Consider the following 57,671-nt stretch of genomic DNA (forward strand, 5'->3'; position numbering starts at 1 on the left):
GGTGTCGGTGCCACCGGTGAGCACCGGTACGCCCCGCCCGGTGAGGGCGTCGGCGAGCTGCCCGGCGTAGCGCACCACCCGGCCCATCGCGGCGGCGAACGCCGGCCGGGCCGCGTGGCGCAGCGCGACCGCCTTGCCGGCGATGGCACCGAAGTCGGGCGTGCCCTGGAAGCCGGGGAACACCGCCCGGTCCAGGTCGGCGGCGCGGATCCGGGACCGGGCGCCGAGCAGGGCCAGCCCGCCCCGGGGGCCGCGCAACTGCTTGTACGTGGACGTGGTCACCACGTCGCAGTGGTCGAACGGCGACGGGTGCAGCCCGGTGGCGACCAGGCCGCTGACGTGGCTGACGTCGGCCATCAGCAGCGCGCCGGTCTCGTCGGCGGCGCGGCGGAACGCGGCGAAGTCGACCGCCCGGGGGCAGGCCGAGCCGCCGCAGATGAGCAGCCGGGGCCGGACCTCGCGGACCAGCGCGGCCACCGCGTCGGTGTCCACCAGCCCGTCCGGGCCGACCCGGTAGTGCCGGGCCCGCACCCGGCGGGAGACGCTCGCCGCGCCGGAGACGTGCGACAGGTGCCCGCCGTGGCTCAGCTCCAGCGACAGCACGGTGTCGTCCGGCCCGAGCAGCCCGTAGAGCACGGCCAGGTTCGCCGCCGAGCCGGACGCCGGCTGCACGTTCGCGTGCGCGGCGCCGAACAGCAGCTCGGCGCGGGCCCGGGCGAGCCGTTCCACCGCGTCGACGGTCTCGGCGCCGGAGTGGTAGCGCTGACCCGGGTATCCCTCGGCGGTGACGGCGCCGAAGCCCAGCGCACCGGCGGCCAGCACGGCCGGCAGCGTCGGGCTGGCCGCCGCGACCAGGTTGAGCTGCCGGCACCGCCGCTCCCGCTGCCGGTGGGCGAGTGCCACGAGCGCCGGGTCGGCGGCTGCGAGCCGGGCGAGCCCCTCGCCCCCGGCGGCGGCGACGGCGGACAGCGCCGCGATCCGGTCGGTCGTGCCGGTGTCCGGCGCGCCGGTGAGCGCCTCGCTGGTCACGGCGTCGACGGCCAGGCCGCGGCGGCCGGCAGTGACCACGCGGTACGCAGCACCTCGGCGATCAGCGCGCCCCGCTGCGGCACCAGGTAGAAGTGGTCGCCGGGGAACAGCCGGGCGGTGAACGCCCCGGTGGTCACCGACCGCCAGCCGTCCAGGGCGGCCGGGTCGACCTCCGGGTCGCGGTCGCCGGAGCAGGCCAGCACCGGGCAGGCCAGCAGCGGCAGCGGCGCCGGCCGGTAGGTCTCGCTGAGCCGGTAGTCGGCCCGCAGCACCGGCAGCAGCAGCGCCCGCAACTCGTCGCTGTCGAGCACCTCCTGCCGGGTGCCGCCGGAGCGGGCCACGTCCTGCCACAGCTCGTCGCCGCTCATCAGGTGCACCGAGCGGCCCGGGTCCACCGGCGCCTGCCGGCCGGACACGACGAGCAGCACCGGCGACGGCAGGCGGCGGGCGGTCTCGAACGCGACAGCCGCGCCGAGGCTGTGCCCGAACAGGACGGTGGGCGCCGGGTCGAGACCGGCGAGCGCGTGCGACACCTCGGCGGCGAGGCGGCACAGGTCGGTCGCGGGCGGTTCGGCGATGCGCTCCTCCCGGCCCGGGTACTGCACGGCCAGCAGTTCCACCCCGCCGGGCAGGTGCCCGGCCCACTGCCGGAAGCCGCTCGCCCCGCCACCGGCGTGCGGGAAGCAGACGAGCCGCGTGGCCGGCGCGGCGGGCGCGGCGTACCGCTGGAGGCAGCGGGTCAGCGGGGTCATGCCGCCTCCGGTCCCGCGGACAGGTGCCGCGCGGACAGCACCGTGGGGGTGTCCCGCCGGACCAGGTGCATCGGCCCGAGCAGATCGAGCACGTCCTGGGTGAGCCGGCCGAGCGTGAGATGGTACTGGCCTCTGGTCATCGGATCCTCGCCGTCGGTCACCGCGTCCCACAATCCCGTCAGGGCGGTCTGGACCGCCGCCGGCCACTGTCGTGTGAAGACCTCCGCGAACGTCGGCGCGGTCGCCGGACCGACCGGCTCCGCGACGCCGTAGCTCAGGTGCGCGTCGGCCAGCTCGTCGAACCCGGCCAGCCCGTCCGTCGGCGGCAGGTGCGGCCGGGGGCACCACAGCACCGGCCCGTTGCTGCTGACCAGCGTCAGCGTCCCGCCCTCGGCGCCGACGGTGATCCGGTGCCACAGGTGGGCGTGGTTGTCCGGCTCGCGCGGGTCGAGGTGGTGCTGCACCCGCAGCGTGGCCGGCACACCGCCGAGCACACCGGCGAGGCTGTGGAACGGCGCCTCGGCCGGCGGTACGCCGGGCGGCGTGACCGGCGGGGCGAACGTCCACGGACGCAGCCGGGGCAGCGCCTCGCCGAGCACGTCGAACAGCGTGTAGAGCACCTGGACGCTGGTGGCCGCGTCGACGAACAGCAGTTCCTGCCGGGCCGCGAGGTCGCGTACCGCGGCGATGAAGCGGCGTACCGCGGCCACGTGGACGTGGTGGCTGTTGAGCCGGTACCGCACCCCGGCGGCGCGGGCCTGGCGCAGGCACTCCGCCAGCTCCCCCGGGTGCACCGGGTGCTCCTGGAGGACGTGCACGCCCCGGCGCATCAGCTCGACCGCGAGCCGGGCGCCGGGCCCGCCGGTGGGCGCGGAACCGACCACCACGCAGGCCACGTCCACGTCGCCGGGCAGGTCCGCCACCCGGGTCCAGAGCGGCACGCCGTAGCGCTCGGCGCAGGCCCGGGACCGCTCGCTGCCCCGGGCGAGCACGCCGGCCAGCTCGAACGGGAACGCCGGGTCGGCGACGCCGGCCAGGTAGACCCGGCCGAACCCGGTGCCGGCGACGACCACCCGGGGCCGGGTCACAGAGCGCCCTCCTCGACCGCCGACGCCGCCTCGGCGGCGGGCACGTCGAACGTCTCGAACGCGGTGAGCGCGCCGGTGCGCAGCAGCGCCTCGACCAGCCGCTCCGGGTGCAGGCCCTCGGCCGCGAAGTGCGTCCCCGGTTTCACCAGACCGTCCAGCACCTGCCGCGCGGCCAGCGCCAGGACCGTGCCGGTGAGGGCGGACGTGTCGGTCGAGCGGGCCAGCACGGTCCGGGTGACCGGGTCGCCCGCGGCGTCCGCCCCGGACAGTTCCAGCAGCATCAACTGGTACGGCCGGCGCGAGAACATGTCCAGGTCGGCGGCGCGGGCCAGTTCGGCGGCGGCCCGGGTGAGGTCGCTCTGCCCGGCCATCGCCCCCTGGAGGCGGCCCAGGGTGGCCATCATCGCGGCGCCGCCGTCGAAGACGGAGTTCCAGCGGACCTCGTCCAGGCCGAGTCCGGCGCCGAGCCGGCGCGCCTCGTAGCCGAGGTACGGGTGCACGCCGACCGGGTTGGGGAAGAACGGCACCAGCGCGTCCACCTGTGGTTCGGCGGCGCGGGCGACCGGCCGGCCGCCGATCCACACGGCGCGCGACTCCCGCTCGCGGTCGTGCAGGCTGAGCAGGTAGTCGACCGCGCCGGCCGGGGTGAGCCGGTCCATCACGCCGAGGTGGGCGACCAGGCGCCGGGGCCGGGTCACGCCCCGCGCCGCCAGCCAGCGGGGCAGCAGCCCGCTGAGTCCCGGCATCATCCCGGCGGTGACGAGCGCGACCCGGCCCTGCGCGGCGAGATCGCGCCCGGCGAGGCGGTCGTACAACGGCTCGTCCCCGCCGGCGTCCACGTAGTCCGCGCCGGCGGCCAGAGCGGCCACCGCCACCCGGTCGAGCACCTGGTGCGACGCGCCGCCCGCGCAGACGACGAGCCGGCAGCCGGCGCAGAAGCGGGCCAGCGAGTCCCTGTCGTACACGTCGACAGCGACCGCCTCCCCGGCGCCGCCGAGCCGGTCACGGACCAGCGCCGCGGCCCGGTCGGGGTTCCGGCCGCCGACGCGCAGCGGCCCCACGCCGTCGCGGTGCAGCCGGGCGACGGCGGCGCTGCCCACCGCGCCGTACCCGCCGACCACGGCGACCGGGCCGGCGGTCACCGCGACCACCGCACGTCGACCGCGCCGAGGCACTGGTCGCGCCAGCGGGCCGGGATCGCCTCCGCCGCCGCCGGCCAGAGCCCACTGTCGAACGCGAGCACCAGCGTGACGTCCCCGGCGTACGGCTCGGCGCGGTGCCGGGCCGCCGCGTCGAGGCTGTGCCGGAACATCTCGTACCGCCGCTCGGTCTCGGCCCCGGTCAGACCGGCCAGCGCGGCGATAGCGGCGAGCCGCTCGCCGGCCGGGCGTTCTGCCTGCCGCAGCAGCACGTCGGTCACGCCGGGCGCCTCCTGCCCGGCCGGCGGATAGGTGAGCCGTCCCGGCGGCAGCACGCCGCCACCGGCCGTCTCGACGGCACGTGCCAGGTCCGCCTCGGCGGGCAGCCCGACGTCCGGCGGTGCCACGCCGAGGGCCCTGGCGAAGGCGTACTCGACGAGCAGGTCGTCGCGCAGGTCCGGGGTGAACGGCTCGGTGACGACGGCGACCAGCCGGCTGATCTCGCCGCCCTGCTCCAGCCGGCGCCGGGCCACCTCGACCGCGAGCAGGGCACCGAAGTCCCGCCCGGCCAGCGCGAGCGGCGTGGTCCCGGCCAGCACGTCGGCGCAGGCGGAGGCGTGCCAGTCGACGAGCACCGCCGGGTCCAGGCCGAGGTACGTCTGCGGCGCGGCCACCACCAGGCCGGACCCGGCGGCGGCGAGGTCACCGGCGACCGGGGGGAGCCCGCCGGTGCCGTCGTGCACGAGCACGTCCGGCCCCGGACCGTCGAGGCCGACCAGTGTCACCGGCCCGTCCGGCCCGGCCTCGTCCCCGGACCGGGATTCGGTGGCGGAACCGGCACCGAGACCGGCCGCGAGTTCGGCGAGCGTGCACCCCTCCAGCAGGTCGCGCAGCATCTGGTCGAAGAAGGCGTCGGCGGCCGCCGGCACCGACTCGCGGATCCGGGCGACGAGCTGCGCCGCCAGCAGCGAGTCGCCGCCGAGCTGGAAGATGGTGTGGTCGCGGCCGACGGTGGGCACGCCCAGCACCTCCGCCCACGCCTTCGCCAGCGCGATCTCGACCTCGCCGGACGGCTCCGCCGACACCGGCGCGGCTCCGCCCAGCTCCGGTGCCCGCAGCAGCGCCGGCAGGGCGGCCCGGTCGACCTTGCCGTTGCCGGTCAGCGGCAGCGCGTCGACCACCCCGATCGTGCCCGGCACCATGTAGCCGGGCAGCCGCTCGCCCAGGTGCGCGGTGATCTCGGCCGGGGTGACCGGCACCCGGTCGGCTTTGAACCGCACCGCGAACACGTGCATGCCGATCCGGTCCAGGGCCTCGTCCTCGTCGGACAGGCACACCACTGTGGAGGCACCGGCCTCGGTGAGCAGCGCCTGCCACTGCGGCCGGGAGATGAACGTCTCGTCCTGTCCGGCCCGTACGTCCTCGAAGTCGCCGGCGGTGGCGTCGAACAGGAACTCCATCGAGGTGAGGATCTGGTAGTTGTCCCGGGTCGTCTCGATGAAGACCAGCCAGCCGCCGGGGCGCAGCATCTCCCTGAACCGTGCCAGCGCCCGGCCGGCGTGGCGGGCGTAGTGCAGCACGTTGGCGCAGAGGATCACGTCGAACGCGTTGGACTCCAGGCCCTGCGCCCGGTAGTCGGCGTTCAGGTCGTAGATGCCGTAGCCGACCCAGGGGTACGCGGCGAAGCGTTCCTGCGCGGCGTTGAGGAAGAAGGTGGAGACGTCGGTGAACAGGTAGCGCACCGGGTGCGCGGCGAGCGCCGGGATCAGGTCGATGCTGGTGCCGCCCACCCCGGCGCCCACCTCCAGCACCTGCATCGGCCGCCCGGCCGGGAAGTCGGCGGCGAGCGTGCACATCGCCTCGACGACCAGCCGGTTGACCGTGTCGCTGAGGAAGTTGCCCTGGTAGGCCGACTCCTGGATGTCCAGCCGCCCCTCGGGGAACAGCAACTGGATCGGGTCGGCGTCGTCGCGCAGCAGCTCGGGGAGCCGGGTGGTGGCCGCGCGGAAGTACTCGACGAGTTCGGGCCGGTGCCCGCCGCCGGGCAGCAGTTCGTCGACCCGCGCCCAGGCCGCCGCGACGTCGTCGGCGGTGATCGGTGGTACGCCGGTGAGCCGGTCGCCGTCGCGGCGCATCATGCCGCCCGCGATCAGGCCCTTGACCCAGCGCCGGACCAGCCGGTGGTGCTTCGGGGCGACGCGGGCGGCGTCGAGCACCTCCGGCAGCGTGTGCGCCGACCCGGCGGTACGGAACAGGCCGGCTCCGCGCAGCGTGGTCACCATCGCCAGCAGCGCGGTGCGGTCCAGTTCGCGGGCGAACGCGACTGCCGCGTCGGCGTCCATCTCCCGGCGTACCTCGGCGAGCCGGCGCCGGGCGCCGTCGAGGAGCCGGGCGGTGTCGCGGACGGCGGCCTCCCGGTCCGGCTCCCGGTGTGCGGTCTCGACCACGGCGGCGAGACGCCGGTCCAGCGGCGGCTCGCCCTCCACGAACGCGACGGCGGCACCGACCGCCGGGTGCGACTGCATCGCCGCCTCGACCTCGGCCAGTTCGATCCGGTGGCCGCGGATCTTGACCTGGTCGTCCTCCCGGCCGAGGAACTCGATGACGCCGTCGGGCCGGTAGCGGCCGAGGTCGCCGGTGCGGTACCGGCGCTCGCCGCCGGGCTCGTGCACGCTGAACCGGCGGGCGGTCTGCTCCGGGTCGCCGAGGTAGCCGGCCGCGACGCCCACGCCGCCGATGTACAGCTCCCCCACCGTCCAGTCCGGGCAGTCACGTCCGGCCTCGTCGAGCACGTGGAACGTCTGGTTGGTCAGCGGCGTGCCGTACGGGATGCTGCGCCAGTGCGGCGGGACCGCCTCGATCGGGTGGTGGATCGACCAGATCGACGCCTCCGTCGCGCCACCGAGACTGACCAGCCGCAGCCCGGGCAGCCGACCGCGGATCTGGTCCGGCAGGGTGACCGGGATCCAGTCGCCGCTGAGCAGTGCCAGCCGCAGCGACGGCAGGTCGACGCCGGCCTCCACGGTCAGGTAGTCGGCGAGCATCTGCATCTGCGCCGGGACGGAGTTCCACAGCGTGACGCAGTGCAGCAGCATCGTGTCGACCCAGTGCGACGGGTCGGCGCGCCGGTCGTGGTCGGGCAGCACAAGCGCGCCGCCGACGGCCAGCGGGCCGAACAGGTCGTACACGGACAGGTCGAAGGCGAGGCTGGCCAGGGCCAGCACCCGGTCGTCCGGCCCGACGCCGAAGCGGGCGTTGACGTCCTCGACGGTGTTTACCGCGCCGCGGTGGTCGATCATCACGCCCTTGGGCGTGCCGGTCGAGCCGGAGGTGTAGATGACGTAGGCCAGGTCCGCCGGGCCGGCGGCGGGCGTCAGCAGCCGCTCGTCGGGCTCCACCGGGTCCAGCCGCTCGACCAGGATCGGGGCGTCGAGACCGTCGGCGGTGGCGGCGGTGGCCAGCACGTGCCGCGCGCCGGCTCCGGCCAGCAGCGCGTCGCGGCGCGCCCGCGGGCTGCGGGTGTCGATCGGCAGGTAGACGCCGCCGGCCAGCAGCGCGCCGAGCGCCGCGACCGGCTGCTCCCAGCCGGTGTGCATGACGATGGCGACGATGTCGCCGGGCGCGCAGCCACGCTCGCGCAGCCCCGCCGCCACCGCGGCGGCCCGGCCGAGCAGCTCGCCGTACGTGAGCGTGCGCTCCCCGGACAGCACCGCCGGGCGGTCCGGGGTGCGCCGGCACTGCTCGACCACGCCGCTGTGCAGAAGCCGCCCGGACAGCGGCGCCGCGGTGTCGTTGACCTCGTCGCGGCGGCGGCGCTGCCGTTCCGGCAGGTCCACCGGGGACGGATGCGACCAGGGCGGCGCGTCGCCGGCCAGCCGTCGTACCAGGTCGCCGAACGCGGCGAACATGTCCTCCGCGACACCGTCCGGGAACACCCCCTGCCGGACGTCCCAGTGCAGTTCGAGGCCGTCGCCGCGTTCCAGCGCCTGGCAGTCGATCCACACCTGCGGGGTCTGACTGATGCCGTAGCCGGTCTCCCCCGCCTCCGGCCCGGGCGCGGTGGTGTCGCCGAGACCGAGCGCGCTGGTGAACACCACGGGCATGAGCGCGGCGTCGGCGCCCCGGCGGCGGGCCAGCTCCCGCAGCACGGTGACGCCGCCGACCAGCCGGTGGTCGAGGTCCTGCCAGAGCCGGCGTTGCAGGGCGCCACCGCGTTCGGCGAGCGTGGTCCCCTCGGCGCCGTCGACCTCCAGCAGCACGGCGGAGGTGAAGTCGCCGACCAGCCGGTCCACCTGCGGGTGCAGCGGCAGCCGGTTGAGCATCGTCAGGTTCAGCACGAACCGCCGCCGCCGGCTCCACCTGCCGATCACCTCGGCGTACGCGGTGAGGACCGCCGCGGTCGGGCTGAGCCCGTGCGCGGCGGCGGCCTCGCGCAGCGCGGCGTACCCGGCGCCGCCGAGACGCAGCTCGTGGCGCCGGAACCGGACCGGGTCGCCGGCGGACGGGTCGCCGAGGACCGGCAGGTCCGGCGCGGCCGGCAGGGTGTCGATCCGGTCGAACCAGTACGCCTGGTCCCGCTCGTAGCGGCGGGTGCCGCGCAGCCGCCGCTCGGCGGCCAGGTAGTCGCGGAACGTGACGTCGAGCGGCGGCCGGACCAGGTCCGGATCGGTGTAGTGCTCCTGGAACTCGGTGAGCAGCAGCTGGATGCTGACGAAGTCGGCGATCAGGAAGTCGATCGAGACGTGCAGCAGCGCGCCGTCGTCGGCGCGGGTCACCGCCAGGTCGAACAGCGGCCACTCGTGCGGTTCGTAGACCCGGTGGTCCATGGCGGCCCGCACGGCCGCGACGTGCGCCTCGACTTCCTCGGCGGGACGCCCGCGCAGGTCGGTGGCGGCGACCCGGACCGGCGGCACCTCGGCCAGGACGCGCTGCGAGCCGTTCGCGTCGATCACCGCCCGCAGCATGTCGTGCCGGTCCACCAGCGCCTGCCAGGCGTCGCGTACCCGCTCCGGGTCCAGGTCGCGCAGCCGCACCTCGCCGTAGGCGTGACAGCCGACCCCGCCGTACGCGAACACGGTGCGCCGGCCCATCAGGTACGCGGCCTGGATGTCGGTGAGCGGGAACGGCTCGTGGCGGGCCGCCGGTTCGGGCTCGATGCGTCCCGACTCGGCCTCGGCGAGGTACGCGAGCAGTTCGGGTTTGGCGGCGAGCAGCCGGGCCCGCCGTTCCTCGGTCAGCACGCCCTGCGGCGCGCGGAAACGCAGCCGGGCGTCCTCGGCCCACAGCCGGACGCCGGCGGCCTCCAGCTCGGCCAGGATCGCGGCGGCGTCGGCACGCAGCGCTGCGGTCACAGCACACCCTCCTCGACGGCGAGTTCCACGGTGGACTGGGCGGCGACGAGGGCGGCCTGCTCGGCGACCGTCGGCGCGGTGAGCAGTTGACGCAGCGACAGCTCGACCCCGAACCGGGCCCGGGACGCGGCCACCAGCCGGGTGGCGAGCAGGCTGTTGCCGCCGAGCGCGAAGAAGCTCTCCCGGCGGCCGGTGACGGGCTGACCGAGCAGGTCGGCCCAGAGTTGCGCCACCGCCTCCTCGACCGGGTCGCTGATCCGTTCCCCGCCGGTGTGGTCGGGCCGGTCGACGATCGCCTCGACGCGTGCCCGGTCGACCTTGCCGTTGGCGGTCAGCGGCAGCTCGTCGAGGTGTTCGACGCGGGTCGGCACCATGTGCTCGGGCAGCCGACGGGCCAGGTGCGCGCGCAGGTCGCCGGGATCGACGCCGCCGGGTGCGACCACCGCCGCGAGCAGCCGGCGCTGCCGTCCCCCGGGAGCGACGGCCACCGCCCGGGTCACCGCCGGGTGGCTCTCCAGGGCCGCCTCGACCTCGCCCAGTTCGACCCGATGGCCGCGGATCTTCACCTGGTGGTCGGCGCGGCCGAGGAACTCCAGCGTGCCGTCCGGCCAGTAGCGGCCCAGGTCACCGGTGCGATACCAGCGGCCGCCGTCGTGGCGGACGAACCGCTGGGCGGTGCGGCGTTCGTCGCCGTGGTAGCCGAGCGCGACGCCCGCCCCGCCGATCCACAGCTCACCCGGAACCCAGTCGGGCCGGTCCGCGCCGGCCGGGTCGGCGACCCGGTAGCGCTGGCCGCGCAGCGGGAAGCCGTACGGGACCGACGTCCACTCCGGGGGCACCTCGGTCACCTCGAACGCGTTGGACCAGATGGCCGCCTCGGTGGCGCCGCCGAGGGCGATCAGCCGGCAGCCGGCGGTCACCGCGTCGAGCCGCCGCCGCAGGTCCAGCCCGACCCAGTCGCCGGAGACGAGGGCCAGGCGCAGCGGCAGCGGCGGCCGGTCGCCCGCCATGGTGAGCAGCATGTCCAGCAGCGCCGGTGCCGAGTTCCAGACGGTGACCCGGTGGGTGTCGGCCAGGCGCAGCCAGGCGGCCGGGTCGGCGCGCTCCTCCTCGGCGGTGAGCACCACGGTCCCGCCGGCCGCGAGGACGCCGAACAGGTCGTAGACGGACAGGTCGAAGTCGAGGGCGCTGACCGCCAGCACCCGGTCGCCGGGGCCGACACCGAAGCGCGTGCTGATGTCGTCGACCGTGTTCCAGGCGGCGCCGTGCGCGGTCACCACCCCCTTGGGCTCGCCGGTGGAGCCGGAGGTGAAGATGACGTACGCGGGCTGGTCGGGCGTGACGGTGACCGGTTCGGCGAGTTCGGCGGCGGCCAGCGCCCGCGCCATCGGCAGCGCGGTCACGCCGTCGGGCACCGCCGACCCGGTGAGCGCGACCCGGATCCCGGCGCCCCGGTGGATCCGCTCCCGGCGCAGCTCGGGCTGGTCGGCGGCGACCGGGACGTACGCGGCGCCGGCGTGCAGGACGCCGAGCACCGCGGCGACCTGGTCCGGTCCCCGGGGCAGCGACACGGCCACGTTGTCGCCGGGCCGCACGCCGGTGGCGACGAGCGCGCCGGCGACGCGGCGGGCCCGCCGGGCGAGTTCGCCGTAGCTGAGCGTCTCCCCGTCGCCCCAGGCCAGTGCGGTACGGCCGGGGTCGTCGCGGGCGACGGCGGCGAACCCGGCGTGCAGCAGCCGGTCGGTGACGGGGGCGCCGGTGTCGTTGACCCGGGCCCGCACCTGCGCCTGCCCGGCCGGCAGCGGCACCGGCGCGGGCCGGTCCCAGCCGGCGGTGGCGAGGTGGCGCAGCAACGCGCGGTACGCGTCGAACATCGCGTCGAGCACGCCCGGCGCGAACAGCTCCTCGACCGCGTCCCAGTTGAACAGCAGCCCGCCCTCGTGCTCGGTGACCTGGTGGTCGAGCCACACCTGCGGGGTCTGGGACAGGCCGGTGACGTACCGGCCGAACGGGGTGGTCAGGCCGAACGGGCGATCGGTGGCGGCGCTGACGCCGATGGTGCTGGTGAACACCACAGGCATGGCGACCTCCGCCGAGCCGGTGTGCCGGGCCAGTTCCTGCAGGACCGCGATGCCGGAGAAGGAGCTGTGCTCGATGTCGGCCCAGACGCGGCCCTGGAGGCGGCGGACGGCGGCGGCGAAGGTCTCTCCCGGTTCGGGCGTGTTCGCGACCAGCAGCAGCGAGGTGAAGTCACCGACGATGCGGGGGATGTCGGGGTGGGTGGCGGGCCGGTCGAACAGCGTGAGGTTCAGCGTGAAGTCCGGCGTGGCGCTCCACCGCCCGAGGACGGCCGCGAACGCGGCGGCGACCACAGTGGACGGGGTCACGCCGTGCTCGGCGGCCCGCGCGACCAGGCGCGACCAGGCCTGGTCGTTCAGGCGTCCCTCCCGCCGGGTGAAGCGGGGCCGGTCGACCTGGCGGGGATCGCGGGCCAGCGGGAGCCGCGGGCCGGGCGGCAGGTGCGGCAGCCGTTGCGTCCAGTAGCGCCGGGCGGCCTCGCGGCGCTGCGGGTCGGGATCCCCGGCCACCACGCAGTCGCGGAAGGTGATCCCCAGTTCGGGCAGGGCGGCCGCCGGGTCGGCGTACAGCTCGGCCAGGTCGGCCAGCACGATCATGATGCTGAGCGCGTCGAGGACCAGGAAGTCGAGGCTGAGGCCGATGCGGGTGCGGTCCGCCGAGCGGACCGCGCGGACCGCGAACATCGGCCAGGCGGCCGGGTCGTGCACCAGGTGGGCGAGGTCGTCGCGCATCCGCTCGACCGCGATCGGGTACGCGTCACCGCCGGCGTCGGTGACCGTGATCCGGTAGCGCGGCACCTCGGGCAGCACCCGCTGCCGGGCGTCGTCGTCGAAGACGGCGCGCAGCATGTCGTGCCGGGCGACGACCCGGTTGAACGCCTCCTCGAACCGCTCCAGGTCGACCTGCTCGCCCTCGAACTCCCAGTACCAGTGCGAGCCGACGCCGCCGAGGGTGAACTCGGGACGCCGGCCCAGCCAGTAGGCGCGCTGGACCTCGGTGGCGTCGAACGGCTCGTACCGTCGCTCGGGGTGGGCCTCGACCGGCACGGCAGTGGCGGGCGCGGCCGGGGCGACCGGCGCGGACGCCTCGCCGAGCCGGTCCACGAACGCCCGGAGCGTCGGCGCGGCGAACAGCGTGGACAGGCGCGCGCCCGGGAATCCGGCCGCCCGCACGGCGGTGACCAGGCGGGTGGCGAGCAGGCTGTTGCCGCCGAGGGCGAAGAAGCTGTCGTCGGGGCCGACGGCAGGCCGGCCGAGCAGGTCGGCCCAGACGGCCGCGACGGCGAGTTCGGCCGGACCGGTCAGCCGGCCCGCCGCCTCGGGTGCGGGCCGGGCGTCGTCGCTGAACCGGGCGGCGAGCGCGGTCCGGTCGATCTTCGCGTTGGCGGTGAGCGGTAGCGTGTCCAGCACGTCGACGCGGTACGGCACCATGTACGGCGGCAGCCGCTCCCCGGCGTACGCCCGCAGCGTCTGCGCGTTGACGGGCCCGCCGGCCGCCGGGGTCACCGCGGCGACCAGTCGCGGCCCGGCCCCGCCGGGTACGGTCAGCGCGACCGCGCGGGCCACGCCCGGGTGCTCGCGCAGCGCCGCCTCCACGTCGCCGAGGTCGAGCCGGTGTCCCAGGATCTTCACCTGGCCGTCGAGGCGGCCGAGGAACTCCAGGCGCCCGTCGGGGTGGAAGCGGGCCAGGTCACCGGTGCGGTACCAGCGCTGCCCGTCCCGCTCGACGAACCGCGCGGCGGTGCGTTCCGGGTCGCCCCGGTAGCCCGGCCCGACGCCGACGCCGCCGAGCCACAGTTCGCCGGGCACGAGGTCGGGCCGGTCCCGGCCGAGCCCGTCGGCCACGCGGGTGAGCTGGTTGCGCAGCGGGGCGCCGTACGGCACCGACCGCCAGTGCGCCGGCACCTCGGTCACCTCGTGCCAGGTGGAGTGGATGCCGACCTCGGTGGCACCGCCGAGCGCGACCAGGCGGGCGCCGGGCGCCCGCGCGGTGAGCCGGTCGTACAGGTCGAGCCCCACCCAGTCGCCGCCGACGAGGGCCAGCCGCAACGGCAGGTCGCCGGCCTGCTCCGCCGCTTCGCCCTCGGCCGCCACGAGCAGCATGTCCAGCAGCGCCGGTACCGACGTCCACACCGTGACGCGGTGGCGGCGGACCAGGTCGAGCCAGTGCTCGGCGTCGCGGCGGGCGGTGTCGTCGACGCAGACCAGCGCGGCGCCGGCGGTGAGGAACGCGAAGATGTCGTACACCGACCAGTCGTGGTCGAGCGCGGACAGCGCGAGTCCCCGGTCGTCCGGGCCGATGCCCCACCTGTCGCCGATGTCCTCGATGGTGTTCATCGCCGCCCGGTGCGTCATCTCCACGCACTTCGGGCCGCCCGTCGAGCCGGACGTGTGGATGACGTACGCCAGGTCGTCGGGCCCGGCCGGCCGGAGTTCGGCGAGCGGTGGCGCGTCGGCGGCCTCCTCGACGGCGAGCACCGGCAGGCCGTGGCTCCAGATCGGCTGGTCCCGGGTGGCCGTGTCGGTGAGCACGATCCGCACCCCGGCGGCCCGGTGGATCGCGGCGCGGCGCACCGGCGGCAGGTCGGCGCCGACCGGCGCGAAGACGCCGCCGGCGCACAGCACGCCGAGCACCGCCTCGATCTGCGCCGGCCCCTTGGGCAGGGTCACCGCGACCGTGTCGCCCTGGTCCAGTCCGGCGGCGACGAGCCGGCCGGCGATCCGCCGGGCCCGCTCGGCGAGTTCGCCGTAGCGCACGACGGCCCCCGCGGCGACGAGCGCGATCCGGTCCGGCTCGGCGTCGGCCTGCGCCAGGAACCCCTCGGTGAGCGTGGTCCGGCGTTGCGGGCCGGCGGTGTCGTTCAGCGCCGCCCGGCGGCGGGCGGCGGCCTCCGGCAGCAGGCTCGGCACCGGCTCGGTCCAGGCCCGCGGGTCGGTGACGATCAGGTCGAGCAGCCACAGGTACGCGGCGAACATGTCGTCGAGCACGTCGGCGGGGATCAGGCCGTCGACGGCGTCCCAGTTGAGCAGCAGCCCGCCGTCGTCCTCGGTGACCTGGTGGTCCAGCCAGACCTGCGGGGCCTGGGAGATGTTCCAGCCGGCGTCGCCGAAGCAGTCGCGTACCTTGCGGCTGAACAGCTCGCCGAGGCCGAGCGCGCTGGTGAACACCACCGGCGCGAGCGCCTGCGCGCCGCGTTCGGCGGAGAGCGCGCGCAGCACCTCCAGGCCGGAGAAGTCGCTGTGCAGGGCGTCGGCGCGGACGCGGTCCTGCAGCCGGCGGCAGGCGTCGAGGAAGGTGCCCTCCCCGGTGTGCACGGCCACGATCAGCAGGTTGGTGAAGTCGCCGACCAGGTGCGCCACGTCCGGGTGCAGCGGATCCCGGTCGAACAGCGGGACGTTGAGCAGGAAGTCGGGCTCGGCGCTCCACGCGGACAGCACCTCGGTGAAGGCGGCGGCGAACACCATCGACGACGTGACGCCGTGCGCCCGGGCCCGCCCGTCGAGGCGTTCGCGCCAGGCCGCGTCGAGACGGTGGAAGCGCCGGACCACCCGGTGGACCGCCAGGCGCTCGGGCGCGGTCGCCAGCGGCACCTGCGGCGCGGCCGGCATCTCCGGCAGGCGTTCGCGCCAGTACGCGACGGCCGCCTCCCGTCCCCGGGCCGGTGCGGCGCGGCGCTCGGCGAGGTACCGGCGGTAGCTGTAGCGGATCGGCGGCAGCGCGGCGTCCGGATCGGCGTACAGCTCGGCCAGGTCGTTGAGGATGATCCGGAAGCTCAGCGCGTCCGCGACGATCATGTCGATGTTGAGGTGCAGCCGGCTGGCGCCGCCGGGCAGGACCGAGACGGCCAGGTCGAAGACCTCGCCCCGGGCGATGTCGAAGCGCCGGTGCGAGAGGCGGTCGCGGATCTCCGCCAGCCGCGCGGTGACCGCCGGTCCGTCGAGGTCGCGCAGGTCGTGGACGGTGGCGCCGGACCACGGCGAGGAGTCGGCGACCCGCTGCCGGCCGTCGTCGAGGATCGTCACGCGCAGCATGTCGTGGCGGGCGATGAGCGCCCGGGTGGCCGCGTCGAGCCGGGCGGTGTCGATCGCGGCGCCGTCGAACTCGGCGTAGAAGTGGGTGGCGACGCCGCCCAGCACGAGCTGTTCGTGCCGGCCGACCCAGTAGGCGTACTGCATCGGGGCGAGGTCGAACGGCTCTCCGGGGTCGTCCGCCGCGGCGGCGGGAGCGGCGGTGGGAGCGGCGGTGGGAGCGGCGGTGGCGGGTGCGGGCGCCTGGCGTGCGGTGAGCAGGTCCATCCAGCCCGCGAGCGTCGGCCGTTCCATGAGTTCGGCGTACTTGACGTCCACTCCGGCCGCCCGCCACCGGCTGGCCAGCCGCATCACCTTCAGCGAGTCGAGGCCGCAGGCGATGAGGTCGCCGTCCGAGGCGTCGAGCGCGTCGGTGTCGCCGACCGCGGCGCCGATGTCGGCGCGGACCCGGTCGAGCGTCAGCTCGTGCTGCGTATCCATTTGTCCCCAATCCCACCGGTGGCGACGTCAGGCCGCCTCGTTCGCCCGCTGCCGGAGCTGGTCCGCGAACTCGAGCCACTCCTCGGCGATGCTGCGCGCGATGTCGGCGACCACGTACGTGCAGTGCGCCGGGATGGTGCCGATCAGCTCCGCGTAGCCTTGCGGCCCGGTGGCCTGGCTGTCGAGCCAGCGCAGCAGTGCACGGCCGGACTCGGTGAACCGGACGGACGGGTCGTGCCGCAGGTTCTGCAGGTTGACCGAGCGCTCCCGCATCGGTGGCCGGCGGCTCAGGCCGGCCCGGGCCGGACGCGGCTCACCCCCGCGCTGACGCAGCGGCAGCGGGTCGTCGCCGCGCTTCATCCGCTCACGTACGTCCCGGGCGGTGGCCGGGGAGATGCCGGCGGTCTTGGCGATCTCGCGCAGCGACGCCTCCGGTTTGCGGCTGATCAGCTCGCTGGCGATGCGGCGGCCCTCGGCGCTGTTGACCGGGCGCAGCCGGCCGTCGCGGCCGAGCCGGGCGTGCACGTCGGGGGCCCCGATGTCCTGCCGGCGGATGCTCGCCACGGTCTTCGCCGCGAGCCCGGCCGCGGTCGCGACCGCCCGGTCGGACCAGTGCGGGTGCGACCGCAGGATCCGCTGGGCCGCCGCCTCGCGGTCGGCGAGCGACAGCGGCAGTCCGTGGGTGACGTTGGCCTGCACCGCGAGCACGAACGCCGCCTCGACGGTGCCGTCGAACAGGCGGGCGGCGATCTGCGTCTCGCCGCGCAGGACCGCGGCGCGCAGCCGGTGCATGCCGTCGATCACGCGCATGGTGCCGCGGTGGACCAGGATCGGCGGCAGTGGCGCGTCCGTCTCGGCCAGTGTCTGCGCGTGCAGGTCGTCCTCGCCGGCCAGCCGGGGCGAGTCGGCCGCGCGCAGGCAGGCGATCGGCAGCAGTTGCACCGGCCCGCCCTCGGTCGTACCCGCCGGCTCCTCGTCGAGGTCCGCCACCACCGTCATGGCTGCTCCCTTGGTCACGCCGCCTCCAGGGGATGTCGTATCTAGCTTTTACGTCTCTCGTCGCTTCGCAAGAGCCGTGATACGTGAATCCTAATCAGACGGGGAAGCCGAGCACACGCCCCGGACGTGCCGGGATCGCGACAGGTCAGTGATCGCCGTCGCTGCACTATCTCGCTTTCAGGCGTCCCACCGGCGCTACGATCCCGTCGTGCGAGTGCGATACGACGCGACCGCGATCGCCGGACTGGACGACCCCTACCCCGCCTACGCGGCACTGCGGGAGGCCGGGCCGGTCGTGCCCGCCGGTCCCGGCGTGTGGGCGGTCACCGGGCACGCCGACGTCACCGCGCTGCTGGCCGACCCGCGCGTCGGCCACGAGTTCCCCGACGTCGTGTACCAGGCCTCGGGCGAGCCCGACGCGGTCACCGGCTTCTTCCGGGCCACAGTGCTCAACCGGGACGCGCCAGTGCACACCGTGCTGCGCCGGGCGATGTCCCGGCTGCTCGCGCCCCGGGCCGTGGCCGGGCTGCGTGGCCGCGTCGACGAACTGGTCGGCGAGCTGTTCACCGCGATGGACGGGGACGCCGACCTGGTCACCGGGCTGGCCGCGCCGCTGCCGGTGACCGTCGCCGCCGAGCTGCTCGGCATCCCCGTCGCCGACCGCGACCTGGTGCGCCCGTACGCGATGACGCTGGCCCGGGCCTTCGGCGCCGGCATCCGGGTGGAGGGCGACCGGGACGCCACCGCCGCCGCGGTGACCTGGCTGCGCGCCTACGTGCGGGAGCTGCTGGCCGAGCGCGAGCGCCGGGGTCGCGACGACGATCCGCTGGCCGGCCTGCTCGCCACCGCCGACCCGGGCGGCGCGATCACCGCCGAGGCGCTGGTGGACAACGTGATCTTCCTGTTCTTCGCCGGCTTCGACACGACCACCAACCTCATCGCCACCGGCTGCGCCGCCCTGCTGTCCCGCCCGGACGTGCTGGCCCGGCTGCGGGCCGAGCCGGAGCTGGTGCCGAGCGCGGTCGAGGAGTTCCTGCGCTTCGACGCGCCGATCCAGGCCACCGCCCGGCTGACCCGCGCCCCGATCGAGGTGTCCGGCCGGCGGATCAACGCCAACCGGCTGGTCGTGCTGCTGCTCGCCGCCGCCAACCGGGACGGCAGGCGGTTCGCCCGCCCGGACGAGCTGGACATCGCCCGTACCCCGAACCCGCACGTCTCCTTCAGCGCCGGCCCGCACTTCTGCCTCGGCGCCACGCTCGCCCGGCTGGAGGGGGCGGCGGTGTTCGACCGGATCGCCCGCGGCCTGGCTTGCTTCGAGCCGGCCGGCGTCCCGGTACGCCGCCGGCACATGAGCTTCCGGGGGTACGACCACCTGCCGGCGCATGTTCGACTGGGCGCCTTCCCCGGTTGAACACCCCCGCTACCGGACCAGGCGCACCGGCAACGACTTGATCCCGTTCATGAAGTTCGAGGCCAGCCGCTGTGTCGGGCCGGCGCGGCGAAGATGCGGCAGGTGCGGGCGCAGCGCCCGCAGCAGCGCCACCGCCTCGGCCCGGGCCAGGTGCGCGCCCAGGCAGAAGTGCGGGCCCACACCGAAGGCCAGATGCGGGTTCGGGGCCCGGTCCAGCCGCAGGCGGTCCGCGTCGGCGAACACCGCCTCGTCCCGGTTGGCCGACGCGTAGTACAGGACCACCTTGTCGCCGGCCCGGATCGGCTGGCCGTCCAGTTCGGTGTCGGCGGTGGCGGTCCGGCGGAACTGCATGATCGGCGTGACCCAGCGCAGCAGCTCCTCCACCGCCACCGGCACCCGGTCCGGTTCGGCCAGCGCGTCGCGGACGGCCGGGTCGTCGGCGGCCAGCTCCAGCGCGCCCGAGACCAGGTGACGGGTGGTCTCGTTGCCGGCCACCACGAGCAGCAGCCACAGGCCGCACAGCTCCGGCTCGGTCAGCGGCCGGCCGTCCACCTCCGCCGTCGCCAGCACGCTCGTCAGGTCGTCGCCCGGGTCGCGGCGGCGCGCGGCGGCGGCGTCGGCCGCGTACCCGAACGCGTCGGACATGGCCCGCTTGAACGTCCGGACGTCGCCACCACCGAACTCCGGATCGTCGAAGCCGACCAGGTGGTTGCTCCAGGAGAACATCAGGTGCCGGTCCTGCGGCGGCATGCCGAGCAGGTCGGCGAGGACCACAAGGGGCAGCTCGGCGGCCAGGTCGCGTACCGCGTCGACCTCACCCCGGCCGGCCGCCGCCGCCACGATCCGGGCGGCGTGCGCGTCGATGGAGTCCTGCAGCGCCCGGACCGTGCGCGGCGTGAACGCGGCGGTCAGCACCCGGCGCAGGCGGGTGTGCCCGGGCGGGTCCATGCCGGACAGCAGCTGGCGGGTGCGCTGGAGGTCGCCCCGGGTCTTCGGGTCGGCGAGGAACGGCCCGCGGGTGGCCGAGGAGAACAACGCCGGGTCGCGGGAGGCCCGCACCACGCTCTCGTACCGGGTGACCGCCCAGTACCCGTCGCCGCGGTGCAGCACCTCGCCCGCCGGTCCGTCGCCCGCGCGCCCGGAGCGGCGGCGCAGGGCCGGCTCCCGTACCCAGGCCACCGGCGCCTCAGCCCGCCGCCTGGCGAACTCCCGCCACGGCGGTCCGGACACGTACGTGGCCGGGTCGGCGAGCAGCTCCGGCGACGCGTCAGGGCTCACCGCCGCCGTCATCCGTGTGCCTCCGCCAGGATGCCGCGCTCACGCAGCAACGGCAGCACGCCCTCGCCGAACCAGTACGCCTCCTCCAGGTGCGGCTGGCCGGACAGCAGCAGATGCTCCACGCCCAGCCCGTGCAGCTCGGCGATCCGGTCGGCGACCTGCTCGTGGCTGCCGACCAGGGCCGCCCCGGCGCCCGGCCGGAGCAGGCCGTACCCGGCCCAGACGTTCGGGTACACCTCCAGCCGGCCCTCGGCGCCGGCGCTCATCCGGGCCATCCGGCGCTGTCCCTCGGACTCGCTGCGCCGGAACCGCTCCTGGGCGGCGGCCACCGTCTTCGGGTCCATCCCGGCGATCAGCCGGTCCGCCTCGGCCCACGCCTGCTCCGGCGTGTCCCGGGTGATCACGTGGAAGCGGGTGCCGCAGGAGAGCTTGCCGCCGGCGCGTTCGCGTACCTCGCCGAGCAACGCGCCCAGCTCCGGCGGCGACTCCCCCCAGGCCAGATAGACGTCGCCGTGGCGCAGCGCGGTGTCCTGCGCGCCGGCCGACGAGCCGCCCACGAACACCGTCGGCGCGGTCCGCGGCGGGCGCGTCACCAGAGCGGCCCGGACCCGGTGGTGCGCCCCCTCGAAGTCCACCGGTTCGCCGGTCCACGCCCCGCGCAGGATGGTGAGGAACTCGTCGGCGCGCTCGTAGCGCCGGTCGTGGTCCAGCCAGTCGCCGTAGCGGCGCTGCTCGTCCGGGTCGCCGCCGACCACCACGTTGAGCATGAGCCGGTCCCCGGACAGGCGCTGGAACGTGGCCACCATCTGCGCCACCAGGGTCGGCGACATCAGCCCGGGCCGCAGCGCGATCATGAACCGGATCCGCTCGGTGCGCCCGGCCAGCGCGGCCGAGACCAGCCAGGGGTCCTCGCAGAACATCCCGACCGGGATCAGCATGCCCTCGAAGCCGAGCCGCTCCGCGGCGAGCGCGACCTGGGCGAGGTAGGCGAGGTCGGGCTCCCGGCGTACCGTGCGCCGCGCGCCGGCACCCCGCGGACGCCAGCCGATGTCCCGCCCGTCGCTGTGCGACGGCAGGAACCAGTGCAGATGCAGTGTCATCCGATCGTCCCTTCACCGGGCCGGGCACACGTTACGACTCCGCACATACGAGAGTCGACAAAGGAGGCGGCCGAAACCTACGTTGCTGGGGTCACCGACGGGCCGGGTGGCACCGCCCCGGGCGAGGAGGATCCGCGATGGCGCAGCTGCTGCACCCGATGGTGGCCGCCGCGCCGGACGCGGTCGCGCTCGACGACGGCTACGCCGCGCTGAGCTGGCGGGCCCTCGACCAGCGGGTGAACCGCTGGTGCGACCTGCTGCACCGGGAAGGGCTGCGCCCGGGCGACCGGGTCGGCGTACTCGCCGGCAACCGGCACGAGGTGTTCGAGCTGCTGCTCGCCTGTCTGCACGCCGGTCTGGTGATCGTGCCGATGAACTGGCACCTCACCGGCGCCGAGGTCGCGTATCTGCTGTCCGACTCCGGCTGCCGGGCGCTGATCACCGACACCGAGCGCCTCCCGGCGGCCCGGGACGCGTGGCAGCGCAACGACCGCCGCCCCGGACTGCGCGTCGTACTCGGCGACGAGCCGGTGGACGGGTTCGCCGCCGCCGAGCCGCTGCTCGCGCACGCCGACGCCGCCGAGCCGGCGGAGGCGGGCAGCGGCGCCACCGGCCTCTACACCTCCGGCACCACCGGCGCGCCGAAGGCCGTGGTCAGCCGGCTGTTCCGCCAGGGCGAGCCACTCCCCCGGCTGCGCGGACGCCTGAACCGGCTGTGCACGGTGCTGGGCATGCCGGCGGACGGGGTGAACCTGCTGTGCGGACCCTGGTACCACTCCGGCCAGTTGTTCTTCTCGCTGCTGCCGCTGATCCGCGGGTTCCGGCTGGTCACCCGGCCCCGGTTCGACCCGGCCGCGACGCTGCGGCTGATCGACGACGAGGGCGTCACCATGACGCACCTGGTGCCGACCCAGTTCGTGCGGCTGCTGCGGCTGGACCCCGCGGTACGGGCCGCGTTCGGCGGCGCCACGCTGCGGCGCGTCTGGCACGGGGCGGCACCCTGCCCGGTCGACGTGAAGCGGCAGATGATCGCCTGGTGGGGCCCGGTGCTCAGCGAGTACTACGCGGCCACCGAGGCGGGCATCGCCACGATCATCCACGCCGACGACTGGCTGGCACACCCGGGCAGCGTCGGCCGCCCGCTGCCGCGTACCGAGATCGTGGTGGTCGGCGCCGACGACATGCCGCTGCCGGCCGGGCACGAGGGCCGGGTCTACCTGCGCCGCCCGGACGGCTTCGAGTATCGCGACGCACCGGAGAAGACCCGGGCCGCGCACCGCCCCGACGGCAGCTTCACCTACGGCGACCGCGGCTACCTGGACGCCGCCGGCTACCTCTACCTGACCGGCCGCGCCGACGACATGATCCTGTCCGGCGGGGTGAACGTGTACCCGGCCGAGGTCGAGGCCGTCCTGCTGCGCCACCCCGCGGTCCGCGACGCGGTCGTCTTCGGCGTGCCGGACGAGGAGTTCGGGCAGCAGGTCCGGGCCGTGGTCGAGGTGGACACCCACGCGCTCACCGACGACCTGACTTCCGCGCTGGACCGGCACTGCCGCCGCGAACTGGCCGGGTTCAAGGTGCCGCGCTCCTACGAGCTGTCCACCGCGCTGCCCCGCGAGGACTCCGGGAAGGTACGGCGGCAGGCGCTACACCGCAGCTCGGCACAACGATCGCAGATACCAGACAGCTGGCGGTGAGATGGACAAGGCCGGTTTCTACCGCGAGGCACGTCACGACGTGGACGGGCCGCTGCACGGCGTACGCGTGCTGGAGGTCAGCAAGGTGTGGGCCGGGCCGATGACCGGCGCGGTCCTGGCCGACCTGGGCTGCGAGGTGATCCGGATCGAGATGCCCGGCAACCGGGAGGGCCGGATGCCGCCGGACATCCCCGGCACCGGCCTGTCCTGGTTCCGGGAGACGGTGCACCGCAACAAGCGCAGCGTGTCGCTGGACCTGCGCCGGGAACCGGCCCGGGAGGCGTTCCTGCGGCTGGTGGTCACCGCTGACGTGGTGGTGGAGAACTACCGGCCGGGCACGCTCGACGGATGGGGCGTCGGCTACGCGCAGTGCCGGCGCGTCAATCCCGACATCGTCTTCGTCTCCATCTCCGGCTGGGGCCAGTACGGCCCGCGCGCCACCGACGCCGGCTTCGACCCGATCGCGCAGGCCGCGGCGGGCTGGATGGGCCTCAACGGCGAGCCGGACGGCACACCGATGAAGGCGCCGTCCTTCCTCGCCGACGACCTGGCCGGGCTGCACGGCGCGATCGGCGCGCTGGCCGCGCTGCGCCACCGCGACCGCACCGGCGAGGGCCAGCACGTCGACGTGTCACTGCTGGACGCGTTGCTCGCCAACAGCGGCGGCTACCTGACGCTCGGCGCGACCGGCGTGCCGCTGCGCCGCTGGGGCGACCAGGCCGACTTCGTCGTACCGGCCGGCACGTACCGCTGCCGGGACGGCTGGCTCTACCTGGCGGTCGCGCTCGACAAGCACTGGCGCTCGCTCGCCGCGGCGATGGACCGGCCGGAGCTGGCCCGGGCCCCGGGCTTCGCCACGAACGAGGAGCGCCGTGCCCGCCGCGACGAGGTCAACGCGCTGGTCGGTGCGTGGTGCGAGGCGCGGACCGTCGCCGAGGCGGCGGCCGGGCTCGCCGCCGCGGGCATCCCGGCCGAGCCGGTACGCGACTTCGCCGACGCCGCCGCCGACCCGCACGTCCGGGAACGCGACATGGTGCAGACCGTCCCGCTGTGCAACGGCACCACGGGCCCGCTGACCGGCCCGGCCGCCAAGTTCTCCCGGACACCGACCCGGGTGCGGCACGGCGCGCCGGCCGTCGGCGCGGACACCGAGGCGCTGCTCACCGAGGCCGGCGTCGACCGGGCGGAGCTCGCGCGGCTGCGCGCGTGCGGCGCCACCGACCGACAGGAGGCCCCGGCGTGTACCCGCCCCCACTGAGCCCGTTCGACAGCATCGAGATCGAACGCTCCGGTCACGGGGTGCGCATCCGCACCCGCACCGTCGTCGAGCCGGACGGCCCGTACCTGTCCGGTCACTTCCCCGGCCGGCCGATCCTGCCCGGGGTGTTCCTTGTCGACACGCTGCTGCGCGCCGTCTGCGCCGGAGTGGACGGCGCGCGCCTGACCGTGCTGCGCTCGGCCCGGTTCACCGCGCCCGTGCTGGCGCCGGGCGAGTTCACCATGCGGGTCGAGGTGACGGGTGACCCGGCGACCGGGCCGCTCACGGCCCGCGCCCGCTGCCACCGGGGCGACGGGGAGCAGTGCGCCCGCCTGGAGGCGCAGTTCGACGCCGGACGGTACCGGTGAGCGCGCCGGTCGGGCAGGAGGCGATCCGCGGGCTGCTGCCGCAACGGTTCCCGCTGCTGCTCGTGGACCGGGTGGTGGAGGTCCGGCCGGACGGGATCGTGGCCGAGAAGGCGGTCACCGCCGCCGAGTGGTGCTACGCGGGCCTGGACGAGACGACGCCTCCCGAGGCGTACGCGTATCCGGTGGCGCTGCTGCTGGAGTCGTTCGGCCAGGCCGCCGCGCTCGCCTGGTTCCTGCGGGCGGGCGCCGGCGTGCCGGGGCCGGGCAGCGGGCTGCTGCCGTTGTTCGTCGGCGTGCGCGAGCTGCGGCTGTCCGGCGCCGCGTACCCGGGGGACGTGCTGCGCCACGACGTACGGCTGGACAAGGTCGTGGACGGCGCCGCAGTCGCGTCGGGCACCGTCACGGTCGGCGGGCGGACCACGGCGGTGATCGGTGAGCTGATCGCCGCCGTCCGGCCCGGTGCCGCGCTCGCGGAGCTGGGGTAGGCCGCGATGCCGGTGGAGATCGCGGCGAGCGCGGTGCGGACCTGCTTCGGCGACGGTGACGCCACGTTCGCCGCGCTGCTCGGCGGCCGCTGCGGGGTGGCGCCGCTGTCCGGCTACGACCCGGCCGCCGTACACGTGCGCCACGGCTACCCGATCCCGGACGGCTCCGGCGGCGAGATGTGGCCCGCCGCCGGCTGGCTGCGCGACTGCGTCCGGCGGGCGCTCGCCGACGCGGCGCTCGACCCGGCCCGGCACCGCGTCGCGGCGCTGGTCGGCAGCGGGCTGCGCGAGCTGCGCGCGGTCGAGCGGGCGGTGGCCGACCGGGCGCCGTTCCGCGCGGGAGGGCTGCACTTCCGGTCCGCCGTCGCGGACGCCGGCGTGCCCGGCGCGGTCACCGTCGCGAACGCGTGCAGCGCGGGCGGCCACGTCCTCGCCCTCGCACAGGACATGATCGAACTCGGTGAGGCCGACGCCGTCGTCGTCGCGGCCACCGACGCGATGACCGAGTCGATGCTCGCGATGATCGGCCGGGTCGCCGACGAGCCCGCCGACCGGGTACGCCCCTTCGACCGGGACCGGGCCGGCGTGCTGCTGGGCGAGGGGGCCGCCGCGCTCGTGGTGACCCGGGCCGGGCTGGCGCCACGAGTGCTGGCCCGGGTGGTCGCCACCGGACTGTCCTGCGACGCGTACCACGAGACCGCGCCGTCGGCCGAGGGTGTGCGCCGGGCGATGGACGACGCGTACGCCCGGGGTGCCCGGGAGCCGGCCGACGCGGGCCTGGTGGTGGCGCACGGCACGGGCACGGCGCTCAACGACCCGACGGAGGCGGCGGCGCTCGTGGCGCTGGGCGGCCCCACCACCGTCACCGGCATCAAGGGCGCGATCGGGCACACCTCCGGCACCGCCGCGCTGCACGGTCTCGACGTCGCCGTCCGCTGCCTGCGCGCCGGGGTGGTGCCGCCGATCGCCGGGTTGCGCACGCCGCTGCCCGAGGCCGAGGGCCTCGACCTGGTCCGCGACCGTCCGGCCCGGACTCGGGCGACGCTGGCGCAGGTGAACGCGTTCGGCTTCGGCGGGGTCAACGCGGTGACGCTCGTCGAGGCCGCCCGGTGACCGCCTCCGGACCGGCGGCGGCACTCACCGCCTGGTACGCGTACCTGCCCGGGCCGGACGCGCCGCCCGCGGAGCGGGCCCGGACCGTCCTCGGGCGCAAGGGACTGCTGTACAAGGAGACGGCGACCCGGCTGGCCCTGTGCTCGGTGCACCGGGCGCTCGGCCGGGCCGACGGCGACGGCACCCCGCCGGATCGGGTCGACCCGCGCACGGCGGTGGTGGCCAGCAGCAACCTGGGCAACGTCGGCACCGTCGCCGGGATCGTCACCACCGCCCGCGCCGACGGCTGGCGGGCCGTGTCCCCGCTGTCAGCGCCGAACGCCTCCCCCAACGTGGTGGCCAGCTCGGTGGCGATCTGGTTCGGCTTCGGCGGCCCGAACCTGATGTGCTGCTCCGGCGCCACCTCCGGCCTGGACGCGCTCGCCGCCGGGCTGCGGCTGCTGGCGGCGGGCCGGGCCGACCGGGTGGTGGTGGTCGGCGCCGAGCCGGACGACGACACCGCCGTCGCGCTGCACGCGACCCGCCCGGGCCGCCCGGGTCCGCTGCGTGCCGGCGCCGCCTGCCTGGTGCTGGAGCCGCTCGGCCGGGTGCCCGCGCCGCACCTGGTGGTCGGTCCGGTGCGGACGGTGCCGGGTGACCCGCCGGACGGCCACGGCACCGGCGGCGAGGGCGGCCACTACGGCGCCGACGGCCTGGTCCCGGTCGCGCTGGCGGCGGACGCCCTGCGCGCGCCCGGCGGACCGGCGGTCGTGGAGATCCGCTGCGGCGACGACGAGGACGGGTTCCGCGCGGTCACGGTACGCGCCGCGCCGGAACCCGGGCCCGCACCCCGATCCGACAGTCGAGAGGAGACCCGGTGACAGCGGTCCTGCCGGACGAGACCACCACCGTGGCGCTGCGCCCCCGCTTCGAGGGCGCCAACATCCGTACCTGGGTGGGGTTCAAACACTTCATGTACCTGGCCGAGGAGGCGGTGCTCGCCTGGTTCCGCGAGCGCGGCGCCGGGCCGTCGCGGTTGTACCACGAGCACGGCCTCGGCCTGGTGATCGCCGACGCCTCGGTGCAGTTGCCGGCGGTGCTCGACGTGGACGACGAGGTGACCGCCGAGGCGCGGCACCGCGGCGGCGGCGAGTTCGCGGTGCGGCTGACCGCGCGCGGCGTGCCGGTGCTGCGCGGCCGGGTCCGCGCGGCCCTGGTCCGGACCGGCCCGGCCGTCGACGTCGCGGTCCCCGGTGACGTGCCGGTCGTTGTCGAGGTCCGGGCGGACGATCCCGCACCCGCCGCCGACGCGGCCGGTACGCCGTTCGAGTGGCGGTGGCGGGCACCGTACTTCTACTGCCAGTACTCGCAGCCGGTGCAGCACTCCGGCTACGTGCGCGCGGTCGAGGAGGTGGTGGACCGGTTCCTGGCGGCACGCGGCATATCCGTCGGCCGGATGCTCGACGTGCGCGGCTGGATCCCGGTCGTGTCCCGCGCGTCCGTGCGCGTCCTCGCCGCCGCGCGGATGGAGGAGGAGATCGAGACCACGTTCACCGTCACCGACGTGCTGCGCGGGACCATGTTCGACGCCGACGTCCGCTTCGCCGTGCGGCGTGACGGCGAGCGCGTGCCTGTCGCCCACGCCCGCATCCTGCACGGGTATGCGATCAGCCGCGGCCCGGACGCGGGACGGCTGGCCGAGTTCGACGACGAGGTCGTCGCCGCGCTGCTCGGGACGGCGTGATGGGCACCCGGAGCGTCGCGGAGGAGCGGCTGCGCCGCAAGCAGCGGCTCGCGGCGGCGTTGCGGCTGTTCCACAGGTACGGCTTCGACGAGGGCGCCGGCGGTCACCTCACCGTCCGCGACCCGGGCGAGCCGCACCGGTTCTGGATCAACCCGTTCGGCCGGTCGTTCGGCCGGCTGCGGGTGAGCGACCTGCTGCTTGTGGACTCCGACGGCACCGTCGTGGACGGCGAGGGCACGATCAACCCGGCCGGCTACGCCATCCACAGCCGCATCCACGCGGTCCGCCCGGACGTCGTGGCGGCCGCGCACAGCCACAGCGTGTACGGGCGCGCGTTCGCCACGCTGGGCCGGCTGCTCGACCCGCTGACCCAGGACGCGTGCGCGTTCTACGAGGACCACGGCCTGCACGACGGCTACTCCGGGGTGGTCCTCGACCGCGACGAGGCGGACCGGATCGCCGAGGCGCTCGGCCCGGGCAAGGCGGTCATCCTGCGCAACCACGGCCTGCTGACCGTGGGCGGCAGCGTGGACGAGGCGGCCTGGTGGTTCTTCAGCATGGACCGCTGCTGCCGGATCCAGCTCGCGGCGGAGGCGGCCGGCACGCCGGTGCCGATCGCGCCCGCCGAGGCACGTCTCACCCGGGCCACCATCGGCACGCCGGGGCTGGGCCGGTTGAACTTCCGGCCGATGTACGAGGACGTCGTGCACGCCGAGCCGGACCTGCTCGACTAGGGCTGGTCCTCCGAGGGCGGCCGGACCAGGACGTGCGGCTGGGTGTACCCGGCCAGCCCCCAGTGTCCGTTCTCGACCCCGGGACCGCTGTCCTTCCGCCCGCCGAACGGCAGGTCCGGCCGGACCCCGGCGGCGTGCGCGTTCACCGACACCTGGCCCACGTCCAGGCGGGCGGCCACCGCGGCGGCCCGGTCCGGGTCCGCCGACCAGACCGAGGCGGTCAGGCCGAACGGTGTCGCGTCGGCCCGGGTGAGCGCCTCCTCGACGTCGTCGAACGCCAGCACCGGCAGCACCGGCCCGAACTGCTCCTCGGTGACGACCCGGTCGGTGTCGGACACCCCGGACAGGACGGTGGGCGGATGGAAGTGACCGGGCCCGTCGACGGCTCGACCACCGGCGGCGACCGTCGCGCCGCCGGCGACGGCCGCGCGGACGAGCCCTGCCACGTACTCCCGCTGGGCCCTGGTGGTCACCGGGCCGAGCCGGACACCGGCGTCGGCGCCGGGGCCCATCCGGACGGCGGCGGCGCGGTCGGCGAGCGCCTCGACGAGCGCGTCGTGCACCGGCCGGGCCACGTACACCCGTTTGACCGCCATGCACATCTGGCCGCTGTTGGCGAAGGCCGCCCAGAACAGGTCGTCGGCGATCCGCGCCGGGTCGGCGTCGTCGAGCACCACCGCGGCGTCGTTGCCGCCGAGTTCGAGCGTGACCCGCCTGAGCCGGGCGGCGGCCTCCGCCGCTACCCGTCGGCCGGTAGCTGTCGACCCGGTGAAGGTGATCTTCCTGGGTACGGGGTGGGCGCACAGCCACGCCCCGAGCGGATCCGGCCCGGTCACCACGTTGAGCACGCCGGGTGGCAGCAGGTCACGCAGCAGTTCGCCGAGGGCGAGCGTGGCGAGCGGGGTGTGCGGGGAGGGCTTCAGCACCACGGTGTTGCCCGCCCGCAACGCCGGAGCGATCTTCCAGGCGGCGAGCGCGAGCGGGTAGTTCCACGGCGTGACAGCGGCGACGACGCCGAGGGGCCGCGCGGTGACGATCGCGGTGTCGCGTCGACCGCCGATCGTCTGTGGTCCGGTCTCGATGCCCGCGAAGTAGTGCAGCCACGCGGCGGCGGCGCGTACCTCGGTGGTCGCCTCGGCCAGCGGCTTGCCCTGCTCGGCGGTGACCAGCGCGGCGAGGTCGGCGACGGCGCCGAGGACCGCCCGGGCCGCGGCGCGCAGCGTGCCGCGCCGCGCCTCGTCGTCGTGAGCCCACTGCGGGTACGCGGCGGCCGCCGCGGCCATCGCCCGGTCGAGCAGTTCGGGCGGGCAGGCCGGGGCGGTGGCGAACACCGCGCCGGTGGCCGGGTCGACGACGTCGAAGGTTCCGGCGCCGGCGGCCGGGCGGCCGTCGACGGTCATCGTCAGCGCCACGGCTGCCCCTCCGTCGCTGGTGCCTGCGGCTGGCAGCGTATCCGCGGGTGTGCGGGGTGGGCAGCGTGCACGTTGTCCCGCCGCGGCGCTCCGCCGATGATGAGAGTCGGACCGGTCCGTGCGCTCCCCCGTCCGTCGCGCGTGCCGGGGCCGGCCCGGGGCCGTCGCGCGGAAACCCGCTCCCGCCGCCCGTCCGGCGCTTAGCGTGGGACGAGGGGCGGCCTGCCGGAGGCGCCGGTGAGCGGAGGGAGAACGCGGTGACGGAGCCGGAGGAGGAGCAGGAGAAGACCCGCAAGACCGATCGGGTGCTGTTCTCGCCCGACGGCGACCCGCACCACACGCTCGCCGAGGCGCCCCAGCCGGACGAGCACCTGCCGCCCACGGTCACCCGCGACGGCCACACGGACGTGCTCGACGACGAGCAGTGAGTACACCGTCCCGCCCGGCCCACCGGCCGGGCGGGCGGGACGTGTCGCGGCCGGGCCGGCGGAACCTCGGGACGTGTCGCGGTCAGACGGGCGGGATGCCGGAGCGGCCGATGTCCGACATGTCGTCGCCGATCTCGGTGCGGGTGCCGGCCACCGGCCCGGCGCCGGCCTCGGTGCGGTCCTCGACGCAGGCGTCGCCCAGACCGTGCATGAGCTCCCCCACCACGGCGAGCGCAGAGCCCTTGTCCGGGCAGGGCGCCCCGGTGGCGAGCAGCTGACCGTCGCCGCCGACGACGGTGAACCCCACACTGCCGTCGGCGGCGCTCTCGATGACGAACTTCACCGTGCTCCTCCCGCCCCGCTCAGCTCACGCCGTGCGTCTGCAACCACAGCTCCAGCAGGCCCAGTTGCCACAGCTTGTTGCTGCCGGCGGCGGCCTGGGCCCGGTCCGGCTCGGCCAGCAGCTCGTCGACGTACGCCCGGCGGAACAGCCCGCGCCGGCGCGCCTCGGGCGCACCCAGCGCCTCGACCACCAACTCTCGCACGGGACCGTCGACGTTGCGCAGCGCCGGCACCGGGAAGTAGCCCTTGGGCCGGTCGATGACCTCGGCCGGCAGCACCTCGCGGGCAACCTCCTTGAGCACGCCCTTGCCGCCCCGGGCCAGCTTGTGCTCAGGCGGGCACGCCGCGGCGAGCGTGACCAGGTCCTGGTCGAGGAAGGGCGTACGCACCTCCAGCCCCCACGCCATGCTCATGCTGTCCACCCGCTTGACCGGGTCGTCGGGCAGCATCAGGTGGGTGTCCAGGCGCAGCACGGCGTCCACCGCGGTCTGCGCGCCGGGCGCGGCCAGGTCGGCGGCGACCAGTTCGCCGCTGGCGTCACCGTCGCAGGCGTACGCCGGTTCGACCACCTCGGTCAGCTCGGCGTGGTCGCGGTCGAAGAACGCGGCGGTGAACTCGGCCGTCGCGTCCTCGCGGGCCGCCTCGGCCAGCCGGTGGTGGTAGCCGTAGCCGGCGAACACCTCGTCGGCGCCCTGGCCGGACTGCGCCACCTTCACGTGCCGGGCCACCTGCTCGGAGAGCAGATGGAACGCCACCACGTCGTGGCTGCCCATCGGTTCGGTCATGGCCGCCACGGTGGCGCGTACGGCCGGGCCGAGGTCGCCGTCGGCGAGCCGGATGCGGTGGTGGTCGGTGCCGAACGTGCGGGCCACCAGGTCGGAGTAGTGGAACTCGTCGCCGGTCTCGTCGCCGCGGCTGTCGAAGCCGATGCTGAACGTCTGGAGGTGGTGCTGTCCGGCGCCGTCCAGCAGCGCCACGATCATGCTGGAGTCCAGGCCGCCGGAGAGCAGCACCCCGACCGGCACGTCCGCGACCAGCCGGCGGCGTACGGCGGTGCGCAGCGCGTCGCCGACGGCGGCCCGCCAGTCGGCGGCGTCCATGCCCTCGTGGGCCGGGTCGCGCCGGTACCCGGGCCGCCAGTAGACGCGCTCGCGGCTGCGCCCGTCGGCCTCGACCACCCGGACGGTGGCCGGGGGCAGCTTGCGTATCCCGCGCAGGATCGTGCGGGGCGCCGGCACGATCGAGTGCCAGGACAGGTAGTGGTGCAGCGCGACCGGGTCGATGCCGGTGTCGACGTCACCGCCGGCCAGCAGCGCCGGCAGCGTGGAGGCGAACCGGAGCCGGCCGGGGGACTCGGCGAGGTAGAGCGGCTTGATGCCGAGCCGGTCGCGGGCCAGCACGAGGCATCGCCGCCGCCGGTCCACCAGCGCCACCGCGAACATGCCGACCAGGTGGTCGACGAACCGCTCCCCCCACTGCGCGTACGCCACCAGGATCACCTCGGTGTCGCTGGTGCTGTGGAAGGTGTGCCCGGCCGCGCGCAGCTCGTCCCGCAGCTCCGGGTAGTTGTAGACGCAGCCGTTGAAGACCAGGGCCAGGCCGAGGTCGTCGCGCACCATCGGCTGGGCGCCGGCCTCGGACAGGTCGATCACTGTCAGCCGGCGGTGCCCGAGGGTGATCCAGCCGTCACTCCACGCGCCCTCGCCGTCCGGGCCGCGTGAGCGCATGGCGGCGGTCATCCGGGTCACCGCGGCGGCGTCGGGGGTGGCCCCGTCGAATCTGGCCTCACCGCTGATCCCGCACATCTCAGCGTCCGCCGGTCGGTCGAGGAGCACCCACCATGCCAACCTCCCGCCACGTCGTCTCCCGGGCGGTCCGCCGGGTACGGCGACTACCCGGCCTGTGGCGAAGGAAACCCGGATGGGCTGTTGACGAGCCGGGCACGGCGCGCCGTCGTACGGTGGCGGTACGGGCCATGTCCCCGGGCGGTCCGGCCACGGGACGTGGCCAGGATCAACGACGCCTGCCAGGAGGACGTGTGTTCGCCAATTCCGAGGAACTCCTGCGATACCTCGCCAACGAGGACGTGAAGTTCGTCGACGTACGTTTCTGTGACCTGCCCGGCGTGATGCAGCACTTCAACCTGCCGGTCGAGTCGTTCGACGACAGCGTCTTCAGCGACGGCCTCGCCTTCGACGGATCCTCGATCCGCGGCTTCCAGGCCATCCACGAGTCCGACATGCTGCTTCTGCCGGACGTCGCCACCGCCTTCATCGACCCGTTCCGGGCCCAGAAGACGCTCGCGCTCAACTTCTTCATCCACGACCCGTTCACCCGCGAGGCATACTCCCGCGACCCGCGCAACGTGGCGAAGAAGGCCGAGGCGTACCTCGCCGCGAGCGGGATCGCCGACACCGCGTACTTCGGCGCGGAGGCGGAGTTCTACATCTTCGACTCGATCCGCCACGAGACCTCGGCGCACCAGTCGTTCTACTACATCGACTCGATCGAGGGCGCCTGGAACAGCGGCCGGATCGAGGAGGGCGGCAACCGCGGCTACAAGACCGCCTACAAGGGCGGCTACTTCCCCGTGCCCCCGGTGGACCACTACGCCGACCTGCGTGACCGGATCGTGCGGCGCCTCGTCGACGGCGGCTTCACCGTCGAGCGGTCGCACCACGAGGTGGGCACCGCCGGCCAGTCGGAGATCAACTACAAGTTCTCCACCCTGCTGCACGCCGCCGACCAGCTCCAGCTGTTCAAGTACATCGTCAAGAACGAGACCTGGGCCGCTGGCAAGACCGCGACGTTCATGCCGAAGCCGCTGTTCGGTGACAACGGTTCCGGCATGCACACCCACCAGAGCCTGTGGCGCGGCGGCGAGCCGCTGTTCTACGACGAGACCGGCTACGCCGGGCTGTCCGACACCGCCCGCTGGTACATCGGTGGCCTGCTTCACCACGCCCCGTCGCTGCTCGCCTTCACCAACCCGACGGTGAACTCGTACCGTCGTCTGGTGCCGGGCTTCGAGGCGCCGGTGAACCTGGTCTACTCGCAGCGCAACCGCTCCGCCTGCACCCGCATCCCGGTGACCGGCAGCAACCCGAAGGCCAAGCGCGTCGAGTTCCGGGTGCCGGACCCGTCGAGCAACCCGTACCTGGCGTTCTCGGCGATGATGATGGCCGGTCTGGACGGCATCAAGAACAAGATCGAGCCGCCGGCGCCGATCGACAAGGATCTGTACGACCTGCCGCCGGAGGAGTGGGGCGACGTCAAGCAGGTTCCGGGTTCGCTGCCGGAGGTGCTCAACGCGCTCGAGGCCGACCACGACTACCTGCTCGACGGCGGCGTGTTCACGCCGGACCTGATCTCGACCTGGGTCGACTGGAAGCGGGCCAACGAGGTCGACCCGGTGCGTCTGCGCCCGACCCCGCACGAGTTCGCGATGTACTTCGACTGCTGAGGTAGATCAAGGCGCCGACCCGCACCAATCGGGTCCGACCTGACGGACGGCGGTCATGCCGGCTCACAGCCGGCGTGGCCGCCGTTTCGTGTCGAGCGTGACGGTCGCGTGCTGATCGTGGCATGGCCGGATGTCAGCGATGATGAGGCGACCGCTCGTAGGGGTAGTGATGACGACACGACCGACGCTGTTCCTGACCGTAGGACTGCCGGGCACCGGGAAGACCACGGAGGCGCGGCGCATAGAGGTCGAGGAGAAGGCCCTTCGTCTGACGAAGGACGAGTGGGTGAAGGCCCTCTACGGGCTGGCGAACCCGCCGTCGGCTTCGGACGTCATCGAGGGACGGCTCATCGAGATCGCGCTGCGGGCGCTCGAACTCGGCGTCAACGTCGTCATCGACTTCGGCCTCTGGGGCCGAGATGAGCGCTCGGCTCTACGACAGGCAGCAGCCGACCTCGGAGCGTCGGTGACGATGCGCTACTTCCAGCTCACACCGGCCGAGCAGCGGCAACGGCTTGACCGGCGGCAGGCCGAGGAGCCGCACACGACCTGGCACATGTCCGACGAGGAACTCGCCACGTGGGCTGCCGTCATGAGCATCCCGACGCCGGGGGAACTGGACGGCAGTGAACCTGTCGACGATCCACCGGCCGGGTTCGCCACCTGGGACGAGTGGCGCAGGCACCGCTGGCCTGCCTTCATCTCCTAGAACCGCGTGGGAACGTCCACACGACCGCCACGACCACCACCAGCACCGTCATCAGCACCGCGCCCGGTGCCTTGCTGAACCGGGCCAGGTTGGATCCGTCCGGCAGGGTGAGCGCCGACGCGACCGCGCAGGGCGCCACGAACCAGACCTGCCGGGCCAGCGGCACCGCCGCGACCGCGAGCACTGTCAGCGGCCAGATCGCGTACCAGGGGTGGAAGACCGGGGCGAGCAGCACCGTGGCGGCGAGCGCCAGCCCCGCGCCGAGCAGTGCCACCCGGGGGCGGGCCAGCGTCAGGCGGGCCACCCGCTGCCGGGTGTCGTTGAGGCGGCGCAGCGCCGTCCACGCCTGCCACCACAGGGCGACGAGCGTCCCGGCGAGCAGCACCAGCGCGACCCCCCGGGTCACCGGCACCGCCTGCGGTCGTAGGCCGGCCAGCTCACCGCCGTAGTCGATGACGAAGCCGACGGCTGTGGGCGGGGAGGTCCACTGCTGCGAGTCGCCGCTGTGGCCGAGCCCTCCCACCCAGCCCAGCCCGAGGCCGGTGGCGAGCGAGACGACGAGCAGCGTGCCGAGCACCGACGCGGCCAGTTGCCCGCCGTCGCGCAGCAGCGCCCGCCAGGTGTAGCGGCCGAGCACGGCGGCCAGCGCCGCGAACGGCAGCGCCACCACCGCGACCGCCTTCACCGCCACGGCCAGGCCGAGCAGCACCCCGGCCACCAGCAGCGCGCGCGGCTTGCCCGGCAGGCGGACCAGCACCAGCAGGCCCAGCAGGAGCAGCCCGAGCGCGAGCGCGTCGTTGTGCGCGCCGGCCACCAGGTGGATCCCGACGAGCGGGCACGCGAGCACCAGCCAGGCGGCGCGGCGGGTGGGCACACCGGCGGCGCGGGCCAGGCCGGGCAGGCAGAGCGCGGTCAGCAGCACACCGGCCACCGCGACCAGCCGCAGCGCCACGATCGTCCCGATCAGGCCGCCACCGGCGAGGACCGCGAGCCCGGCCAGCAGCACGAAGAACGGCCCGTACGGTGCCGGAGTGTCCCGCCAGATCGGCGACACCGAGCCGGTCCACGGGCAGCCGGCCGCCGCGACCCCCACCCGGTACGGGCTGAGCCCCTGCGTCCACGTCCAGCCCTGGCAGGCGTACGAGTAGACGTCGCGGCTGCCGATCGGCGGCGCGGCGAGCAGCGGCAGCGACCAGAGCCCGGCGGTCAGGTACGCCCACCGGCCGGACGGGGCGCCCCACCGCAGCGACCACCAGGCGCCCACCAGCAGCAGCGTCCCGGCCAGCCAGCAGCCGAGCGTCACCGGCCCGTTCGGTGCGGCCCAGATCGCGGCGAGCGTGCCGCGCGGGGGCGTGCCGGGCAGCGCGCCGCCGAGCCACCCGGCGACGGTGAGCAGCACGGCCCCGGCGAGGCCGGCGTAGCGGGCGAGACCGGCGGCGATCGGCCGGACGGGTCCGTCGGGCTCGCTCACCGGCACACTCCTCAGTCCACGGGAACCGGCTGCCGACCCTTGCGAGCCGACCGTACCAACCACACGACCACCCCGATCACGAACAGGGTCATCAGCGGCGCACCGGGCATCTTGGTGTACCGGGGTAAACCGGTGCCGTCGGCCAGCACCAGGAACGACGACACCACTGTGACGATCGAGAACCAGAGCGTGCGGTGCGCGGTGGCGGCGAGCACGGCCAGCGGCCACAGCCAGTACCAGGGGTGGAACAGCGGGGAGAGCGCGACGGTGGCGGTGAGCGCCAGCCCGGCGTGCCAGAACGGCTCACCGCGACGGAACGACCGGAACCAGAGCCAGATCAGCACGGCGACCAGCACCACCATGCCGATCGCCCGGGTCACCGGCAGCGCGTCGACGTGCACGCCGAACGGCGCGAGCAGGTAGCCGACGGTCTGCCCCACCGCCGTCGGCGGCGACGTCCAGGCCACCACCAGCCCGCCCTGTTCCAGCCCGCCGACGAACCCCAGCCCCAGGCCGGAGACGAGGGTCACGGCGGCGAGCGCGGCGAGCGTGCCGCCGACCACCCACCCGCCGTCGCGCACCAGCGTCCTGATCCGGTACGCCCCGACGATCGCGGCCAGCGCGGCGAACGGCATCACGACCAGCGCAGTGATCTTGACGGCGGCGGCCAGTCCGAGCAGCGCCCCACCGGCGAGCAGCGGTCCGGGCCGGCCCGGCCGGGCGGCCACCACGGCCAGCCCGGCCACGAGCAGGCCGATCATCAGCGCGTCGTTGTGCGCGCCGGACACCAGGTGCACCGGCACCAGCGGGCTCGCCAGCGCCAGCCAGAGCGCGCGGCGCGGCGGCACCCCGCAGCGGCGGGCCAGCACCGGCAGCGCCCACGCGGTGAGCGCCACCCCGGCGACGGCGAGCACCCGGAACAGCGCGACGGCGGCGAGCAGCGAGCCGGTGGCCTCCACCACCGCGCCGGCGAGCAGCACGAACAGCGGACCGTACGGCGCCGGGGTGTCCCGCCAGATGTAGGAGATGGTGTCCAGCCAGGGGCAGGGCAGCGCTGAGACGCCCTGCTCGTAGGGGTTGATCCCGGCCGAGAAGCTCGCGCCCTGGCAGGCGTACGCGTACACGTCCCGGCTGCCCAGCGGCGGCGCGACAAGCATCGGCAGCAGCCACAGCGCGACGGTGACCAGCACCCACCGGGACGACGGCACCCGGTCCCGCAGCGACCACCAGGCCCACGCCAGCAGCGCGGTGCCGACCAGCCACAACCCGATGATCAGCGGCCCGTCCGGGCCCTGCCAGATGCTGACCGGGGTGGGACGCAACTCGCCGTCGGGCAGGGCGCCGCCGAGGAACGCGGCCACGGCGAGCAGCACCGAACCCGCCAGGCCGATCCAGCGCGAGAGGTGGTGAGGCACGTCCGACATGCTGCCAGTACGGTGGTTCGCGATCAGGAGGTGGGCATGCGGGGCGGTCGGGTGGTGGCGGTCTCCGCCGTGTCGGCGTTCGTCCTCGCCGTGCTCTACCTCACGCTGCCGGCCACCGGCTCGGACCTGTCCGCGCAGGTCGCCCGCGCCGGGTTCTTCGCCGACCACGGGGCCGCCCTGGTGGACCTGCGCTGGTACGGCGGCGTGCACCCGTGGGGCTACAGCCTCGTCTCGCCGCCGCTGATGGCGCTGCTCGGGGTGCGCGTCACCGGCGCGCTCGCCCTGCTCGCCTCCGCCACCGCGTTCGCCGCCCTGCTGGTGCGCACCGGGGTGCCCCGCCCGCTGCTCGGCAGCCTGTTCGGCGTGGTCACGATCGCCGGCAACCTGGTGTCCGGCCGGGTCACGTACGCCCTCGGCGTCGCGTTCGGCCTGGCCGCGCTGCTCGCGCTCACCGTCCCCGCCCGCCGCACCCGGCTCGTCGCCGCCGGTGCCGCCGCGCTACTGGCCTCCGCGGCCAGCCCGGTGGCCGGGCTGTTCGTCGGGCTCGCCGGCGTCGCGCTGCTGCTGACCCGCAGGTACGCCGACGGCCTGCTGCTCGCCGTACCGGCCGCTGCGCCGCTCGCCGTGACCGGGCTGCTGTTCGGCGAGGGCGGCTGGATGAACATCAGCACGGCCGACACCGTGCACGCCGTGGTGACGAGCCTGGTTGTGGCGGCCCTCGTCGCGTACCGGCCGGTGCGGGTCGGCGCGCTGCTGTCCGCGACCGGGGTGCTGGCGTCGGCACTGCTGCACACCCCGGTCGGGCTGAACGCCACCCGCCTGGTGGTGATGTTCGCGCTGCCGGTGCTGGCCGCCACCGCGACGCTTCCCGCCCCGCTGTCCGATCGGCTTCGCGCCGCCGGCCGGCGCTCCCGGGTCGCCGGGGCGGTGGGGCTGGCCGCGCTCCTGGCGGTGGTCTGCTGGTGGCAGCCGCCGGTGGTCACCGCGGATCTGCGCAGCGCCGACGACCCGACCGCCGACCCGGCGTACTTCACGCCGCTGCGCGCGGAGCTGGCCCGGCGCGGCCTGACCGGGCGGGTGGAGGTGCCGCCGACGCGCAACTACTGGGAGGCGGCCCACATGGGCGACGTGCCGCTCGCGCGGGGCTGGCTGCGGCAGGCCGACATCGACCGCAACCCGCTGTTCTTCACCACTGTGCCCGGCGCGGACGGCACCGGCATCCCGCTGACCCCGATCACCTACCGGGACTGGCTGGCCGACAACGCGGTGCAGTACGTGGCGGTGCCCGACGCCGAGTTCTCCTGGGTGGGTGCGTCGGAGGCGAAGCTGGTGGAGGCGGGCCAGCCGTACCTGACCGAGGTCTGGTCGGACCGGCACTGGAGGCTGTACGCGGTCGCCGAGCCCACGCCGCTGGTCGGCGCACCGGGAGAGTTGGTCCGCCAGGACGGCGCCTCGATCACGTTCCGCGCCCCCGCCGCCGGCCCGATCCCGATCCGGGTCCGCCACGACCGCTGGCTGACCGCCTCAGGCGGCGCCACAGTCACCCCGAACGGCAAGTGGACAACGGTGACGATCCCCCGACCCGGCACTTACACCCTCACCAGCTGACCCACCGTCCCCCTCCCCGTCCCCCTCCCCGTCCCCCGCTCCCGCTCCCGATCCCGCCGAGATCGGGGCATTCAGGGCGCGGCGTGAGCGCGGCGATCTTGCGCTTTCTGCCCCGGCAAATCGGGCCTATCCGGCCTGCGCGGGGCCACAACTGCAAGATCGCCGCGCGGGGCGGCGTGCGGGGGCGGGGAGGGCGGGGCGGGCGACGGTGGGTGGGTGGGTGGGGCGGAAGGGGCAGGGCTAGAGGGGGGACTCCAGGATTCGCTGGACGACTGTGCGGGAGTGACGGCCGGTGCGCAGGTACTCGTCGAGGAACTCGCCCTGGTCCTCGCGTCCCAGCAGCCGCACCACACCGGCCAGCTCCACCCCGTGCCGGGGCAACTGGTCCCCGGCCCGGCCGCGTACCAGCATCAACGCGTCGCGCACCTCGGCGGCGAGCGTCCAGCCGGCCGCCAGCTCGGCGGCGTCGGAGGCGTCGAGCAGCCCGGCGTCGCGGGCGGCGGCGAGGGCGTCGAGCGTACGGGTGCCGCGCAGGGCGGGCACCTGACCGGCGTACCGGAGCTGGAGCAACTGCACCGCCCACTCGACGTCGGCCAGCCCGCCCCGGCCCAGCTTGGTGTGGGTCGCCGGGTCGGCGCCCCGGGGTAGCCGCTCGGTCTCCACCCGCGCCTTGATCCGGCGGATCTCGACCACCTGCTCGCGGCTCAGCCCGTCGGCCGGATAGCGCACCGGCTCGATCATGGCCTCGAACTCGGCGCCCAGGTCGGCGTCGCCGCAGACGTACCGGGCCCGCAGCAGCGCCTGCGCCTCCCACACCCGGGACCAGCGCGCGTAGTACTGGGCGTACGCGGCGAGGCTGCGCACCAGCGGGCCCTGCCGGCCCTCGGGGCGCAGGTCGGCGTCGACGCCGAGCGGCGGGTCGGGGGCGGGCGCGGACAGCAGCCGGCGCAGTTCCTCGGCGATGGCGTGCGCGGCGGCGCTCGCCGCGCTCTCCTCCACCCCGGGCGGCGGGTCGTAGACGAACAGCACGTCGGCGTCGGAGAGGTAGTTCGACTCGTACCCGCCGAGCCGGCCCATGCCGATCACCGCGAAGCGCAGGCCGGGCGGTCCGGGGTGGACGGTACGGGCGGCGCGCAGCGCGGCGGCCAGCGTGGCGTCGGCGACGTGCGACAGCGCGGTGCCGACAGCCGTCACGTCCACCACTGTGGGCCGGCGTTCCCCGCCGCCGACCGGGCGCGGGGTGAGCGGGGCGAGCGAGCCGGCGCGGCTGAGCACGTCGGCGGCGGCGATCCGGACCAGTTCCCGGCGGCGCAGCGCGCGGACGGCCCGGATCGCCTCGACCGGGTCGTCGTGCCGGGCGGCAGCGGCGGCGAAGCCCTCGACGAGCGTCTCCCGTGGGCGCGGGGTCAGTTCGCTGTCCTCGGCGAGCAGCCGCAGTGCCTCCGGTTCGCGGGCCAGCATGTCGGCCGCGTACCGGGACGACGACAGCACCCGGGCCAGCCGGCGCGCCACCGGGCCGGAGTCACGCAGCAGGCGCAGGTACCAGGGGGTGCTGCCGAGCTTGTCGGAGACCTGCCGGTAGTTGAGCAGTCCGCGGTCCGGTTCGGGGGCGTCGGCGAACTCGTCGAGCAGCACCGGCAGCAGCGTGCGCTGGATGGCGGCGGTACGGCTGACCCCGCCGGTGAGCGCCTGGAGGTGCCGCAGCGCGCCGGCCGGGTCGGCGAAGCCGAGCACCTCCAGCCGGTGCCGGGCCGCCTCGGGCGTGAGGCGCAGCCCTTCGGCCGGCACCCGGGCCACGGATTCCAGCAGCGGGCGGTAGAGCAGTTTGGCGTGCAGCCGGCGTACCTCGGTGGCGTGGGTGACCCACTCGGCGCGGAACTCCTCGACGGCGCTGCGGCCCGGCGTGGCCACGTAGCCGAGCGCGGCGGCGAGCCAGCGCAGCGCGGCCGGTTCGGTCGGCACGGTGTGGGTACGGCGCAGGGCCTGGAGCTGGAGCCGGTGCTCGACGGCGCGCAGGAAGCGGTAGCCGCGCAGCAGCGCCTCCCCGTCGGCGCGGCCCACGTAGCCGCCGGCGACGAGCGCGCGCAGCGCCGGCACGGTGCCGGGCACCCGCAGCGACTCGTCGCCCCGGCCGTGCACGAGCTGGAGCAACTGGACGGCGAACTCGATGTCGCGCAGCCCGCCCGGGCCGCGCTTGATCTCGCGTTCCAGCTCCTTCGGCGGCACGTTGTCGAGGATCTTGCGGCGCATGGACCGGACGTCCTGGACCGCCTCGGGGCGTTCGGCGGCGGTCCACACGAGCGGGGCCAGCGCGTCGATCCACTCCTTGGCGAGCTCCAGGTCCCCGGCGGCCGGGCGGGCCTTGAGCAGCGCCTGGAACTCCCAGGTGCGGGCCCAGCGCTTGTAGTAGGCGAGGTGGCTGGTGAGTGTGCGGACCAGCGGCCCCCGGTTGCCCTCGGGTCGCAGCGCCGCGTCGACCGGCCAGGCCACCAGCCCGCAGATCTGGATCAGCCGGGTGGCGATCTGGGTCGCGGCGGGCAGGTCGTCGTCGGTGGCGGAGACGAAGATGACGTCGACGTCGGAGACGTAGTTCAGCTCGTCGCCACCGCACTTGCCCATCGCCACCACTGCCAGGCGGGGACACGGCGTGCCCTCGGGCAGTTCGTCGGCGGCGATGTCGTAGGCGGCGGCCAGCGTGGCGTCGGCCAGCCCGGACAGCGCCGCCATGGTCTGCTCCAGGCCGCGCCCGCCGGTCAGGTCGGCCGCCGCGATCCGCAGCAGCGCGAGCCGGTACGCCTGCCGCAGCAACGGGACCGCGCCGGTCATGGTGGTGAGCCGGGCGGCGACGCTCAGGTCGAGCCGCCCGTCCGCGGTGGGGGCGAGCCCGTCCGGCTCGGTCGCCAGCACCGCCCACTGCCCGGGGTTGGCGACCAGGTGGTCGCCGAGCGCGGACGAGGCGCCGAGCACCGCGATCAGCCGGCGGCGCAGCCCGGGGTCGGCGGCCAGGGCGTCGCGTACGGCCACCTCGTCGCCGGAGCGCCGCTCGGACTCGACCAGCCGGTGCAGCTGACGCAGGGCCAGGTCCGGGTCGGCGGCCCGGGACAGCGCGCCGAGCAGCTCGGCGGCGCGTTCGTCGGCGGGCTCCTGGGTGTCGGGCCGCCACAGGGCGAGCCCGTCCGGGCCGAGCAGGTCGGCGGCGCGGGTGGCGCCGTCACCCTCGGCGAATCCGTAGCGGGCCAGGCGCCCGCGGGCCGGCCGGGTCACCGTCAGGCCCCGAGCAGCGGCAGGCTGCGGCGCGGGGTGTCGTCGCCGAGTTCGCCGAGCGCGAGCGCGGCGAACCGGATCGCGAACGGCTGCCACGCCTCCTCGACGTCGGCCATCACCCGGTCGCAGGCGGCCACCACCAGCTCGGGGTCGTAGCCCAGCTCGGCCAGCACGGCCGAGTCGCGGGACCACTCGGCGATCATCGCGGTGTCGCACTCGATGTGGAACTGCAGCCCCCAGGCCCGGTCGCCGAGGCGGAACGCCTGGTGCGGGTAGCGGGTGGACGCGGCGAGCAGCGTCGCGCCGTGCGGCAGCTCGGTGATCTCGTCGGCGTGCCACTGGAGCACGTCGGGCATCAGCGGCACGTACCGGAACAGCGGATCGTCCTCGGCGGCGTCGCGCCGGCCCACGAGCGCCGGGCCGATCTCCGGGCCGGACGGGCTGCGCTCGACCCGGCCGGCGTGCGCGGTGGCGAGCAGTTGCGCGCCGAGGCAGACGGCAAGCGTCGGCACCCGCCCGCGGACCGCCTTGCGCAGCAGCCCTTCCAGCGCCGGGAACCAGGGCGCGCCGGGGCCGCCGTCCGGCCCCGGATAGGCCTGCTGGTCGCCGCCGAGCACCACGAGCGCGGCGTACCCCTCCAGGTCGCCGGGGAGCGCGTCACCGGCGTGCGGACGCAGCACGCGCAGCTCAAGGCCCCCTTCGGTGAGCCACTCCCCCAGGCGGCGGAGGTCGTCGGTCGGGTCGTTCTCGATCACCAGCGCGGTCGCCACGACGTCGAGGCTAACCGGTACGCCCGACAGGGCACGGTCCGGCAGGCCCTAGGCTCCGATCGTGCCTGACGACTGCCTGCGCCCACCGGCCCTGCGTCCCGGCGACGCGGTGATGCTGGTGTCCCCGTCCGGGCCGACCCGTCCCGAACGGGTGGCCCGTGGCATCGAGCTGCTCACCGGCTGGGGGCTGCGGCCGGTGCCCGCGCCGAACGCGTACGCCAGGCGGGGTTACCTGGCCGGCGACGACGCGCTGCGGGCCGCGGACCTGAACGCGGCGTTCGCCGACCCGGAGATACGCGGTGTGATCTGCACCCGGGGCGGCTACGGCGCGCAGCGGGTGGTCGACCTGATCGACATGGCGGCGGTACGCCGGGATCCGAAGGTGGTGGCCGGGTTCTCCGACATCACCGCGTTGCAGTTCGCGCTCTGGCGGGGCGCCCGCCTGGCCGGGGTGCACGGGCCGGGCGCCGCGTGGCGGGACGAGCGCACGCCGATCCGCTCGGCGGAGTCGCTGCACGCCGCGCTGACCAGGGCCGAGCCGGTGACGGTGGCGGCGGTCGAGGCGGAGGAGACGTTCCCGGTGCGGGTGCCCGGGCGCGCCGAGGGCCGGCTGATCGGCGGCAACCTGTGCCTGATCACCGCGTCCATCGGCACGCCGGACATGCCCGACCTGACCGGGGCGATCCTGCTGGTCGAGGAGGTGCAGGAACCGCCGTACAAGATCGACCGGATGCTCACCCACCTGCGCCGCTGCGGTGCGCTGGACGGGATCGCCGGGGTGGCTGTCGGCCAGTTCACCGAGTGCGCGGACGGCTGGGACACCACAGTCGTGGACGTGCTCACCGACCGCCTGGGCGACCTGGGCGTGCCGGTCCTCGGCGGCCTGCCGATCGGCCACGGCCCCAACCAGCTCACCGTCCCGGTCGGCACCCCCGCCCTGCTCGACGCCACCGCAGGCACCCTGACGGCGACCGCCGCCGTCCGCTGAGGCCGAGGCCCGGCGATCATGAGGTTGGCGGTAGTTCAGAGATCCACAACTGCCGCCAACCTCATGATCAACGCGGCGAGGGCGGCGAGGGCGTGAGGTGGGCCACGGCGCCGATCTCCAAGGCGGCCCAGACCGCGCCGTCGGGGGTGACCGTCAGGCCGTGGGGTTCCGAGGCCGGCGTGGGCAGGGGGTGGGCGGTGATGTGGCCGTCGGGGTCGATGTGGCCGATGCGGTTGGCGCCCCACTCGGTGAACCAGCAGCCACCGGCCGGGTCGGCGACGATCGCGTGCGGGCGCGCCGCCCGGTCCGGTAGCGGGAACTCGTCGATCCGGCCGTCCGGCGTGATCCGGCCGAGCTGCCCGGCGACGATCTCCACGAACCAGAGCGCGCCGTCACCGCCCCGGGTGATGCCGACCGGCCCGGCCGCCTCGGTGGGCAGCGGATGCACCGCCACCTTGCCGTCCAGGCCGACCCGGGCGATCGCGTTCGCCTGGTTGAGCGTGAGCCAGAGCGCGTCGTCCGGCCCGGCCGCCAGCATCGACGGGAAACCCTTGTCGACCGGCAGCGGGAAGGACGTCACCTCCCCGTCGACGCTCACCCGGCCGATCGTGTCGTCGCTCATGCCGGCGTACCAGAGCGCGCCGTCCGCGCCCACCGCCAGCCCGCAGGGGCCGCAGCCGGGCGGCAGCGCCACCGAGCCGGTCTCGCCGCCGACGGTGACCCGGCCGAGCCGGTCGTCGCCCGAGCGGGTGTACCAGAGCGCGCCGTCGGGGCCGCCGACGATGATCAGCGGGCGGCTGCCCGGCGGGTCGTCGCGGTAGGTCCGTACCTCACCGTCGAGTCCGAGCCGGGCGACGCCGCCGGAGCCGGCCAGCGCCAGCCAGAGCGCGCCGTCGGGCCCGACCGTGATCGAGTACGGCCCGGAGCCCGGCCCGGTGAGCGGGATCTCGCGGATGGCGGGCTGTGTCATGGAGTGGCCTTTCGTCGGGTTTCGTCCAGCCTCGCGGGCGCTCCGGCATCCCGGCAACACGAATAATTCGGGCCTTCCGGACGGGATTGCCAGCTCGCTGACAGGTTCGCCACGGGTGGCCCTCAGTTCCGGCGACCACTGTCGGTGACGTCATCGCACCACCACCGAACAGGAGACTCGCATGATCCGCACGATGTCGAAGAAGCACCTGCTGGCCGGCCTGGCCGCCGCCGGCGTGCTCGGCGTCGGGATCGCCGCCCCGACGGTGGCGCTCGCCGACGACAAGAGCCCGAACCCGTCTTCGAGCGCCGGCAGCACCACCGACCAGGGTGACGACCGCCGCCAGAAGCACGCCGACCGGCAGGCCGAGTTCGCCGAGGCGCTCGCCGAGGAGCTGGGCGTCTCGACCGACAAGGTCACCGCGGCGCTGGAGAAGCTGCACGAGCAGCGCCAGGGCGACCGCCCGGAGCGGCCGGAGCGGCCGTCGACCGAGGACCGGCAGGCCGCGCTGAAGGAGCGGCTGGACCAGGCCGTCACCGACGGCAAGCTCACCCAGGAGCAGGCCGACGCGGTGCTCAAGGCCGCCGAGGCGGGCGTGTTCCCGGGCCCGGGCAAGGGCGGCCCGGACGGCAAGCCCGGCCACCACGGCAAGGGCGGTCCGGAAGGCAAGGCCGACCAGGGCGCCGAGGCCGAGCAGGAGGGCCAGGGCGGCAAGTGACGCGGTGGCCCCGCCGCCCCTCACCGGCCGTTCCCTCCTCCTGGCCGGCGCCCGGCGGGGCCACCCACGCCTGATCCCTCGGACCGCGGCGGGGTGGTGGTGCACTCGCACCGCCACCCCGCCGCGCCCGTGTCAGCGCAGGTACGGCCCGTCCGCGCCGATCTTGCCCGGCGCCGGGTTGCCGGGCAGGTCGAGCACGTAGACCCGCAGGTTGCCCTTGCCGCCGGCCGCTGCGGTGAGCGTGCCGTCGGCGACCGTCTTCACGTCACCGGTGACCGCGTCCACGTACCGGCCGTTCGGCACCCCACGGAACGTGGCGCCGCCGGACACGGTGACCAGCGCGAAGCTGTCCACCGCGCCCTGGGTGAAGCGCCGCTTGTACGCCATCGCGCCGCTCACGCCCTCGGTCGAGTACTGCCCCTTCTGCAACGCCGGCACTGCCCGCCGGATCAGGTTGAGCCGTTGCACGTGCTTCACCAGCGGCTGGGCGAGCGTGGTGGCGACCGTCCCGCCGGCCGAGCCGACCACCCCGAAGTCGCTGGCGGTGACGGTGCCGGCCAGGTGGTCGCCGTAGTAGGCCCGGCCCGTGGTGTCGAGCGGGCAGCTCGGCCCGCAGTCGATCCGGGCGCCCTTGCGGAACTCGATCTCCGAACCGTAGTAGAGCGTCGGGATGCCGCGGAACGTCCACATCAGGCTCATGTTCTCCGCCCAGGCGTCGGTGCCGCCGGTGTACCGGGTGGAGGACTTGTTCGGCCCGTAGTCGTGGCTGTCGACGTAGACCACGTTGTACGTGGCGTCGTTGTAGCTGTCGTCGGAGTCCCTCCCGTTGCCGAACGCGTTGCCGGCGTCGGAGAAGTTCATGTGCATCCGCATGTCGATGACGTTCATGCCGGAGAACTGCGAACGGTCCGGCGCGTGGTACGTGTTGCCGCGCAGGAACGCGTTGTCGGTGGTCGGCTGCCCGTTCGGTCCGAGCAGCTGCTCGTGGTCGTACTGCTCGATCGCGGCGCGGACGTCGTCCGGGCTGTACTCCTTGCGCTCCTTCCAGGTGAAGAACTGCGCGGAGTGGTTGACCGAGCCGCGGTTCCACTTGTCGTTGACGAACGCGGCGACCTCGCCGAAGACGTAGAAGTCCTTGCCCTTCTCGCCGAACCGGGCGACCGCGTGCTGCTGGATGGCGGGCAGGAAGCGCCGGTTCCAGGTGACCCGGGGGATGTGCACGGCGGTGTCGATGCGGAAGCCGTCCACGCCCATGTCGATGAACCTGTTGTACGCGTCGATCAGGTACTGCTGCACGGCGGCGTTCTCGGTGTTGAAGTCGGCCAGGTCCTCGTGCAGCCAGCAACTGCGTGAGTCCTCGCCCTCCCAGTTGCCGATCCAGCACTGGTGGTACTTGTCGGCCGGGAAGAGTTTGCTGGTCGGGACCGGCCACTGGCACTGGTAGAGCGTGTAGCCCTCGGGGCTGCGCCCGCCGGTCGGCGTACCCCAGTTCAGGCACTGGTTGCCGGCGGGCGCGGCGGACGACCACACGTCGCCGTTGTACGGCCGGCCCTTGGCCTTGGCGTTCTGCGCCGGGGTGAGCGCCGGGTCGTTCCCGGTCGCCTCGACCGTCGGGTCGTACTCCCGGCCGGCCTGCGGCTGGTCGTAGTACCACTTCCACTGGTCGTCGCGGGTGCCGTAGACGGTGGGCGTGAACAGGCCCTTGGCGCCCCACCGGGAGCTGTGGTTGTAGACCACGTCCTGGAAGATCTTGATGCCCTTGGCGTGCGCGGCGTTGATCAGGTCCTGGTAGGAGGCACCGGCGCTCTCCAGCCGCGGGTCCACCCGGTAGAAGTCCCAGCCGTGGTAGCCGTGGTAGTCGTAGTCGGAGCGGTTGAGGACCACCGGGGTGATCCAGAGCGCCGAGAAGCCGAGCGCCTTGATGTAGTCGAGCTTGTCGACCAGCCCCTTGAAGTCGCCCCGGAACATCGGGTCGTCGTTCGCCGCGTTGCCGGAGGCGACGTGCTGACTGCCGCCACGGTTGTTCGCGGGATCACCGTCGGCGAACCGGGCGGTCATCACGAAGTAGATGGTGTCCTCGCGCGGGTCGCCGCCCAGCGGGGCTCCGCCGGTCTGCGGGGTGCCGGTGGTCGCGGACGCGGGCGCACTCGCCGCCGACCGGTTGCCGGCCGCGTCCAGGGCCCGCACGGTCCAGGTGTACGCGGTGCCGGGCCGCAGGTCGTACGCGACGTGCCGGGTGGTGGTGCTGGTGACCGTGGTGCCGCCGGCTCCCCCGGTGCGCGTCAGCTCGTACCCGGTGACGCCCCGGTCGTCGGTGGCGGCGGTCCAGGTCAGCGTGACCGCCAGTCCGTCGGCGACGGCGGTGAGGCCGCCCGGCGTGGACGGCGGGGTGGTGTCCGGGTTGGCCGGCGCGCACGGGTCCGCGGCGGCGGCGGTGACCCGGCCGTTGTCGACGACGCTACGACCCGTGCCGAGGGTGTAGTCCGCGCCGCCGTTGTTGTCCCAGGTCCCGGCGGTGTCGTTGAACGCGGCGGTCAGGCCGGTGGCTGTGCCGAGGTCGACGACCCGGCGGGCCCAGCCGGCGCAGCGCGTCTCCATGGCGACGCCCGGGGCGGTGGTCCAGGCGCCGCCGGTGGGCCGGTAGTGCAGGTTCGCGGCGGCCCAGCCGCGCGGCGTGAGGTGGTACCAGACCTCGGCGGTGTTCCCGGCGGTACCGGACGGTGTCGGACTCGGTGCGGCAGTGGCGGACGGGCCCGGCGACGGGGTGGCGCACGGGTCGCCCGTGCCGATCCGGCCGGCGGCGACGGTCACGGTGCCGGCGCCGAGGCGGTAGTTGGCGCCGTTGTTGTTGTCCCAGACGCCGCTGCCGTTGGTGAAGACGACCTGGGCGCCGGTGGCGGCGCCCAGGTCGACGGTCTTGCGGCGCCAGCCGGCGCAGGCGGTGTCCATCGGTACGCCGGGAACCGGCGTCCAGGCCTGCCCGTCCACGCCGTAGTGGATGTTGACGGACCCGCCCCAGGCGGCCGGTGACTGGTAGTAGACGGTGACGGTGTTCGCCGCCGCGGCGGCGGTGAACGGCAGCAGCGCGGCGAGCACGCCGGCGGCGAGCGCAAGCGCTCCCCACCGGCGGCGGTTGGTGGTGGTGCCCCTCATGGCGCTCTCCTGACACCCACGCCCGCACGACGGGCGCAAGGGGATGAAGGCGTTGCAAGAACTTGCGACGCATGGTGCCAGGAAGTTACCAGTTTCGATTCCCCGAAACCAGTGGTTCACAGTAGACACGGTCGTAACAGGTTGCACCGCTCGCAACGGCTTGCTCCCGGCCGGCGACGGCCAGGCCGGGAGCAGGGGCGCGCGCTCAGCCCGCGGCGGGCGGGGTGAAGACGCCGAGCAGGTTGCCCGACGGGTCGCGCAGCAGGGCACGCACCAGACCGGCCGGCGTGGTCACCGGCGCCGTCAGAACGGTGCCGCCGGTCGCCTCCGCCCGGCGGCAGGTCTGCGGCACGTCCGCCACCTCGGCGTAGAAGATCGCGTAGTTGCCGGTGTCGGTGTCCCGGATCGCGCCGCCGATCCCCCGCTCACCGCCGGCCGTCGTCTGCCGGTACGACAGGCTCGGCCCGCCCTGCTCGTCGAAACTCCAGCCGAACAACTCGGAGTAGAACCGCTGCGCCTCGTCCGGGCGGTCGGAGCCGATCTCGAACCAGGTCACGGGCGTGCTGGACATGCTTCCTCCTGAGGTTCGCGCCGGCGGTCGGCCGGCGTCGTCAGGATTCAGCCTCGTATCGGGCCACGACAGCGTCCTGTCGGTGTTTCCACCCGGATCAGACCAGGGTGAGCGGGCGCACCCGGTCGACCGGCACGTCGAGGTCGCCCGGACGCCACTCCCGGGTCACCGGCTCGGCCAGCGGGTGCACCGACACGATCCGGTCGGTGCGGAAGCAACGCACGCCGTCGCGCAGCCGGCACCAGGCGACCAGGTACCAGTGCACCGAGTTGCCCAGGTAGGCCAACGGTTCCACGTCGCGCGCCGAATCGGTGCCGCCGCGGTCGGCGTACCGCAGGCGCAGCACCCGCCCGGCGGCGACCGCGTCGGCGACGGCGGCCGGGACGGGCGTGCCCGGACCGTCACCGACCAGGTGCACCCGGCCGGCGAGCCGGTGCGCCTCGGCCACCGCCGCCGGCGGCATCACCGCGACCAGCTTGCGCAGCGCGGCGCCGGCCGCCGGGGCGAACGGTGAGCCGCCGAGCCGGTGCAGCGCGACGGCCATCGCCACCGCCTCGGCCGGTGTCAGGTTGACCGGCGGCAACGTGCGGGCCCGGTCGACCACGTAACCGCCGGTGCGGCCCGGCTCGGCCCAGATCGGCACCCCGGCGCCCTGCAGCGCGGAGATGTCGCGCTCGACGGTGCGGGTGCTCACCTCGAAGCGGCGGGCCAGCCAGGTCGCACTGCGCGGGCGCGGCGAGACCGCCCGCAGCTCCTCGACCAGGGCGTAGAGGCGGTCGGTGCGGTTCACCCCCGGACGCTAACCCGGGGGTACGACACCCCTCAGGCGATGCAGGCGCAGACGATCAGCGCGGCGCCGAAGTGGGTGGCGGCGCTGACCCGGGCCGCCGGGTGCGGCTCGTCGGCGGCGATGACGTCGCCCAGCTTGCCCGGGGTGAGCAGGTCCAGCACCAGGAACGCCAGCGCCATCACCAGCAGGCCGACCAGCCCGAACACCACGGTGGACGCGAGGCCCTTGGTGAACGAGCTGTAGCTGGTCAGCACGGCGGTGAAGACGATGCCGGCGATGCCGAGCTGGTTGGCGGCGAGCAGCAGCGCGGCGTTGCCGTTGCGGCGCACCCAGATCAGCTCCCGCAGCTTGCCCGGGGTGAGCAGGTCGACGAGCAGGAATCCGGCGGCCATCAGGGCGACCCCGACGATCCCGAACACGATGCTCTGCCACGCCCCGTCGAGCAGATCTCCCAGCACCAACGCCTCCCCGGCTCACGCCGCCCGGCGGTGGTGCCGGGGCGGTGCCGCAGACGATAGCGGCACCGCGCCAGCGTGATCTAGAGCGAGAGGTAGCGCTGCCGCTCGTACGGGGTGACCTCGCGGCGGTACTGCTCCCACTCGGAGCGCTTGTTGCGCAGGAAGAAGTCGAAGACGTGCTCGCCGAGCACCTCGGCCACCAGCTCCGAACCGGCCATCACGTCGATCGCCTCGGCCAGGTTCTCCGGCAGCGCCTCGTACCCCATGGCGCGGCGCTCGGCGCTGCTCAGCGACCAGACGTCGTCCTCGGCACCCGGGGGCAGCTCGTAGCCCTCCTCGATGCCCTTGAGGCCGGCGCCGAGCATCACCGCGAACGCGAGGTAGGGGTTGGTCGCGGAGTCCAGCGAGCGGACCTCGACCCGGGCCGAGTTCGGCTTGCCGTACGCGGGCACCCGCACCAGCGCGGACCGGTTCAGGTGACCCCAGCAGACGTACGCGGGGCTCTCGGTGATCCGGTCCGGCAGCGCCTGCGGGAACAGCCGCTTGTACGAGTTGACCCACTGGTTCGTGACGGCGGTGTACTCCCGGGCGTGGGTGAGCAGCCCGGCGATGAACGACTTCGCGACCTTGGAGAGCTTCATCGGGTCGCCGGCGTCGTGGAACGCGTTGCGCTCCCCCTCGAACAGCGACAGGTGCGTGTGCATGCCGCTGCCCGGCTGGTCGGTGAACGGCTTCGGCATGAAGCTGGCCTGCACGCCGGTGGAGAGCGCGACCTCCTTCACCACGTGCCGGAACGTCATGATGTTGTCGGCCGTGGTGAGCGCGTCGGCGTAGCGCAGGTCGATCTCCTGCTGGCCGGGGGCGACCTCGTGGTGGCTGTACTCCACCGAGATGCCGATCCGCTCCAGCGCCAGCACGGCCTGACGGCGGAAGTCCCGCGCGACGGCGTGCGTGGTGTGCTCGAAGTAGCCGCCGGTGTCCACCGGGATCGGCACCGAGCCGTCCTGCGGGCCGTTCTCCAGCAGGAAGAACTCGATCTCGGGGTGGGTGTAGAAGGTGAAGCCCTTGTCGGCGGCCCGGGAGAGCATCCGGCGCAGCACGTGCCGCGGGTCGGCCCAGGACGGGCTGCCGTCGGGCAGCGAGATGTCGCAGAACATCCGGGCGCTCTCGCCGCTGACCCCGCCCTCGAACGGGAAGACCTGGAACGTGGTCGGGTCCGGCATCGCCACCATGTCCGACTCGAAGACCCGGGCGAAGCCCTCGATCGCTGAGCCGTCGAAACCGATGCCCTCATCGAAGGCCGCCTCCAGCTCCGCGGGAGCCACCGAGACGCTCTTGAGCGTGCCGAGCACATCGGTGAACCACAGCCGGACGAAACGGATGTCCCGCTCTTCCAGCGTGCGGAGGACGAACTCCTGCTGACGGTCCACTTCCACCCCTCGTGACACGTACGTCCGCACCGGTCGGGCCGGCCCGGCCTGACCGCCCAGTCTCCACCGGGCTCGTTACGCCGACGTTACGCCCTTCCCCGCCGGAGCGCCCCGCCGTGTCCCGCCCTCGCCGGACGGCGGCCGGCCGGTGGCGCGCGTCTCCCACGACCGGCCGGATTCCGCCCCGACGGCTGGGGGAAGATGGGGGCATGCCCACCCTGCGTCTCGCCCTGTGCCAGGTCAATCCGACGGTAGGCGACCTCGCCGGCAACGCCGGCCTGGTCCGCTCGTGGACCCGTCAGGCCGCCGACGCCGGCGCCCAGCTCGTCCTGTTCCCCGAGCTGATGCTCACCGGTTACCCGGTCGAGGACCTGGTGTTCCGCCGCTCGTTCGTGGCCGCGTCGCGCGCCGCGCTGCACCGGCTCGCCGCCGACCTGGCCGCCGACGGCCTCGGTGAGCTGCCGGTGGTGGTCGGCTACCTGGACGCGGACGGCCCGCCGCAGGTCAGTTCCGACGCCCAGCCGGGCCGGGGCGCCCGCAACGCGGCGGCGGTGCTGCACCGGGGCGAGGTGGTGGCCACCTACTTCAAGCACCATCTGCCCAACTACGGCGTCTTCGACGAGGACCGCTACTTCGTCCCCGGTGACACGCTCACCGTGGTGCGCGTCGGCGGGGTCGACGTGGCGCTGACCATCTGTGAGGATCTGTGGCAGGCCGGCGGCCCGTTCGTGGTGGCCCGGGAGGCCGGCGTCGGGCTGGTGCTGAGCATCAACGGCTCGCCGTACGAGCTGAACAAGGACGACGTGCGGCTGCCGCTGGTACGCCGGCGCGCCGCCGAGGCCGGGGCGGCCATCGCGTACGTGAACATGGTCGGCGGCCAGGACGAGCTGGTCTACGACGGCGACTCGATGATCGTCGCCGCGGACGGCACGCTGCTGACCCGGGCACCGCAGTTCGTCGAGCACCTGCTGGTGCACGACCTGGAACTGCCGGCGGCGGCAGGTGCGCCCGGCGGGACCGGCGCGCTGAGCGACGGGATGCGCGTGGCCCGCCACGACATCCCGGCGATCCCGGCCGCGCCGGCCGGCCCGGCTGCGGACGGCGGCATCATCGAACCGGTCGCCGACGAGGCCGAGGTGTGGCACGCGCTGGTGCTGGGCCTGCGCGACTACATCGACAAGAACCGCTTCCCGTCGGTGGTGCTCGGCCTGTCCGGCGGCATCGACTCGGCGGTGGCGGCGGCCATCGCGGTGGACGCGGTGGGCCCGGAGCGGGTCGTCGGCGTCTCGATGCCCAGCCAGCACTCCTCCGAGCACTCCCGCACCGACGCGGAGGACCTGGCGAAGCGCACCGGCCTGGACTACCGGGTCGAGCCGATCCAGCCGATGGTGGACACGTTCCTGGCGAACATGTCGCTGTCCGGGGTGGCGGTGGAAAACCTCCAGGCCCGGGTACGCGGCGTGATCCTCATGGCGCTGTCGAACCAGGAGGGCCATCTGGTGCTCACCACCGGCAACAAGAGCGAGCTGGCGGTGGGCTACTCGACGCTCTACGGCGACTCGGTGGGCGGCTACAACCCGGTCAAGGACGTCTGGAAGACGCTCGTGTGGCGGCTGGCGAAGTGGCGCAACGCCGACGCGGCGCGGCGCGGGCAGACGCCGCCGATCCCGGAGAACTCGATCGGCAAGCCGCCGTCGGCCGAGCTGAGCCCCGGCCAGCTCGACAGCGACACGCTGCCCGACTACGACGTGCTCGACCCGATCCTGATCGGCTACGTCGACGGCGACCTGGGCCGCGACGGCCTGGTCGAGTCCGGCCACGACCCGGCCGTGGTGGACAAGGTGCTGCGGATGGTGGATACCGCCGAGTACAAACGACGGCAGTCCGCGCCCGGCACCAAGATCTCCATGAAGGCGTTCGGGCGGGACCGGCGGTTGCCGATCACCAACCGGTGGCGCGAGGACGGCTGACCGCTCCCCCGGCCGGGGAGTGACATCCTCCACTCCGACCTGCCCGCGGCCCGCCGCCCGGTGCGACGATCGCGGGGAACCCGGGGACCGCGTGCGCGGCCTCGAGGAAGGAGATTGTCATGGTGGAGTCCACCCCGGCCGAGGTGACCGCCCTCTACGGCGGGCCGGCCACCCGGCGGGTACGCACCCGCGACCTGATCGCCGCCAAGGAGCGCGGCGAGCGGTGGGCGATGCTGACCTCGTACGACCAGTACACGGCCTCGATCTTCGACCAGGCGGGGATCCCGGTGCTGCTGGTCGGCGACTCGGCGGCGAACAACGTCTTCGGCTACGAGACCACGCTGCCGGTGACCGCCGAGGAGCTGCTGCCGCTGGTACGTGCCGTGGTACGGGCCACGAAGCACTCGCTGATCGTCGGTGACCTGCCGTTCGGCTCGTACGAGGAGGGGCCGGCGCAGGCGCTGCGCACCGCGGTGCGGTTCATGAAGGAGGGCGGCTGCCACGCGGTGAAGCTGGAGGGCGGCCGGCGCTGCGCCGCCCAGATCGAGGCGATCACCGGCGCGGGCATCCCGGTGATGGCGCACATCGGCTTCACCCCGCAGAGTGAGCACACGCTGGGCGGTTACCGGGTGCAGGGCCGGGGCGAGGCGGCCGAGGAGGTGCTCGCCGACGCGCGGGCGGTGGCCGAGGCGGGCGCGTTCGCGGTGGTGCTGGAGATGGTGCCGGGCGAGGTGGCCAAGCGGGTCACCGCCGAGCTGCCCATCCCCACCGTCGGCATCGGGGCCGGCCCGGACACCGACGGGCAGGTGCTGGTCTGGCAGGACATGGCCGGGTTGCGGACCGGCCGGGCGCCGCGTTTCGTGAAGCGGTACGCCGACCTGGCGGGCGCGCTGACCGACGCCACCCGCCGGTTCGCCGACGAGGTGCGCGACGGTGAGTTCCCCGCGGCCGAGCACACCTTCTGAGATGTAAGGAAGGGCCCCTTCTTAACGCCTGGCGTAGAGGAGGGGCCCCTTCTTAACACGCGCCGCCGCGACGGCGGCGCGACGCGTCAGAGGTCGGTGACGCGGATGCCGGCGTGCGCCTTGTAGCGCTTGTTGATCGCGATCAGGTTCGCGGTGAACGCCTCGATCTGGTGGGCGTTGCGCAGCCGCCCGGCGTAGATGCCCCGCATGCCGGGGATCCGCGCGGCCAGTGCGCCGACCACGCCCACGAGTTCCCGGTCCTCGGTGCAGATCAGCACGTCCAGGTCGATCCGGTCGATCTCCGGGTCGGCCAGCAGCGGCGCGCTGACGTGGTTGAACGCGGCGCAGACCCGGGACTCGGGCAGCAGCGCGGCAGCCTGCTGCACGGCGCTGCCCTCGGGCACGTCGAGCGCGTACGGGCCCTGCTTGTCGAAGCCGAGCGGGTTGACGCAGTCCACCACGATCTTGCCGGCCAGCGGTCCGGCGAGCGCGGCGACGGTGGCCGCGTGCCCGTCCCACGGCACCGCCACGATCACCACGTCGCTGCGCCGGGCGACGTCCTCGTTGTCGCCGCCGGAGACCAGAGCGCCGTCGGGGATCCCGGGCAGCGCGGCGATCTCAGCGGCGGCCTGGGTGGCCCGCTCCGCGGTGCGGGAGCCGATCAGCACGGTCTGCCCGGCCCGGGCGAACCGGTAGGCGAGACCCCGTCCCTGGTCGCCGGTGCCACCGATGATGCCGACGGTCAGCCCGGAGACGTCGGGCAGCGTGGTCGCGTCGTAAGCCATGCGCTCATCCTCGCAAAGCGGGGCCGCGAGCGGTGCATCCCGATGCTGTGACAATCGCCGCGCTGGTCACGCCCGTTCGAAGGCGACCCGGCGCTGGGCCGGGTCGGCGGCGGTGAGGCGTACCCGGACGCGTTCGCCCAGCGGAAGCTCCCCGGCGCAGCGGGCGCGCACCGGCGGCTCGTCGAGCGCGATCGTGCCGCCGGGCGGGCGGCCGGGGCGGCCGTTGCCCGCCGGGCGCGGTTCGTCCACGTCGAGCACGGCCGCCTCGAACGTCTCCCCCACCCGGTGCGCGAGCAGCACCGCCTCGGCCAGTTCCACGGCGCCCCGGGTGGCGGCGCCCGCGGTGCGGTCGGTCGTGGCCATCACCTCGGGCAGCTTCGGCAGCGCGGCCCGGACCTGCTCGGGCACCTCGCGGCCCTCGTGCAGCGCGAGGCAGACCTCGGTGGCGTAGCGGTCGGCCAGCCGGCGCAGCGGCGCCGTGACGTGCGCGTACGCGGCCGCCACCCCGCCGTGCTCGGGCTGCTCGGGCAGCTCACCGTCGAACGCGGTGTACGCGGCGCCGCGCATCAACTCGGCGGCCTGGTCGACGAAGGCGGCCACCCGGGGCTGGGAGGTGTCCAGCCCGTCGAGCACCTGACCCACCGGGGTGCCGTCCGGCCAGGGCACGCCGAGCGGTCCGGCGGCGAGCCGCAGCCGCTCGACCGCCTCCGGGCGGGGACGGGGCATGGTGCGCAGCAGCCCGATCCGGCCGGCCAGCATGATGTCCGCCGCGGCCATCCCGGTCAGCAGCGAGATCTGCGCGTTGTGCTCCTCCATCGCGCCGGGGCCGCGCAGCACCAGCCGCCACCCGTCGCCGTCGGGCTCGACGTCCTGCTCCGGCAGCGGCAGGTTGATCGCGCCCCGGCTCAGGCCCCGCGCGGTGAGCAGCGCCCCGATCTCGGGCAGCAGGGCGATCGGCTCGGGCAGCCGGCCGGCGTCGGCGTCGCGCTGCACGCCACCGTAGTCGAGCTTGGCCCGGCTGCGCACCAGCGCACGCTCCAGGGTGACCGCGACGGTGCCGCCGTCGGCGTCCAGGTCGACGGTCCAGAGCACGGCCGCCCGGTCGGCGTCGGGCAGCAGGCTCGCCGCACCCTCGCTGAGCGTGTGCGGGTGCAGCGGCACGTTGCCGTCGGGCAGGTAGACCGTCTGCCCTCGGCGCCACGTCTCGGCCTCCAGGTCACCGCCGAGGCGTACGTGGGTCAGGACGTCAGCGATCGCGTACCGGACGCGGTAGCCGCCGCCGGGACGGCGGGTGAGGTGCATGGCCTGGTCGAGGTCGCGCGAGGTCGCCGGGTCGACGGTGACGAACGGGATGTCGGTCCGGTCGGCGACTGCGGGCGGCGGCGCGGCGGCCGCCAGGTCGGCCTCGCGCTGCGCCGCGGCCGGGAAGCTCTCGGGCAGTCCCAGCTCGCGGCGCAGCGCGCCGAAGTCGATACGGGGCGCCAGTACGCGTCGGATCACCACGCCGTCAATCCTGACAGCGCCCCGCACGTTCCGCTCCCCGGGAGGGAGCGGTGTCCGCGGCGTCAGGCGCGGCGGGCCGGCGCCTTGCGTGCGGTGGTGCTCTTGGCGGCGGTGCTCTTGCGGGCCGGCGCCTTCTTCGCGGCGGTGGTCTTCTTCGCCGCCGTGGTGGTCTTGCGCGCGGTGGTGGTCTTGCGGGCAGGCGCCTTCTTCGCCGCCGCCTTGCGCGCCGTGGGACGCGTCGAGGCGGTGGTCTTCTTCGCGGGCGCCTTCTTCGCCGCGGCGGTGGTCTTCTTCGCCGCCGAGGTGACCTTCCGCGCGCCGGTGGTCTTCTTCGCCGCCGCCGTCTTACGGGCCGGCGCCTTCTTCG

General features: G+C 74.8%; 42 protein-coding genes (2 of these 42 cut by a window edge). 17 read left to right on the plus strand and 25 right to left on the minus strand.

Features of this window, described 5'->3' with window-relative positions; genetic code table 11:
• The 7 genes in view from glyA to NMK34_RS22470 are tightly spaced (at most 27 nt apart) and all read right to left on the minus strand, a layout consistent with a single transcriptional unit that may run on beyond the window.
• A protein-coding gene (gene glyA, locus NMK34_RS22440; RefSeq protein ID WP_318335076.1) for a serine hydroxymethyltransferase crosses the window boundary here: on the minus strand, positions 1–1,068 show its 5' portion. Its footprint begins 324 nt before the window's first position; the window shows 1,068 of its 1,392 coding nt (coding positions 1–1,068); its start codon is at positions 1,066–1,068; its stop codon lies beyond the left edge, outside the window.
• Positions 1,026–1,781 (minus strand): thioesterase II family protein, encoded by a 756-nt coding sequence (locus NMK34_RS22445; protein ID WP_318335077.1) that lies wholly within the window; start codon positions 1,779–1,781, stop codon positions 1,026–1,028. The genes glyA and NMK34_RS22445 overlap by 43 nt, the downstream gene beginning before the upstream one ends.
• Positions 1,778–2,869 (minus strand): Gfo/Idh/MocA family oxidoreductase, encoded by a 1,092-nt coding sequence (locus tag NMK34_RS22450; RefSeq protein WP_318335078.1) that lies wholly within the window; start codon positions 2,867–2,869, stop codon positions 1,778–1,780. The genes NMK34_RS22445 and NMK34_RS22450 overlap by 4 nt, the downstream gene beginning before the upstream one ends.
• The gene (locus tag NMK34_RS22455; RefSeq protein WP_318335079.1) at positions 2,866–4,011 is read right to left on the minus strand and encodes a saccharopine dehydrogenase NADP-binding domain-containing protein; all 1,146 of its coding nucleotides are present in this window, start codon (positions 4,009–4,011) and stop codon (positions 2,866–2,868) included. The genes NMK34_RS22450 and NMK34_RS22455 overlap by 4 nt, the downstream gene beginning before the upstream one ends.
• Entirely contained in the window at positions 4,008–9,359 is a 5,352-nt protein-coding gene (locus tag NMK34_RS22460) for a non-ribosomal peptide synthetase (RefSeq protein WP_318335080.1), read from the minus strand. Before NMK34_RS22460 ends, NMK34_RS22455 begins: the two co-directional genes overlap by 4 nt.
• Entirely contained in the window at positions 9,356–15,946 is a 6,591-nt protein-coding gene (locus NMK34_RS22465; protein ID WP_318335081.1) for a non-ribosomal peptide synthetase, read from the minus strand. Before NMK34_RS22465 ends, NMK34_RS22460 begins: the two co-directional genes overlap by 4 nt.
• A gap of 27 nt (positions 15,947–15,973) precedes the next feature.
• Positions 15,974–16,963, minus strand: coding sequence for a ParB/RepB/Spo0J family partition protein (locus tag NMK34_RS22470; protein WP_318335082.1), 990 nt, complete (start codon positions 16,961–16,963; stop codon positions 15,974–15,976).
• A 190-nt stretch (positions 16,964–17,153) separates the two neighbouring features.
• On the opposite strand from NMK34_RS22470, the gene NMK34_RS22475 reads away from it, so the two are divergent.
• Positions 17,154–18,356: a cytochrome P450 gene (locus NMK34_RS22475; RefSeq protein ID WP_318335083.1), complete on the plus strand. Its 1,203-nt coding sequence runs from the start codon at positions 17,154–17,156 to the stop codon at positions 18,354–18,356.
• Positions 18,357–18,365: 9 nt separating this feature from the next.
• Here the strand turns inward: NMK34_RS22475 and NMK34_RS22480 are convergent, their stop codons facing one another.
• Together NMK34_RS22480 and NMK34_RS22485 are read right to left on the minus strand one after the other, a co-directional pair.
• Positions 18,366–19,634, minus strand: coding sequence for a cytochrome P450 (locus NMK34_RS22480; protein WP_318335084.1), 1,269 nt, complete (start codon positions 19,632–19,634; stop codon positions 18,366–18,368).
• A gap of 8 nt (positions 19,635–19,642) precedes the next feature.
• Positions 19,643–20,734, minus strand: coding sequence for an LLM class flavin-dependent oxidoreductase (locus NMK34_RS22485; protein WP_318335085.1), 1,092 nt, complete (start codon positions 20,732–20,734; stop codon positions 19,643–19,645).
• Positions 20,735–20,871: 137 nt separating this feature from the next.
• On the opposite strand from NMK34_RS22485, the gene NMK34_RS22490 reads away from it, so the two are divergent.
• The 8 genes from NMK34_RS22490 to NMK34_RS22525 are packed head-to-tail and all read left to right on the plus strand — an operon-like array spanning position 20,872 to position 28,112.
• Positions 20,872–22,431 carry an AMP-binding protein gene (locus NMK34_RS22490; RefSeq protein WP_318335086.1) on the plus strand — a complete coding sequence of 520 codons (1,560 nt, stop codon included), beginning with the start codon at positions 20,872–20,874 and terminating at the stop codon, positions 22,429–22,431.
• Position 22,432: 1 nt separating this feature from the next.
• Positions 22,433–23,689, plus strand: coding sequence for a CoA transferase (locus NMK34_RS22495; protein ID WP_318335087.1), 1,257 nt, complete (start codon positions 22,433–22,435; stop codon positions 23,687–23,689).
• Positions 23,671–24,057, plus strand: a complete 387-nt coding sequence (locus NMK34_RS22500) for a hypothetical protein (protein WP_167796877.1) — start codon at positions 23,671–23,673, stop codon at positions 24,055–24,057. The genes NMK34_RS22495 and NMK34_RS22500 overlap by 19 nt, the downstream gene beginning before the upstream one ends.
• Positions 24,054–24,542, plus strand: coding sequence for a beta-hydroxyacyl-ACP dehydratase (locus NMK34_RS22505; protein WP_318335088.1), 489 nt, complete (start codon positions 24,054–24,056; stop codon positions 24,540–24,542). Before NMK34_RS22500 ends, NMK34_RS22505 begins: the two co-directional genes overlap by 4 nt.
• A 6-nt stretch (positions 24,543–24,548) precedes the next feature.
• Complete coding sequence (locus tag NMK34_RS22510; RefSeq protein ID WP_318335089.1) at positions 24,549–25,655, plus strand: beta-ketoacyl synthase N-terminal-like domain-containing protein; 1,107 nt, start codon at positions 24,549–24,551, stop codon at positions 25,653–25,655.
• Positions 25,652–26,515: a beta-ketoacyl synthase N-terminal-like domain-containing protein gene (locus NMK34_RS22515; protein ID WP_318335090.1), complete on the plus strand. Its 864-nt coding sequence runs from the start codon at positions 25,652–25,654 to the stop codon at positions 26,513–26,515. Before NMK34_RS22510 ends, NMK34_RS22515 begins: the two co-directional genes overlap by 4 nt.
• Complete coding sequence (locus tag NMK34_RS22520; RefSeq protein WP_318335091.1) at positions 26,512–27,378, plus strand: thioesterase family protein; 867 nt, start codon at positions 26,512–26,514, stop codon at positions 27,376–27,378. The genes NMK34_RS22515 and NMK34_RS22520 overlap by 4 nt, the downstream gene beginning before the upstream one ends.
• The gene (locus NMK34_RS22525; protein ID WP_318335092.1) at positions 27,378–28,112 is read left to right on the plus strand and encodes a class II aldolase/adducin family protein; all 735 of its coding nucleotides are present in this window, start codon (positions 27,378–27,380) and stop codon (positions 28,110–28,112) included. Before NMK34_RS22520 ends, NMK34_RS22525 begins: the two co-directional genes overlap by 1 nt.
• Here the strand turns inward: NMK34_RS22525 and NMK34_RS22530 are convergent.
• Complete coding sequence (locus tag NMK34_RS22530; RefSeq protein ID WP_318335093.1) at positions 28,109–29,524, minus strand: aldehyde dehydrogenase family protein; 1,416 nt, start codon at positions 29,522–29,524, stop codon at positions 28,109–28,111. The two genes, NMK34_RS22525 and NMK34_RS22530, sit on opposite strands and share 4 nt — an antisense overlap.
• Before the next feature lie 257 nt (positions 29,525–29,781).
• On the opposite strand from NMK34_RS22530, the gene NMK34_RS22535 reads away from it, so the two are divergent.
• Positions 29,782–29,952, plus strand: a complete 171-nt coding sequence (locus NMK34_RS22535; protein ID WP_013285860.1) for a hypothetical protein — start codon at positions 29,782–29,784, stop codon at positions 29,950–29,952.
• A gap of 82 nt (positions 29,953–30,034) precedes the next feature.
• Here the strand turns inward: NMK34_RS22535 and NMK34_RS22540 are convergent, their stop codons facing one another.
• Together NMK34_RS22540 and NMK34_RS22545 are read right to left on the minus strand one after the other, a co-directional pair.
• Positions 30,035–30,295 (minus strand): hypothetical protein, encoded by a 261-nt coding sequence (locus tag NMK34_RS22540; RefSeq protein ID WP_318335094.1) that lies wholly within the window; start codon positions 30,293–30,295, stop codon positions 30,035–30,037.
• A gap of 19 nt (positions 30,296–30,314) precedes the next feature.
• Positions 30,315–32,099, minus strand: a complete 1,785-nt coding sequence (locus NMK34_RS22545) for an N-acetylglutaminylglutamine amidotransferase (RefSeq protein WP_318336401.1) — start codon at positions 32,097–32,099, stop codon at positions 30,315–30,317.
• Positions 32,100–32,332: 233 nt separating this feature from the next.
• On the opposite strand from NMK34_RS22545, the gene glnA (NMK34_RS22550) reads away from it, so the two are divergent.
• Together glnA (NMK34_RS22550) and NMK34_RS22555 are read left to right on the plus strand one after the other, a co-directional pair.
• Entirely contained in the window at positions 32,333–33,757 is a 1,425-nt protein-coding gene (glnA, locus tag NMK34_RS22550) for a type I glutamate--ammonia ligase (RefSeq protein WP_318335095.1), read from the plus strand.
• Positions 33,758–33,926: 169 nt separating this feature from the next.
• Complete coding sequence (locus NMK34_RS22555; protein ID WP_013475688.1) at positions 33,927–34,466, plus strand: ATP-binding protein; 540 nt, start codon at positions 33,927–33,929, stop codon at positions 34,464–34,466.
• On the opposite strand, the gene mptB (NMK34_RS22560) is transcribed toward NMK34_RS22555, so the two are convergent.
• Positions 34,456–35,937, minus strand: a complete 1,482-nt coding sequence (mptB, locus tag NMK34_RS22560) for a polyprenol phosphomannose-dependent alpha 1,6 mannosyltransferase MptB (protein WP_318335096.1) — start codon at positions 35,935–35,937, stop codon at positions 34,456–34,458. The genes NMK34_RS22555 and mptB (NMK34_RS22560) overlap by 11 nt on opposite strands.
• A gap of 11 nt (positions 35,938–35,948) precedes the next feature.
• A complete protein-coding gene (gene mptB, locus NMK34_RS22565) occupies positions 35,949–37,361 on the minus strand; it encodes a polyprenol phosphomannose-dependent alpha 1,6 mannosyltransferase MptB (RefSeq protein WP_412098911.1) in 1,413 nt (470 codons plus the stop codon).
• A gap of 36 nt (positions 37,362–37,397) precedes the next feature.
• On the opposite strand from mptB (NMK34_RS22565), the gene NMK34_RS22570 reads away from it, so the two are divergent.
• Positions 37,398–38,969 (plus strand): hypothetical protein, encoded by a 1,572-nt coding sequence (locus tag NMK34_RS22570; RefSeq protein WP_318335098.1) that lies wholly within the window; start codon positions 37,398–37,400, stop codon positions 38,967–38,969.
• A 240-nt stretch (positions 38,970–39,209) separates the two neighbouring features.
• On the opposite strand, the gene NMK34_RS22575 is transcribed toward NMK34_RS22570, so the two are convergent.
• Together NMK34_RS22575 and NMK34_RS22580 are read right to left on the minus strand one after the other, a co-directional pair.
• Positions 39,210–42,233 carry a bifunctional [glutamine synthetase] adenylyltransferase/[glutamine synthetase]-adenylyl-L-tyrosine phosphorylase gene (locus NMK34_RS22575; protein WP_318335099.1) on the minus strand — a complete coding sequence of 1,008 codons (3,024 nt, stop codon included), beginning with the start codon at positions 42,231–42,233 and terminating at the stop codon, positions 39,210–39,212.
• Positions 42,234–42,235: 2 nt separating this feature from the next.
• Positions 42,236–43,003, minus strand: coding sequence for a type 1 glutamine amidotransferase (locus tag NMK34_RS22580; protein WP_318335100.1), 768 nt, complete (start codon positions 43,001–43,003; stop codon positions 42,236–42,238).
• A gap of 112 nt (positions 43,004–43,115) precedes the next feature.
• Here NMK34_RS22580 and NMK34_RS22585 point away from each other — a divergent pair, with 112 nt between their 5' ends.
• Entirely contained in the window at positions 43,116–43,991 is an 876-nt protein-coding gene (locus tag NMK34_RS22585) for a S66 peptidase family protein (RefSeq protein ID WP_412098963.1), read from the plus strand.
• Between the two features lie 67 nt (positions 43,992–44,058).
• Here the strand turns inward: NMK34_RS22585 and NMK34_RS22590 are convergent, their stop codons facing one another.
• The gene (locus tag NMK34_RS22590) at positions 44,059–44,961 is read right to left on the minus strand and encodes a virginiamycin B lyase (protein ID WP_318335101.1); all 903 of its coding nucleotides are present in this window, start codon (positions 44,959–44,961) and stop codon (positions 44,059–44,061) included.
• A gap of 181 nt (positions 44,962–45,142) precedes the next feature.
• On the opposite strand from NMK34_RS22590, the gene NMK34_RS22595 reads away from it, so the two are divergent.
• A complete protein-coding gene (locus NMK34_RS22595; protein ID WP_318335102.1) occupies positions 45,143–45,679 on the plus strand; it encodes a hypothetical protein in 537 nt (178 codons plus the stop codon).
• A 132-nt stretch (positions 45,680–45,811) separates the two neighbouring features.
• On the opposite strand, the gene NMK34_RS22600 is transcribed toward NMK34_RS22595, so the two are convergent.
• The 5 genes from NMK34_RS22600 to glnA (NMK34_RS22620) all read right to left on the minus strand — a co-directional run bounded on the left by NMK34_RS22600 (position 45,812) and on the right by glnA (NMK34_RS22620) (position 52,081).
• Positions 45,812–48,832, minus strand: a complete 3,021-nt coding sequence (locus NMK34_RS22600) for a carbohydrate binding domain-containing protein (protein WP_318335103.1) — start codon at positions 48,830–48,832, stop codon at positions 45,812–45,814.
• 205 nt (positions 48,833–49,037) lie between these two features.
• The gene (locus NMK34_RS22605; RefSeq protein ID WP_318335104.1) at positions 49,038–49,403 is read right to left on the minus strand and encodes a VOC family protein; all 366 of its coding nucleotides are present in this window, start codon (positions 49,401–49,403) and stop codon (positions 49,038–49,040) included.
• A gap of 97 nt (positions 49,404–49,500) precedes the next feature.
• Positions 49,501–50,193: a helix-turn-helix transcriptional regulator gene (locus NMK34_RS22610; RefSeq protein ID WP_318335105.1), complete on the minus strand. Its 693-nt coding sequence runs from the start codon at positions 50,191–50,193 to the stop codon at positions 49,501–49,503.
• A gap of 32 nt (positions 50,194–50,225) precedes the next feature.
• Entirely contained in the window at positions 50,226–50,651 is a 426-nt protein-coding gene (locus tag NMK34_RS22615) for a DUF350 domain-containing protein (protein WP_128138053.1), read from the minus strand.
• A gap of 80 nt (positions 50,652–50,731) precedes the next feature.
• Entirely contained in the window at positions 50,732–52,081 is a 1,350-nt protein-coding gene (gene glnA, locus NMK34_RS22620) for a type I glutamate--ammonia ligase (protein WP_120568707.1), read from the minus strand.
• Positions 52,082–52,290: 209 nt separating this feature from the next.
• Here glnA (NMK34_RS22620) and NMK34_RS22625 point away from each other — a divergent pair, with 209 nt between their 5' ends.
• Positions 52,291–54,051: an NAD+ synthase gene (locus NMK34_RS22625; protein ID WP_318335106.1), complete on the plus strand. Its 1,761-nt coding sequence runs from the start codon at positions 52,291–52,293 to the stop codon at positions 54,049–54,051.
• Positions 54,052–54,170: 119 nt separating this feature from the next.
• Entirely contained in the window at positions 54,171–55,016 is an 846-nt protein-coding gene (gene panB / locus NMK34_RS22630) for a 3-methyl-2-oxobutanoate hydroxymethyltransferase (RefSeq protein ID WP_194801104.1), read from the plus strand.
• A gap of 86 nt (positions 55,017–55,102) precedes the next feature.
• Here panB and npdG read toward each other — a convergent pair whose 3' ends face one another.
• From npdG to NMK34_RS22645, 3 genes are all read right to left on the minus strand, one after another.
• A complete protein-coding gene (gene npdG, locus NMK34_RS22635; protein ID WP_318335107.1) occupies positions 55,103–55,801 on the minus strand; it encodes an NADPH-dependent F420 reductase in 699 nt (232 codons plus the stop codon).
• A 66-nt stretch (positions 55,802–55,867) separates the two neighbouring features.
• The gene (locus NMK34_RS22640; RefSeq protein ID WP_318335108.1) at positions 55,868–57,304 is read right to left on the minus strand and encodes an RNB domain-containing ribonuclease; all 1,437 of its coding nucleotides are present in this window, start codon (positions 57,302–57,304) and stop codon (positions 55,868–55,870) included.
• Between the two features lie 62 nt (positions 57,305–57,366).
• A protein-coding gene (locus NMK34_RS22645) for a histone (protein WP_318335109.1) crosses the window boundary here: on the minus strand, positions 57,367–57,671 show its end. The gene runs 394 nt beyond the window's last position; the window shows 305 of its 699 coding nt (coding positions 395–699); the start codon falls outside the window, past its right edge; it ends in the stop codon at positions 57,367–57,369.

Origin of the sequence: Micromonospora sp. BRA006-A (genome assembly GCF_033433935.1) — a bacterium.
Classification (GTDB): Bacteria; Actinomycetota; Actinomycetes; order Mycobacteriales; family Micromonosporaceae; genus Micromonospora; species Micromonospora aurantiaca.

Coding starts and splice junctions, on each gene's coding strand:
- NMK34_RS22495 (WP_318335087.1), top strand. CDS start 22,433: ATGGACAAGGCCGGTTTCTACCGCGAGGCACGTCACGACGTGGACGGG.
- NMK34_RS22465 (WP_318335081.1), bottom strand. CDS start 15,946: ATGGATACGCAGCACGAGCTGACGCTCGACCGGGTCCGCGCCGACATC.
- NMK34_RS22595 (WP_318335102.1), top strand. CDS start 45,143: ATGATCCGCACGATGTCGAAGAAGCACCTGCTGGCCGGCCTGGCCGCC.
- npdG (WP_318335107.1), bottom strand. CDS start 55,801: ATGGCTTACGACGCGACCACGCTGCCCGACGTCTCCGGGCTGACCGTC.
- NMK34_RS22600 (WP_318335103.1), bottom strand. CDS start 48,832: ATGAGGGGCACCACCACCAACCGCCGCCGGTGGGGAGCGCTTGCGCTC.
- mptB (WP_412098911.1), bottom strand. CDS start 37,361: ATGTCGGACGTGCCTCACCACCTCTCGCGCTGGATCGGCCTGGCGGGT.
- NMK34_RS22605 (WP_318335104.1), bottom strand. CDS start 49,403: ATGTCCAGCACGCCCGTGACCTGGTTCGAGATCGGCTCCGACCGCCCG.
- NMK34_RS22570 (WP_318335098.1), top strand. CDS start 37,398: ATGCGGGGCGGTCGGGTGGTGGCGGTCTCCGCCGTGTCGGCGTTCGTC.
- NMK34_RS22485 (WP_318335085.1), bottom strand. CDS start 20,734: ATGACACTGCATCTGCACTGGTTCCTGCCGTCGCACAGCGACGGGCGG.
- NMK34_RS22545 (WP_318336401.1), bottom strand. CDS start 32,099: ATGTGCGGGATCAGCGGTGAGGCCAGATTCGACGGGGCCACCCCCGAC.
- NMK34_RS22625 (WP_318335106.1), top strand. CDS start 52,291: ATGCCCACCCTGCGTCTCGCCCTGTGCCAGGTCAATCCGACGGTAGGC.
- NMK34_RS22445 (WP_318335077.1), bottom strand. CDS start 1,781: ATGACCCCGCTGACCCGCTGCCTCCAGCGGTACGCCGCGCCCGCCGCG.
- NMK34_RS22490 (WP_318335086.1), top strand. CDS start 20,872: ATGGCGCAGCTGCTGCACCCGATGGTGGCCGCCGCGCCGGACGCGGTC.
- panB (WP_194801104.1), top strand. CDS start 54,171: ATGGTGGAGTCCACCCCGGCCGAGGTGACCGCCCTCTACGGCGGGCCG.
- NMK34_RS22525 (WP_318335092.1), top strand. CDS start 27,378: ATGGGCACCCGGAGCGTCGCGGAGGAGCGGCTGCGCCGCAAGCAGCGG.
- NMK34_RS22585 (WP_412098963.1), top strand. CDS start 43,116: ATGCTGGTGTCCCCGTCCGGGCCGACCCGTCCCGAACGGGTGGCCCGT.
- NMK34_RS22590 (WP_318335101.1), bottom strand. CDS start 44,961: ATGACACAGCCCGCCATCCGCGAGATCCCGCTCACCGGGCCGGGCTCC.
- NMK34_RS22555 (WP_013475688.1), top strand. CDS start 33,927: ATGACGACACGACCGACGCTGTTCCTGACCGTAGGACTGCCGGGCACC.
- NMK34_RS22510 (WP_318335089.1), top strand. CDS start 24,549: ATGCCGGTGGAGATCGCGGCGAGCGCGGTGCGGACCTGCTTCGGCGAC.